Annotated in this window: 57 protein-coding genes, 3 tRNA genes and 1 other RNA gene (2 of these 61 cut by a window edge); 21 read left to right on the top strand and 40 right to left on the bottom strand. The window is 67.5% G+C overall.

What is annotated here, in order from left to right; translation table 11 throughout:
- From AKG07_RS02890 to AKG07_RS17990, 3 genes are all read left to right on the top strand, one after another.
- On the top strand, positions 1-38 hold the 3' portion of the coding sequence (locus AKG07_RS02890; protein ID WP_053095879.1) for an ArsR/SmtB family transcription factor. The gene continues 511 nt to the left of window position 1, outside the view; only the last 38 of its 549 coding nucleotides appear in the window; the start codon falls outside the window, past its left edge; the stop codon is at positions 36-38.
- On the top strand, positions 35-832 hold the full coding sequence (locus AKG07_RS17995) for an MFS transporter (RefSeq protein WP_233277311.1): 798 nt from the start codon (positions 35-37) through the stop codon (positions 830-832). The genes AKG07_RS02890 and AKG07_RS17995 overlap by 4 nt, the downstream gene beginning before the upstream one ends.
- A 101-nt stretch (positions 833-933) precedes the next feature.
- The gene (locus AKG07_RS17990) at positions 934-1284 is read left to right on the top strand and encodes a hypothetical protein (RefSeq protein ID WP_233277310.1); all 351 of its coding nucleotides are present in this window, start codon (positions 934-936) and stop codon (positions 1282-1284) included.
- 52 nt (positions 1285-1336) lie between these two features.
- Here AKG07_RS17990 and AKG07_RS02880 read toward each other — a convergent pair.
- Positions 1337-1409, bottom strand: a tRNA-Glu gene (locus tag AKG07_RS02880).
- 153 nt (positions 1410-1562) lie between these two features.
- Between AKG07_RS02880 and AKG07_RS02875 the strand changes: the two genes are divergently transcribed.
- Positions 1563-2201: an MBL fold metallo-hydrolase gene (locus tag AKG07_RS02875; RefSeq protein ID WP_053095878.1), complete on the top strand. Its 639-nt coding sequence runs from the start codon at positions 1563-1565 to the stop codon at positions 2199-2201.
- Position 2202: 1 nt separating this feature from the next.
- Positions 2203-3081: an aminoglycoside phosphotransferase family protein gene (locus tag AKG07_RS02870; protein ID WP_053095877.1), complete on the top strand. Its 879-nt coding sequence runs from the start codon at positions 2203-2205 to the stop codon at positions 3079-3081.
- On the opposite strand, the gene pepN is transcribed toward AKG07_RS02870, so the two are convergent.
- Entirely contained in the window at positions 3078-5561 is a 2484-nt protein-coding gene (pepN, locus tag AKG07_RS02865) for an aminopeptidase N (RefSeq protein ID WP_053095876.1), read from the bottom strand. The two genes, AKG07_RS02870 and pepN, sit on opposite strands and share 4 nt — an antisense overlap.
- Positions 5562-5643: 82 nt before the next feature.
- Between pepN and AKG07_RS02860 the strand changes: the two genes are divergently transcribed.
- Positions 5644-6090, top strand: coding sequence for a MarR family winged helix-turn-helix transcriptional regulator (locus tag AKG07_RS02860; protein WP_053095875.1), 447 nt, complete (start codon positions 5644-5646; stop codon positions 6088-6090).
- Between the two features lie 35 nt (positions 6091-6125).
- Positions 6126-6983, top strand: coding sequence for a 3-hydroxyacyl-CoA dehydrogenase (locus AKG07_RS02855; protein WP_053095874.1), 858 nt, complete (start codon positions 6126-6128; stop codon positions 6981-6983).
- Positions 6984-6989: 6 nt separating this feature from the next.
- On the opposite strand, the gene AKG07_RS02850 is transcribed toward AKG07_RS02855, so the two are convergent.
- Positions 6990-7949, bottom strand: coding sequence for a DNA topoisomerase IB (locus AKG07_RS02850; protein WP_445928296.1), 960 nt, complete (start codon positions 7947-7949; stop codon positions 6990-6992).
- 194 nt (positions 7950-8143) lie between these two features.
- Between AKG07_RS02850 and AKG07_RS02845 the strand changes: the two genes are divergently transcribed.
- Positions 8144-8980, top strand: a complete 837-nt coding sequence (locus tag AKG07_RS02845) for a hypothetical protein (protein ID WP_053095873.1) — start codon at positions 8144-8146, stop codon at positions 8978-8980.
- A 37-nt stretch (positions 8981-9017) separates the two neighbouring features.
- On the opposite strand, the gene AKG07_RS02840 is transcribed toward AKG07_RS02845, so the two are convergent.
- Positions 9018-9089: transfer RNA gene (locus AKG07_RS02840), tRNA-Gln, on the bottom strand.
- Between the two features lie 149 nt (positions 9090-9238).
- Entirely contained in the window at positions 9239-10744 is a 1506-nt protein-coding gene (gene gltX / locus AKG07_RS02835) for a glutamate--tRNA ligase (protein WP_053095872.1), read from the bottom strand.
- 173 nt (positions 10745-10917) lie between these two features.
- On the opposite strand from gltX, the gene AKG07_RS02830 reads away from it, so the two are divergent.
- Complete coding sequence (locus tag AKG07_RS02830) at positions 10918-12162, top strand: acyl-CoA dehydrogenase family protein (protein ID WP_053095871.1); 1245 nt, start codon at positions 10918-10920, stop codon at positions 12160-12162.
- Positions 12163-12249: 87 nt separating this feature from the next.
- Here the strand turns inward: AKG07_RS02830 and AKG07_RS02825 are convergent, their stop codons facing one another.
- The 6 genes from AKG07_RS02825 to AKG07_RS02800 form a co-directional block, all read right to left on the bottom strand.
- Positions 12250-13014: a class I SAM-dependent methyltransferase gene (locus AKG07_RS02825; protein WP_053095870.1), complete on the bottom strand. Its 765-nt coding sequence runs from the start codon at positions 13012-13014 to the stop codon at positions 12250-12252.
- A complete protein-coding gene (locus AKG07_RS02820; protein WP_053095869.1) occupies positions 13011-14267 on the bottom strand; it encodes an MFS transporter in 1257 nt (418 codons plus the stop codon). Before AKG07_RS02820 ends, AKG07_RS02825 begins: the two co-directional genes overlap by 4 nt.
- Complete coding sequence (locus AKG07_RS02815) at positions 14264-15040, bottom strand: fumarylacetoacetate hydrolase family protein (protein ID WP_053095868.1); 777 nt, start codon at positions 15038-15040, stop codon at positions 14264-14266. The genes AKG07_RS02820 and AKG07_RS02815 overlap by 4 nt, the downstream gene beginning before the upstream one ends.
- Positions 15041-15118: 78 nt before the next feature.
- Positions 15119-16219, bottom strand: a complete 1101-nt coding sequence (locus AKG07_RS02810; RefSeq protein ID WP_053099091.1) for a branched-chain amino acid aminotransferase — start codon at positions 16217-16219, stop codon at positions 15119-15121.
- A 60-nt stretch (positions 16220-16279) separates the two neighbouring features.
- A complete protein-coding gene (locus tag AKG07_RS02805) occupies positions 16280-17323 on the bottom strand; it encodes a 3-isopropylmalate dehydrogenase (protein WP_053095867.1) in 1044 nt (347 codons plus the stop codon).
- A 75-nt stretch (positions 17324-17398) separates the two neighbouring features.
- Positions 17399-18934 (bottom strand): MFS transporter, encoded by a 1536-nt coding sequence (locus AKG07_RS02800; RefSeq protein ID WP_053095866.1) that lies wholly within the window; start codon positions 18932-18934, stop codon positions 17399-17401.
- A gap of 112 nt (positions 18935-19046) precedes the next feature.
- Here AKG07_RS02800 and AKG07_RS02795 point away from each other — a divergent pair, with 112 nt between their 5' ends.
- A complete protein-coding gene (locus AKG07_RS02795; protein ID WP_053095865.1) occupies positions 19047-19592 on the top strand; it encodes a TetR/AcrR family transcriptional regulator in 546 nt (181 codons plus the stop codon).
- A gap of 72 nt (positions 19593-19664) precedes the next feature.
- Here the strand turns inward: AKG07_RS02795 and serA are convergent, their stop codons facing one another.
- From serA to AKG07_RS02780, 3 genes are all read right to left on the bottom strand, one after another.
- On the bottom strand, positions 19665-21269 hold the full coding sequence (gene serA / locus AKG07_RS02790; RefSeq protein WP_053095864.1) for a phosphoglycerate dehydrogenase: 1605 nt from the start codon (positions 21267-21269) through the stop codon (positions 19665-19667).
- A gap of 114 nt (positions 21270-21383) precedes the next feature.
- Positions 21384-21734 carry a hypothetical protein gene (locus tag AKG07_RS02785; RefSeq protein ID WP_053095863.1) on the bottom strand — a complete coding sequence of 117 codons (351 nt, stop codon included), beginning with the start codon at positions 21732-21734 and terminating at the stop codon, positions 21384-21386.
- A complete protein-coding gene (locus AKG07_RS02780; protein WP_053099090.1) occupies positions 21731-22252 on the bottom strand; it encodes a hypothetical protein in 522 nt (173 codons plus the stop codon). Before AKG07_RS02780 ends, AKG07_RS02785 begins: the two co-directional genes overlap by 4 nt.
- Positions 22253-22329: 77 nt before the next feature.
- On the opposite strand from AKG07_RS02780, the gene AKG07_RS02775 reads away from it, so the two are divergent.
- Positions 22330-23259, top strand: coding sequence for a hypothetical protein (locus AKG07_RS02775; RefSeq protein ID WP_053095862.1), 930 nt, complete (start codon positions 22330-22332; stop codon positions 23257-23259).
- 67 nt (positions 23260-23326) lie between these two features.
- Here AKG07_RS02775 and ilvC read toward each other — a convergent pair whose 3' ends face one another.
- From ilvC to AKG07_RS02740, 7 genes are all read right to left on the bottom strand, one after another.
- The gene (ilvC, locus tag AKG07_RS02770; protein WP_268778156.1) at positions 23327-24514 is read right to left on the bottom strand and encodes a ketol-acid reductoisomerase; all 1188 of its coding nucleotides are present in this window, start codon (positions 24512-24514) and stop codon (positions 23327-23329) included.
- On the bottom strand, positions 24402-24911 hold the full coding sequence (gene ilvN, locus AKG07_RS02765) for an acetolactate synthase small subunit (protein WP_053095860.1): 510 nt from the start codon (positions 24909-24911) through the stop codon (positions 24402-24404). Before ilvN ends, ilvC begins: the two co-directional genes overlap by 113 nt.
- A gap of 2 nt (positions 24912-24913) precedes the next feature.
- The gene (locus tag AKG07_RS02760; protein ID WP_053095859.1) at positions 24914-26716 is read right to left on the bottom strand and encodes an acetolactate synthase large subunit; all 1803 of its coding nucleotides are present in this window, start codon (positions 26714-26716) and stop codon (positions 24914-24916) included.
- 61 nt (positions 26717-26777) lie between these two features.
- Positions 26778-28496, bottom strand: a complete 1719-nt coding sequence (ilvD, locus tag AKG07_RS02755; RefSeq protein ID WP_053095858.1) for a dihydroxy-acid dehydratase — start codon at positions 28494-28496, stop codon at positions 26778-26780.
- A 9-nt stretch (positions 28497-28505) separates the two neighbouring features.
- Complete coding sequence (gene otsB, locus AKG07_RS02750) at positions 28506-29300, bottom strand: trehalose-phosphatase (RefSeq protein WP_082297793.1); 795 nt, start codon at positions 29298-29300, stop codon at positions 28506-28508.
- Positions 29301-29363: 63 nt separating this feature from the next.
- Entirely contained in the window at positions 29364-30773 is a 1410-nt protein-coding gene (locus AKG07_RS02745) for an alpha,alpha-trehalose-phosphate synthase (UDP-forming) (RefSeq protein ID WP_053095857.1), read from the bottom strand.
- A gap of 51 nt (positions 30774-30824) precedes the next feature.
- Positions 30825-32096, bottom strand: coding sequence for an MFS transporter (locus AKG07_RS02740; protein ID WP_053095856.1), 1272 nt, complete (start codon positions 32094-32096; stop codon positions 30825-30827).
- A 237-nt stretch (positions 32097-32333) separates the two neighbouring features.
- On the opposite strand from AKG07_RS02740, the gene AKG07_RS02735 reads away from it, so the two are divergent.
- Positions 32334-32615 carry a hypothetical protein gene (locus AKG07_RS02735; protein WP_053095855.1) on the top strand — a complete coding sequence of 94 codons (282 nt, stop codon included), beginning with the start codon at positions 32334-32336 and terminating at the stop codon, positions 32613-32615.
- A gap of 3 nt (positions 32616-32618) precedes the next feature.
- Here the strand turns inward: AKG07_RS02735 and AKG07_RS02730 are convergent, their stop codons facing one another.
- The 3 genes from AKG07_RS02730 to AKG07_RS02720 are packed head-to-tail and all read right to left on the bottom strand — an operon-like array spanning position 32619 to position 35270.
- Positions 32619-33821, bottom strand: a complete 1203-nt coding sequence (locus tag AKG07_RS02730) for an acetyl-CoA C-acetyltransferase (protein ID WP_053099088.1) — start codon at positions 33819-33821, stop codon at positions 32619-32621.
- A 23-nt stretch (positions 33822-33844) separates the two neighbouring features.
- Entirely contained in the window at positions 33845-34495 is a 651-nt protein-coding gene (locus AKG07_RS02725) for a CoA transferase subunit B (RefSeq protein ID WP_171821907.1), read from the bottom strand.
- Position 34496: 1 nt separating this feature from the next.
- The gene (locus AKG07_RS02720) at positions 34497-35270 is read right to left on the bottom strand and encodes a CoA transferase subunit A (RefSeq protein ID WP_053099086.1); all 774 of its coding nucleotides are present in this window, start codon (positions 35268-35270) and stop codon (positions 34497-34499) included.
- A gap of 106 nt (positions 35271-35376) precedes the next feature.
- Between AKG07_RS02720 and AKG07_RS02715 the strand changes: the two genes are divergently transcribed.
- From AKG07_RS02715 to AKG07_RS02705, 3 genes are read left to right on the top strand one after another with little or no spacing between them, the layout of a single operon-like run.
- Positions 35377-36162: an IclR family transcriptional regulator gene (locus AKG07_RS02715; protein ID WP_053095854.1), complete on the top strand. Its 786-nt coding sequence runs from the start codon at positions 35377-35379 to the stop codon at positions 36160-36162.
- 39 nt (positions 36163-36201) lie between these two features.
- Positions 36202-36639: a MarR family winged helix-turn-helix transcriptional regulator gene (locus AKG07_RS02710; RefSeq protein WP_053095853.1), complete on the top strand. Its 438-nt coding sequence runs from the start codon at positions 36202-36204 to the stop codon at positions 36637-36639.
- Positions 36636-37862, top strand: coding sequence for an MFS transporter (locus tag AKG07_RS02705; protein ID WP_053095852.1), 1227 nt, complete (start codon positions 36636-36638; stop codon positions 37860-37862). Before AKG07_RS02710 ends, AKG07_RS02705 begins: the two co-directional genes overlap by 4 nt.
- Before the next feature lie 99 nt (positions 37863-37961).
- Here the strand turns inward: AKG07_RS02705 and AKG07_RS02700 are convergent, their stop codons facing one another.
- Both AKG07_RS02700 and AKG07_RS02695 read right to left on the bottom strand, forming a co-directional pair.
- On the bottom strand, positions 37962-38372 hold the full coding sequence (locus AKG07_RS02700; RefSeq protein ID WP_072591162.1) for a protease inhibitor I42 family protein: 411 nt from the start codon (positions 38370-38372) through the stop codon (positions 37962-37964).
- A gap of 110 nt (positions 38373-38482) precedes the next feature.
- Positions 38483-38555, bottom strand: a tRNA-Lys gene (locus AKG07_RS02695).
- Between the two features lie 145 nt (positions 38556-38700).
- On the opposite strand from AKG07_RS02695, the gene hisN reads away from it, so the two are divergent.
- Positions 38701-39498, top strand: a complete 798-nt coding sequence (hisN, locus tag AKG07_RS02690; protein ID WP_053095850.1) for a histidinol-phosphatase — start codon at positions 38701-38703, stop codon at positions 39496-39498.
- A 21-nt stretch (positions 39499-39519) separates the two neighbouring features.
- Complete coding sequence (locus AKG07_RS02685) at positions 39520-40083, top strand: hypothetical protein (protein ID WP_053099085.1); 564 nt, start codon at positions 39520-39522, stop codon at positions 40081-40083.
- 3 nt (positions 40084-40086) lie between these two features.
- Here AKG07_RS02685 and AKG07_RS02680 read toward each other — a convergent pair whose 3' ends face one another.
- Positions 40087-40401: a DUF7882 family protein gene (locus AKG07_RS02680; protein WP_053095849.1), complete on the bottom strand. Its 315-nt coding sequence runs from the start codon at positions 40399-40401 to the stop codon at positions 40087-40089.
- Between the two features lie 88 nt (positions 40402-40489).
- Between AKG07_RS02680 and AKG07_RS02675 the strand changes: the two genes are divergently transcribed.
- Together AKG07_RS02675 and AKG07_RS02670 are read left to right on the top strand one after the other, a co-directional pair.
- A complete protein-coding gene (locus tag AKG07_RS02675; protein WP_053095848.1) occupies positions 40490-41344 on the top strand; it encodes a hypothetical protein in 855 nt (284 codons plus the stop codon).
- 125 nt (positions 41345-41469) lie between these two features.
- Positions 41470-42834, top strand: coding sequence for an excalibur calcium-binding domain-containing protein (locus AKG07_RS02670; RefSeq protein WP_053095847.1), 1365 nt, complete (start codon positions 41470-41472; stop codon positions 42832-42834).
- Between the two features lie 101 nt (positions 42835-42935).
- On the opposite strand, the gene ssrA is transcribed toward AKG07_RS02670, so the two are convergent.
- Positions 42936-43305: a transfer-messenger RNA gene (gene ssrA / locus AKG07_RS17385) on the bottom strand.
- 131 nt (positions 43306-43436) lie between these two features.
- On the opposite strand from ssrA, the gene AKG07_RS02665 reads away from it, so the two are divergent.
- Positions 43437-44108, top strand: a complete 672-nt coding sequence (locus tag AKG07_RS02665; RefSeq protein WP_053095846.1) for an SIMPL domain-containing protein — start codon at positions 43437-43439, stop codon at positions 44106-44108.
- Between the two features lie 24 nt (positions 44109-44132).
- Here AKG07_RS02665 and hflX read toward each other — a convergent pair whose 3' ends face one another.
- On the bottom strand, positions 44133-45644 hold the full coding sequence (gene hflX / locus AKG07_RS02660; RefSeq protein WP_053095845.1) for a GTPase HflX: 1512 nt from the start codon (positions 45642-45644) through the stop codon (positions 44133-44135).
- Between the two features lie 68 nt (positions 45645-45712).
- Here hflX and AKG07_RS02655 point away from each other — a divergent pair, with 68 nt between their 5' ends.
- Positions 45713-46354 carry a class I SAM-dependent methyltransferase gene (locus tag AKG07_RS02655; RefSeq protein ID WP_053095844.1) on the top strand — a complete coding sequence of 214 codons (642 nt, stop codon included), beginning with the start codon at positions 45713-45715 and terminating at the stop codon, positions 46352-46354.
- Positions 46355-46372: 18 nt separating this feature from the next.
- Here AKG07_RS02655 and AKG07_RS02650 read toward each other — a convergent pair whose 3' ends face one another.
- From AKG07_RS02650 to AKG07_RS02600, 11 genes are all read right to left on the bottom strand, one after another.
- On the bottom strand, positions 46373-47023 hold the full coding sequence (locus tag AKG07_RS02650; protein ID WP_053095843.1) for an HAD family hydrolase: 651 nt from the start codon (positions 47021-47023) through the stop codon (positions 46373-46375).
- Positions 47023-47895, bottom strand: coding sequence for a diaminopimelate epimerase (gene dapF / locus AKG07_RS02645; RefSeq protein ID WP_053095842.1), 873 nt, complete (start codon positions 47893-47895; stop codon positions 47023-47025). The genes AKG07_RS02650 and dapF overlap by 1 nt, the downstream gene beginning before the upstream one ends.
- Before the next feature lie 22 nt (positions 47896-47917).
- Positions 47918-48394, bottom strand: coding sequence for a GNAT family acetyltransferase (locus AKG07_RS02640; RefSeq protein WP_053095841.1), 477 nt, complete (start codon positions 48392-48394; stop codon positions 47918-47920).
- Complete coding sequence (locus AKG07_RS02635; RefSeq protein ID WP_053095840.1) at positions 48387-48914, bottom strand: dihydrofolate reductase family protein; 528 nt, start codon at positions 48912-48914, stop codon at positions 48387-48389. The genes AKG07_RS02640 and AKG07_RS02635 overlap by 8 nt, the downstream gene beginning before the upstream one ends.
- A gap of 58 nt (positions 48915-48972) precedes the next feature.
- Positions 48973-49911 carry a tRNA (adenosine(37)-N6)-dimethylallyltransferase MiaA gene (gene miaA, locus AKG07_RS02630; RefSeq protein WP_053095839.1) on the bottom strand — a complete coding sequence of 313 codons (939 nt, stop codon included), beginning with the start codon at positions 49909-49911 and terminating at the stop codon, positions 48973-48975.
- Positions 49912-49943: 32 nt separating this feature from the next.
- The gene (miaB, locus tag AKG07_RS02625) at positions 49944-51491 is read right to left on the bottom strand and encodes a tRNA (N6-isopentenyl adenosine(37)-C2)-methylthiotransferase MiaB (protein WP_053095838.1); all 1548 of its coding nucleotides are present in this window, start codon (positions 51489-51491) and stop codon (positions 49944-49946) included.
- Between the two features lie 87 nt (positions 51492-51578).
- Positions 51579-52151 carry a regulatory protein RecX gene (locus AKG07_RS02620; RefSeq protein ID WP_053095837.1) on the bottom strand — a complete coding sequence of 191 codons (573 nt, stop codon included), beginning with the start codon at positions 52149-52151 and terminating at the stop codon, positions 51579-51581.
- Between the two features lie 306 nt (positions 52152-52457).
- Positions 52458-53501, bottom strand: a complete 1044-nt coding sequence (recA, locus tag AKG07_RS02615; RefSeq protein ID WP_053095836.1) for a recombinase RecA — start codon at positions 53499-53501, stop codon at positions 52458-52460.
- A 285-nt stretch (positions 53502-53786) separates the two neighbouring features.
- Positions 53787-54011 carry a DUF3046 domain-containing protein gene (locus AKG07_RS02610; RefSeq protein ID WP_053095835.1) on the bottom strand — a complete coding sequence of 75 codons (225 nt, stop codon included), beginning with the start codon at positions 54009-54011 and terminating at the stop codon, positions 53787-53789.
- 23 nt (positions 54012-54034) lie between these two features.
- A complete protein-coding gene (locus AKG07_RS02605) occupies positions 54035-54343 on the bottom strand; it encodes a helix-turn-helix domain-containing protein (protein WP_042541772.1) in 309 nt (102 codons plus the stop codon).
- Between the two features lie 141 nt (positions 54344-54484).
- On the bottom strand, positions 54485-54627 hold the end of the coding sequence (locus tag AKG07_RS02600) for a CinA family protein (RefSeq protein WP_053095834.1). It continues 340 nt past the right edge of the window; only the last 143 of its 483 coding nucleotides appear in the window; its start codon lies beyond the right edge, outside the window; its stop codon occupies positions 54485-54487.

Here is a 54627-nt window from a genome sequence, read left to right as displayed (position 1 = left end):
TCTTCTTCTTCGCGCACGCCTTCCCGACGACACCATGACCGCCGCAGACCCTGTGCAGCTCGTCGAGCCGCCGGCGTACCGACGAGACCATCGAGTGCATGCGTGGATCCTCGTCAAGGCGCTCTCGGACGCGGGCGACGCCCTGTGGACGATCGCGCTGGCGTGGACCGCCGTGCAGACGGCCGCGCCTGCGGTCGCAGGACTCATCGTCGCCGCCGGCACTCTGCCTCGTGCGGTCGTCCTGCTGTTCGGCGGCATGATCGCCGACCGCGCGGACGCGCGCCGAGTGATGATGCTGTTCAACGCCGTCCGGGTGGGCGTTCTCGTGACCGTGGCGCTCTGGGTGCTCTCCGCGCCGCCCACCGTGGGTGTGCTCCTCCTCGCCGCCATCGCATTCGGCGTCTGCGACGCCTTCTACGAGCCCTCGGCGGGCACCGTCGCCCGCCAGCTCGTGCGAGCCGCTGACCTGCCGTCCTACGGCGCTCTCTCGCAGACCGCATCGCGACTCGGAACGATGGCCGGCGCGGCCGTCGGCGGTGTGATCGTCGCGTCCGCGGGCCTCGTCGGAAGCGCGGCGGTGAACGCGGTGACTTTCACCGTCGTCATCGCGTTCATCGCCATCTGGCTCAGACCGCGGTTCCTGCTCGCACGGGCAGACCGACAGTCCGCTCTCTTCGCGACATCGCGGGTGGATTCGCCCACCTCGGCGCACATCCGACCACCCGCACGCTCGTCATCGCCCTCTCGGGGCTCAACCTCGCGGTCGGTCCGGCCGTCGGGATCGGCCTCGCGCTCCGAGCACACGACGAAGGCTGGGGCGCGCCGGCTGTAGGGCTGTTCGAAGCTCTGTTGGGACTCGGCGCGGCGATCGGCGCCGTGTCCGTCGCCAGGTGGCGGCCTCGGCGCGAGGCACGCGCGGGATTCCGTGCTCTGATGCTGCAGGGATTGGCCATCGTCGCACTCGGCTGGGGTCCCGCGTGGAGTGTCGGAGTCGCTGCCTTCGTCATCGGTGCGACCGCCGGCTACGCATCGGTGCTGCTCAGCGCCACGTTCTCGGCAACCGTCGACACCGCGTACCTCGGCCGCATGAGCTCCATCACCCGGTTGGGCGACGACTGCCTGATGCCGCTCGCGATGGCCGCGTTCGGTCTGCTCGCGTCGACCACCGCGCTCTGGGTTCCCTTCGCCCTCTTCGGTGGAGCGATGACGGCATCGATGGTGGCGCCGTTGGCCAACCCCGCGTTCCGGAGCATGTCGCTGCGTACAGCCGTCGGATCCACATGATGGATGCGGAGACGACGAAAGCCCTCGGAGAACCGAGGGCTTTCGCTTGTTGTGACCCCAGCGGGATTCGAACCCGCGTTACCGCCGTGAGAGGGCAGCGTACTAGGCCGCTATACGATGGGGCCGTCTGGCGGAACGTTTCCGTGCCGCGACAACTGTTCAAGTATGCCACGACGATTCTCACGTCGCCAAATCGAGCGGGGCGGTCTTCAGATCCCGGGCGTGGCGCACCTGCCGAGGGGTTTGCCACGGCGCCCCTGAAGGAGTTGACTCATCTCATGCGCGTCACCAAATTCGAACATGCCGCTCTTCGCATCCAGCAGGGCGATGACGTCCTTCTCCTCGACCCGGGCTCGTTCACCTCTCCCCTGAACGATCTCTCGGGTCTCGTCGCTGTCGTGATCACTCACGAGCACCCCGACCATTGGACCCCCGAGCACCTGGATCGGATCCTGCGCGCAGCCCCCGGCACCCCGATCTACGCCCCGGCGGGCGTCGCGCGCGCCGCCGACGGCTATGACATCTCCGTGGTCGCTCCGGGCGAGACGGTGGAGGTCGGTGCGTTCACGCTCCGCTTCTTCGGCGGCACGCATGAGGTGATCCACTCGTCACTGCCGGTGGTCGAGAACGTCGGCGTGCTGATCAACGATGTCTTCTACTACCCGGGCGACTCGTACGCGATCCCCGAGGGCGTCGAGGTCGGCACTCTCGCGGCACCGCTCGGCGCGCCGTGGCTGAAGATCGGCGAGGCCATGGACTACGTCCTGGCCGTGAAACCACGGCGGGCGTTCGGCACTCACGACATGACGCTGTCCGTCGCGGGCAAGACGATGCACCGGCAGCGGCTGCAGTGGGCGACCGAGCAGGGCGGCGGCGAGTTCTCGATACTCGAACCGGGCGACTCGCTCGACATCTGACGTGGCGGACTCCCCCTCTGCCGAGTACTCGCTCGACGAGGGCGGCGTACGAGATCTCCTCCGAAGCACGGACCCCGCCCTCGCCGAGCTTCCGCTGAGGCTGTTCGCCGACGGCTGGGACAACTCGATGTGGCGCCTCGGCTCCGAACTCGCCGTGCGACTGCCTCGACGCGATCTCTCGGTGCCGCTCATCACCCACGAGCAGCGTGCCCTGCGCACGATCGGCCCGGCTCTCGCCGCCGTCGGCATCCGTGCGCCCGTCCCCGTGATCGTGGGCGAGCCGAGCGCGCACTTTCCGCGACCCTGGTCCGTTCTGCCCTGGATCCCCGGAACGACGGCGCTCGCGTCCTCCCGCCCGGACAACGCGACCTGGGCGCCCCGACTCGCGGACGCCCTGCGCGCGCTGCACGTCGCCGCGCCGGTCGATGCTCCCCGCAACCCGGTGCGCGGACGCGCCCTGTCCACTCGAGACGCCGCCATTCGGCCACGTCTGGACGCGTTCGACCGCCGGACGGCACTGCGCGACGCCTGGGCCGCGGCACTCGCAGCGCCGCCCGCATCGGAGCAGGTCTGGATCCATGGCGATCTGCACCCGGGCAACGTGCTCGTCGCCGACGGCACGCTCGCCGCGCTCATCGACTTCGGCGATGTCACGGTCGGCGACCCCGCCTACGACCTCGCCTCGGCCTGGATGCTCTTCGACGCCTGCGGCCGAGAGGCATTCCGGCGAGCGACGAGGGAGCGTTACGACGACGCCACCTGGACCCGCGCGAGAGGCTGGGCGGCGTACATCGCCCTCGTCCTGATGACTCAGAGCGATGACAGGCCCGAGTACTTCGCCGTCGGAGTGAGCACGGCCGACGCGCTCGAAGAGGACTAGCTCTGCGCGGCTCGAACGCGCAGAGCTCGCGCCAGGTGGTCGCGCTGTTCGATGACGATCCGGCGCAGAGCGGCGGGCGCCGTGTCGTTGTCCGCGAGCCAGGCATCCACGGCATCGAGTGTGGGCGAGGCGGGGAAGAGTCCGACCACGAGGCGTTGCGCCAGCTCGATGCTCCGTGTCGCCCACGCATCGCCGATCCGCCCGAAGTACTCGGCATCGAACCTCTCGATGAGATCGCGGCGTCCTCCGGCTCGGAACCCGCCGATCACCGCGTCGAGATGATCGTTGCTGAGCGATCCGTCGTTCCACGCCGCGTCCCAGGCGGCAGCCCGGACGTCCGGTTCGGGACGCGAGGCCAGGGCCCTGCGGGCAGCGGTGCGTCCGCTGCCCGTGTCGTCGGACTCCAGCTCCGCGGCCACCGCATCGGCATCCGCGTGTCCCGTGGTGACGAGGGCGGTGAGGAGCTGCCACCGCAGATCCGGGTCGATCGTGAGCCCGTCGGGGGCATCGCCATGCAGGATCGCGCGGATGTCGTCTGCACGCACATCGTCGAAAGCTGATGCCGATGCGAGCGCACGCGCCCAGGAGAGCTGTGCATCGCTGCCGGCATCGGATGCCTGGAGCGCAGTCCACGCGGTCTCGACCCATGCTGTCAACTCACGCTGTCGCGCGTCGACGCTCGCGTAGTTGCGGATCGCGAAGAGCGTATTCGCGAGGATGCCGGCGAGAAGGCCGATGTTCGACTCCCGCGGAGCGTGAGCACGAACGATCTCGGCGTACCGAGCGACCGCGAGCTCGCCGTCGCGGGTGGCGTTCCAGAGCGATGACCAGATGACAGCCCTGGCAAGAGGATCGTCGAGCGAAGACAGTGTTTCCCGCACCGTCGCCAGAGAGGCGTCATCGAGACGCACCTTGGCATAGGTGAGGTCGTCATCATTGAGGAGCACGAGATCCGCAGCCGGGATGACGACCGGTGTCCGCTCGTCGTCGATGTCGAGCGCGATCTGATCGCGACGGACGACCCTCCCGTCGACACGATCGTAGAGACCGATGCGCAGGCGGTGCGGCCGAGGGTCGCTCTGCATGACGGCGGCGCCGCCGTCGGCATCCCGCTCCACCCACAGCGTCGAGACCCCGGTGGTCTGCAACCAGGCACGCGACCAATCGGTCATGTCCCGCCCGGAGACCGCACTCAACTGCACGAGGAAGTCGTCGAGGGTCGTGTTGCCGAAGGCGTTCGCCGCGAAGTACCGCCGCGCGCCCTCGAAGAACGCCTCGTCGCCGACGAACGCGACGAGCTGCTTGAGCACGGCGGCACCCTTGGCGTAGGTGATGCCGTCGAAGTTCAGCTTCGCCGCCTCGAGATCGGGGATGTCCGCGACGATCGGGTGCGTCGTGGGCAACTGGTCCTGCTGGTACGCCCACGCTTTGCGGTTCGCAGCGAATTTCACCCAGGCGTCGTGGAAGCGCGTCGCCACCGCCGAGGCGTGCGAACCCATGTAGTCGGCGAACGACTCCTTGAGCCACAGGTCGTCCCACCACTTCATCGTGACCAGGTCGCCGAACCACATGTGCGCCATCTCATGCAGGATCGTGTTCGCGCGAGCGGCACGCTGGGCATCCGTGGCGGCCCCTCGCGACAGGTAGGACTCTGTGAATGTCACGAGGCCGGGGTTCTCCATCGCGCCGAGGTTGTATTCGGGCACGAAGATCTGGTCGTACTTGCCCCAGGGATAGGGGTAGGCGAACGCGTCGGTGAAGAAATCGAGACCCTGGCGGGTGATCTCGAGGATCTCGTCCGACTCCAGGTACTGCGCGAGGGACTGTCGCGCGAACAGGCCCAGCGCGATGCGCTGATCGTCGCGCTGCCACTCGCCGTCGACTCGAGCGTAGGGTCCCGCCGCGATGGACGTGATGTAACTGGAGATCGGAAGCGTAGGAGCGAACTCGACACGTTGCACGCCGACGCCGGCGTCGACGCTCACCGCCGCCTGGTTCGACAGCACCTGCCAACCCGCCGGAGCATCGATCACGAACGTGTAGGGCGCCTTGATGTCGGGCTGCTCGAAGCAGGCCATCACCCGTCGCGCGTCGGCGGGCTCGTACTGCGTGTAGAGGTAGGTGCGGTCATCGACCGGGTCGTGGAACCGGTGCAGGCCTTCGCCGGATCGGCTGTAGCTCGCGACAGCTTCGACACGGACGACGTTCTCGGTCCCGAGGCCGCTCAGCTCGATGCGTGACCCGTCGTAGACGACATCGCGGTCCACGCCGTTGACGACGACCCTCTCGACGCGCTCTCCGATGAAGTCCACCCAGGTCGAGTCCGCCGTCGCGGTGAAATCCAGGGTCGTGGTCGTGGAGAACCCGCTGCGTGCCCGCTCCGGTGCACCCGTGAGGTCGAGTTCTACGCGGATGCTGCGCACGGAGACGGCGGCGGATCGCGCCGCGGTCTCCTCTCGGGAGAGATTGGCTGTGTCCATGCCTCCATCCTTTCATCCGCGTTCCCGCCCTGCGGAACCTACGTACGTTGCATCACGCAACAGAAGAGCGTAGAGTTGCGCTATGCAACATGAGACCGGGTCAGACGAACGCCGAACCGACAGCGCCGCCGTCCTGAAGTCGCTCGTCGCCATCACGCGGCGCGGCCTGGTCGACGCCCGCGCGGGAGAGCCGACGCTCTCGATGACCGACCAGTCCATCGTCATGGCGATCGCCGACCAGCCCGGGATCCGGTCGACGGACATCGCCCGGATGTTCCGGCTGAACCGCTCGACCGTTTCGCGTCAGCTGTCCGCGCTCATGTCTCTCGGCCTCGTGCAGGAGACCCCTTCGAACTCCGGACGCGGCCGACCGCTCGAGCTGACCGCCGAGGGCGAAGAGGCATTCCGCGGCACACTGCGATCGCTGCAGGACGTCATCGACGCCCATCTCGCGCAGTGGACGGATGACGAGGTGCAGCGCTTCGCGCATGATCTCCGGCGTTTCGACAGCGGCGACGAACAAGCCTGACCACGGCCCACAAGGCCACCAGAGGAAGAAGAGAAATGAAGAACATCACTGTTCTCGGCACCGGCGTACTCGGATCGCAGATCGCGTTCCAGACCGCCTTCCACGGTTTCGACGTCGTCGCATACGACATCGATCAGTCCGCGCTCGATCGCGCGGCCGAACGACTCGAGGGTCTCGCCTCGCGCTACATCGCAGACGTCGTGGAGAATGCCGCTGACGGCGGCGCGAAAGCCGCGATCGACCGCATCCGGCTCACGTCCGACCTCGCGGATGCAGCCGCTGCAGCTGACCTCATCATCGAGGCGGTGCCCGAGAACCTCGAACTCAAGCAGAGCATCTACCGGACCCTCGCCGACGCCGCACCGGCGACCACGATCTTCGCGACCAACTCCTCGACCCTCCTGCCGAGCGCGCTCGCGGAATCGACGGGTCGCCCCGACCGGTTCCTCGCCCTCCACTTCGCGAACGAGATCTGGTCGCACAACACCGCCGAGGTCATGGGAACCCCCGCAACCGACCCCACCGTCTACGAGACGGTCGTCGAGTTCGCGACGCAGATCGGGATGGTCCCCATCCAGATCAAGAAGGAGAAGGCGGGCTACCTGCTGAACTCGCTGCTCGTGCCCTTCCTCCAGGCCGGGGCCGAGCTGCTCGTCGACGGCATCGCCGAGCCCGCGGACATCGACGCGACCTGGCGGATCGGCACGGGCGCGCCGGCAGGCCCCTTCGAGATCTACGACATCGTCGGTCTGACGACCGCCTACAACATCTCGCGCATGGGCGGCGAGAAGCAGCAGCGCTTCGCAGACCTGCTCAAGGAGCAGTACATCGACCACGGCAAGCTGGGGGTCGCGACGGGCGAGGGTTTCTACACCTACCCTCGCGAGAGCTGACGCCCCTCACCGCCCGAGGAGCTTGCGGATAGCAGTCTCCGGCGACACCGACAGGTCGAGAGTGCGACCGCGCGCGTAGAGCCGGAAGACCCGCGGGTCGATGTAGCTCCCTCGGGCGACCGCGAGAGTGTTGCCGAGCGCCGACGCCGTGGCCTGCACAGCGAGGCGCTCGGCGCGCCGTCGATCGGTCTTCGTCTCGAGTCGGCCGATCCGCGCCAGCGCGTCCGCCGCGAGGATCGTACCGTGCAGCGTGCGGAAGTCCTTCGCGGTGAACGACGATCCCGCCACCTGCCGTAGATAGTCGTTGACCTCGCTCGAGGTGACTCGCACCCGGCGACGGCCCTTGCGATAGGCGAGCAGCGGAGCCTTCGGCGAACCGACGGCGAACTCCGACAGCGCCTCGGCGAGCGGCGCATCGGTGATCTCGATCGAGGCGAGCTGCTTGCTCTTCGCAGGGAAGCTGAGCGCGACCGTACTCCCGTCGATCCGCACGTCCCGTCGCCGAAGCGTGCTCAGGCCGCGACTGCCGTGTTTCACCAGGTAACGCTCCGAGCCGATGCGCAGTGCAGCGTCGTCCAGCAGCCGGAAGGAGACGGCGAGGGCGCGGTCACGTGTCAGTCCCGGTTCACCGATGGCACGGGTGACCTTCGCCCTGGCGGCGGGCAGCGCCTCGGCCAGTTTGAGCGCCCGGGCGAACTTGCGCTGATCTCTGCCGGTGCGCCAGAGGGGATGGTAGAGATACTGACGTCTGCCCGCATCGTCTGTGCCGACCGCCTGAATGTGAGCGAGGGGGTCGGCGGCGATCCACACGTCTTTCCACGCGGGAGGTATCGCGAGGTCCCGGATGCGCTCTCGATCGGCCTCGGCCACGGGCGTGTTACCGGCATCGACGTATCGGAAGCCGGAGCCCGATCGCACGCGTCGAATTCCCGGCGTCTCGCCGGGGACGACTCTCGTGAGTGCCATTGGCATCCTCCCTGTCATGCCGCGTCGGGCATCTGCGATCACGATGCCCGGCCCGGCGACGGCAGTGAAGGGCATGGCGCGACACGGGCGCGCTCTGCTAGGCGATATCTCCCTCCGGACGGCATGCTCCGTCGGCAGCGGCATCGCGCCGATCGGATTGTCCGGGCACCCGATGGTCTGCCATCCTCGTGACTATGGCGATGTCATTCGAGGAGTTCCGTGCGTCCCTGACCCGTGCAGATCTGCGCGCCCCACTCGGGTTGCAGCTCACCGACCTCGAAGCCCGACAGGTGGCCGACGATACCGCGTCCGCTCAGAGCTGGTACGCCTACTGGGTGTCGACTCAGCCGACCGCTCCCCCGCCGCCCACGGGCCCCGCATACGACGCACCTCCTCCGGCGTACGACGCACCTCCTCCCGCATACGACACGGCGCCCGTGTACGCCACGCAGGTCCCGGCGCCAGCAGGCCCGCCGGTGTACCCGGGATACACGGCCGCGCCCGACGGCCCTCCGGGTCAGAAGAGGCGTGTCGGTCTCTGGGTGGCGATCTCGATCGTGGGCGCGCTCCTTCTCATCGCCGCGATCGTCGTGATCTTCGCCTTCGCCACGGCGCGACACTGGACCAAGACCGATGTACCCGAGCAGCCGGAGACCTTCCGCAGCGAGGAGTACGAGACCGGGCGCTACGACGTCACGATGGACGACGTGAACCCCTGCAGCGTGAACCAGGACTGGACGGACTGCACGAACCTCATGGTCGCGACCTACACGGCAGCCTGCGTCGATGTCGAGCTCACCGAGAGCGCGACCCGCCTGTGCGCCGAGTACAGCGTGGCGATAGACGAGATGAAGGCGCAGGACGGCGACGGCTACTTCGTGGCCACGCTCGGCAGCTATGGCAGCCTTCACCGGACGCCTGAGATCGATACACGTCAGGTGTCGAACGACGACTACGAGCCGGCCGTCACGCACGAAGCGGTGTGCTACCTCGGGTTCATCGGAGAGTGCGAGGAGGCACGCATCCAGTAACGACAAAACCCCCGCCTGAGCGGGGGTTTTTGTCTTGCTGGGGTACCTGGACTCGAACCAAGAACAACGGAACCAGAAACCGCCGTGTTGCCAATTACACCATACCCCAAGGGCGAAACCGGAGTCTCGCACCGAGAGTCAAGCTTACCCGAGCCGCGGCCCTAATGCCAAAACGCCGCCGTTCGTCCGGGCGCGTCGCGGGCGGAGATGACGAGGGAGAGCACTCATCGGCGACTCTCCCTCGTCGACCAGGCCGTCTCAGCCGGCCAGGAACTCCGACAGCAACCGGAGCCGTCGCAGCGACTCGTCCTTGCCCAGGAGCTCCATGGATTCGAACAGCGGCGGCGAGATGCGGCGTCCCGTGATCGCGACACGCGGAGGACCGTAGGCGACACGCGGCTTGAGCTCGAGGCCCTCGACGAGCGCCGCTGCGAGAGCCTCCTGAATCTTCTCGGGCGTGAAGTCGGTCACCGGCTCGAGAGCCACCACGCACGCGTCGAGCACCTCGCCGGCGTTCGCAGGGAGCCCCTTGAGCGCGTCGGCGTCATACGAGACGTCGTCGGAGAAGAGGAAGCCGACCATGCCGGGCACGTCGCCGAGCAACTGCACGCGCTCCTGCACGAGCGGGGCGACCCGGAAGGCGAGCACGAGCTCTTCGTGAGTCGGCTCGTCGAAGAGGCCGGCGGCCGCGAGGTACGGGATCGTCCTCTCGGCGAAGTCCTTCTCGTCGAGCTTGCGGATGTGGTCGCCGTTGATCGACTCGGCCTTCTTCTGGTCGAACCGAGCCGGGTTCGGGTTGACGTCCACGATGTCGAACGCCTCGGTGAACTCCTCGAGCGTGAAGACATCGCGGTCGTGACCGATGGACCAGCCGAGCAGCGCCAGATAGTTCAGGAGACCCTCGTGGATGAATCCGCGATCCCGGTGCAGGAAAAGATCCGCCTGAGGGTCGCGCTTGGAGAGCTTCTTGTTGCCCGTCTCGCCGAGCACGAGCGGCATGTGAGCGAACCGCGGGACGAACGCGGTGACGCCGGCGTCGATCAGGGCCGCGTACAGCGCGAGCTGACGAGCCGTGGAGGGCATCAGGTCTTCGCCGCGCAGAACGTGCGTGATGCCCATGAGCGCGTCGTCGACGGGATTCACGAACGTGTAGAGCGGGATCCCGTTCGGACGCACCACCACGAAATCCGGGAAGGAACCGGCGGGGAAGGTCACCTCACCGCGGATCAGATCGACGTAGGTGAGGTCCTCGTCAGGCACGCGCAGTCGGAGTGCCGGCTGACGACCCTCCGCGCGGAAGGCGTCCTTCTGCTCGGTCGTGAGATCCCGGTCGTGATTGTCGTAGCCGAGCTGCTTCGCGCGTCCGGCCGCCTCGTTGCGGGCGTCGATCTCCTCCGCCGTGGAGAAGCTCTCGTACAGGGCGCCGGAGGCGAGGAGCTTGTCGATCACGCCGCGATAGATGTCGTGACGCTCGGACTGGCGGTACGGGGCATGCGGCCCACCGACCTCGACGCCCTCATCCCAGTCGATCTTGAGCCAGGTCAGAGCGTCGACGAGCTGGCGGAAGCTCTCCTCACTGTCGCGCGCGGCGTCGGTGTCCTCGATTCGGAACACCATCTTCCCGCCGTTGTGGCGGGCGTACGCCCAGTTGAAGAGGGCCGTGCGGACCATGCCGACGTGCGGCAGTCCGGTGGGTGAGGGGCAGAAGCGGACGCGTACGTCGGAGCCGCTGGCGGTCGTGGTGAGGGGGTGCGGGGTAGCCATATCCCCTCGATTCTAGTTGCCGGGTGGCGTCTCGACCTCCCCGATCGCCAGCGGTCGCGGGCCGCTCAGGAGGGGTCACCGTGGGTAACAGTCCCTCACCCTGGGTAACAACCCGCATTCGACGCCGACGCGCTCCTATCGTTGCCGCATCGACCAACCGGAAGGGTGACAACATGACAATCACGGATGCAGTGACGACAGGCCTCAGCGATCGCTGGCGCGGCACGCCAAGACCTCAGACCAGCCTCGAGTGGATCGACCGCGCCGAGGAGGTGGCCGACATCCTCGCGGTGGATGCCGTCGAGCGGGACCGCGCGAATGCGACCCCTCGGGCCGAGGTCCAGCTGCTCAAGGACTCGGGGCTGGTCACCCTGCTCGGCCCTCGCGCCCACGGCGGCGCCGGTGAGAGCTGGGACACCGCCTACAAGGTGATCAGGGCGGTGGCCCGCGGCGACGGGTCGATCGGACAGGTCCTCGGGTATCACTACCTCTGGGCGTGGGCGGCCCGTCTCGTCGGAACCGAAGAGCAGATCGCCGCGGTCGAGGAGCTGTACACCGCGAACGACTTCGTCTTCGGCGGCGCGGTCAACCCGCGCGACTCCGACTTGGTGATCCGCGAAGACGGCGATGATCTCGTGTTCTCCGGGCGCAAGTCCTTCTCGACGGGCGGCCAGATCTCGGACCTGACCGTCCTCGAAGGCGTCCTCGAAGGTACCGAGACGCACATCTTCGCGATCGTCCCCACGGCTCAGGAGGGGATCGTCTTCGGAGACGACTGGGACAACCTGGGGCAGCGACTCACCGAATCGGGCTCGGTCGAGATCCGCGACGTCCGAGTCCCCTGGTCGGCGGCAGCCGGCTTCGTCGACCGGGTGTTCCGCCCCTTGACCTACAACACTCTGAACGTGCCGACCATCCAGCTCGTCTTCGCGAACTTCTACCTCGGCATCGCACAGGGTGCCCTCCAGACGGCATCCGCCTACACGCGATCTGTGACCCGCCCGTGGCCGTACGGCGGCGATGACAAGCAGCACGCGACAGACGAGTGGTATCTGCTCGAAGGCTATGGCGAGCTGGCATCGAAGCTGTGGGCCGACGAAGCGCTGCTCGATGCCGTGGGCGCGGAGATCAGTGCGGTGCTGCACGCCCCGCGCGAAGAACTCACTGCACGTCGACGTGGCGAGATCGCCGTGCGCATCGCGGCGGGGAAGCTGCGCATCGTCGACGACGGCCTGGAGGTCGCCACGAAGATCTACGAGCTCACCGGCGCCAGGGCCTCGGCCAACTCGGTCGGCCTCGACATCTTCTGGCGCAACCTGCGCACGCACAGCCTGCACGACCCGATCGCGTACAAGAAGCGGGAGGTCGGCGACTACGTGCTGCGCAACGAGGTGCCTGAGCCGACCTGGTACACCTGATCGCCGCGATTCAGGTGCTCCTCGGTGCCGCGCTCACGGAGGCGGTCGCGGCACCGGGGAGCCCTGGGCATTCTGCCCTGGGCGGTCTCAGCCTCGCGGCGCGACGGCGACCGCCGCAGAATGCGCCAGCGGCAGGCGTCCGGCGATCGACCGCTCGGCGCACACGAACTCGAAGGCCGCGCGGAACGAGCGCCGACCGGCGTCGTCGAGCGCACGGTAGAACTGACCGGCTCCCCCGACGCCTCCCTCGGCGGACGCCCACAGCGCAGTCGCATCGGCCGACCACGTCCAGGTGATCTCAGACACCTGCGGGCGCGGCCAGCCCGCGTCGTCGAGCATCCCCGCGAAGCCGTCGACGGTGCGCTCGAAGTCCCTCTCCGGCGGCAGTCGCTCCCCCGTCGCAGGAATGAGTGCCGCACGCTCGCACACCTCCCGCCAGAGCCAGGTGGGCGAGTTCGTCCAGATCGTCGCCGACACCAGATCTACGGAGACGCGGAGGAGCTCCGCCGCGGATGCTCGGGGGTCGGCGACGTGGTTCAGCACGAAGTTCGCCACGACGACGTCGAACTGGCCGTCCTCGAAAGGCAGGTCAGGCAGCGTTCCGTCGCGCACCGGAATCTCGGGATGCTCGCGCAGCGCGACGTCTCGCATCGTCGGCTCGGGCTCGCATCCGGTCGCATCCCAGCCGGCATCGGCGAATGCGGCCGTGAGCATTCCTGTGCCCGACCCCACGTCGAGCAGCGTCCGCTTCCCAGGGGTTCCGAACGCTCCGAGCAGGGCCTCCGCGGTCCCGACGCAGAGCGACGCGTAGGAGTCGGCGTATGCGCGCCCGGTGCCCGCCCAGTCCTTCATCCGCGCGAGCGGCCGAGCGGCGACAGCGCGACGATGGCGATGACGATCACCGATGCCGCGATCCCGAGCCCTGCGTACTGGAAGTTCGCGAGCACCACACCCGCGAGCACAGCGCCTGCTGCGGCCGAGAGGCTCATCAGCGAATCGCTGCGGCCCTGCCTGCGCGTGCGGATCTCGGGGGCACTCGACTCGGTCAGCAGCGCGGCCCCTGCCACCGTCGCCGCGCTCCATCCGAGTCCCAGCAGGATGAGAGCGACGATCACGCCCCACTCCCGATCGTTCGCGAAGACGGCGAACGCGAGCGCCCCGCCGAGAAGGATCTGCCCCAGCAGAACCACGCGCAGCCGGCCCCATCTGTCGGCGAGGATGCCGAAGACGGGCGACAGCGCGTACATGCCTCCGACGTGCAGGGCGATCGTGATGCCCACGAGAGCCGAGACATCGGCCGGGGTGGGCGCCATGCCGTGTGCACCGTGCGCCATATGGGCGAGGTGGACCGGGGTCATCGCCATGACGGAGGCCATCACCACGTGCGAACCGGCCACCGCGAACATCGCGTAGCGCGCGACCACAGGTCGGTCGGCGACGACGGCGCCCGTCGCCTTCGCGGCCGCCGAGGCGAGCCGCTGCGCTGCCAGAAGCGGGTCGGGGCGGAGCGCCACGAGGTACAGGACGAGCGCGACGCACTGAGCGACGAACGAGAAGGCGTAGGAACCGGTCTGTGGCGGCATGCCGATCGCCGCCCCGACGATCTCCCCCGGCCCCAGCAGCAACGGCCCAGCGACACCGCCGATGGTGGTCGCCCAGACCACGATCGAGAGATCCCTTCCGCGATGCCGTGGTGCGGCGAGGTCGGTCGCGGCGAACCGCGACTGCAGATTGCCCGCATTGCCGGCGCCGATCATCAGGATGCCGACGAGCAGCAGCGGGAACACCCGCACCGACGCCGCGAGGATCACCACCGCGATGCCGACGAGTGCGAAGAGGTTTCCCAAGGTGAGGGCTCGGCGTCGGCCCACCTTGGCAGCCAGGCGCGCGAGCGGGATGGCGCACAGCGCGGCGCCGAGGGTGACCGACGCCGTCGCGAGCCCCGAGAGGGCGTCGCTGCCCGAGATGTCAGCCGCAAGCAGAGCGCCGAGAGACACCGTCGCCCCGAAGGCGATCCCGCCCAGTACCTGCCCTGTGGAGAGAACCAGCACGGTTCGCCGCTGCACCGCCGCCTGCTGAGCAGCCGTGAGGGCGACGCCGGTCATGATGCGCGCACGGCGTCGCGCACGGTGTTGCGCAGGATACCCAGTCCGGTGATCTCGACCTCGACGGTGTCCCCGGCGACGAACTCCCCCACACCTGCCGGCGTACCCGTGAGGATGACGTCACCGGGCAGCAGCGTGAAGGCCGCCGAGGCATGCTCGATGATCGCCTCGACCGAGTGGATCATGTCGGTGAGCGGCGCCTTCTGCCGCACCTCGCCGTTGACGCGGGTCTCGATCGTCGCGATCGAGGGGTCGAAGTCGGTGCTGATGGTCGGGCCGAGAGGGCAGAAGGTGTCGAAGCCCTTCGCCCGAGCCCACTGACCGTCCTTGCGCTGGAGGTCACGCGCGGTGACGTCGTTGGCGATCGTGTAGCCGAGCACGTGATCGAGGGCATCCGCGGCCTTCACGTTCTTCGCGACCCTACCGATCACGACAGCGAGCTCACCCTCGTACTCGGTCTGCTCCGAGATCGAGGGGCGCACGATGGCGTCTCCCGGGCCGATGACGGCGGTGTTGGGCTTGAGGAACAGCAGCGGCTCCTCGGGGGCGACTCCGCCCATCTCGGCGGCGTGATCGTGGTAGTTCTTGCCGACGCAGACGATCTTGGAGCGCGGGATCACCGGAGCGAGGATCACCGCGTCCGCGATCGGCACCCGGTCACCCGTGGGCTCGTAGCCCGCGAAGAGCGGATCGCCGGAGAGGACGACGAGGTCGGTGTCATCGACGATCCCGAAGAGGATGGCGTCGTCATGGCTGAATCGGGCGATCTTCATGCCACCAGCCTATCCAGCGTGATGCACGACGAGACCCCGCTGCACGGAAGCGCAGCGGGGTCTCGAGAGTACGAAGGCTCAGGCGTCGAGCCGCAGAAGCCAGCCGTGCTTGTCCTCACGGCGGCCGTACTGGATGTCGGTGAGCTCTTCGCGCAGCGACAGGGCCAGTTCGCCGAGCGGCTGCGGCTCATCGAAGCCCTCGCCGACGAGAGCACCGATGGGAGTCACGACGGCGGCGGTGCCGCAGGCGAAGACCTCGACGATGTCGCCTGAGGCCACACCCTCGCGCCACTCGTCGATGGAGATCGGACGCTTCTCGACCGCGTAGCCGCGGTCTTCGGCGAGCTGCAGCAGCGAATCGCGTGTGATCCCCTCGAGGATGCTGTCGGACTCGGGCGTCACGACGCGGCCGTCTTTGAAGACGAACACGACGTTCATGCCGCCGAGCTCCTCGACGTTGCGCTGCTCGTTGAGGAACACGACCTGGTCGCAGCCCTTCGCGCTCGCCTCACTCTGCGCGAGCAGGCTCGAGGCGTAGTTGCCGCCGGTCTTCGCCTTGCCGGTGCCGCCCTTGCCGGCACGGGCGTAGTCCTCGGAGAGCCAGATCCGCACGGGCTTCACTCCCCCGGTGAAGTACGCTCCGGCTGGGCTGGCGATCACGTAGTACGCGACCTTCTGAGCCGCGCGAACACCGAGGAAGGCCTCCTTGGCGAACATGAACGGACGCAGATACAGGCTCTGGTCGGCACCTGAGGGAACCCAGCGACCGTCGACCGCGATGATCTCGCGCAGCGACTGGATGAAGTACTCGGTGGGCAGCTCCGGGAGCGCGAGTCGACGCGCGCTGGCCTGCAGTCGTGCCGCGTTGCGGTCGGGGCGGAACGTGTGGATCGAGCCGTCGGCGTGACGATAGGCCTTGATGCCCTCGAAGATCTCCTGGGCGTAGTGCAGCACGGACGCGGCCGGGTCGAGCGGGATGGGTCCGTAGGGCTGCACGCGCGGTCGGTGCCACCCGCCCTTGACGGACCAGCAGATGTCGACCATGTGGTCGGTGAACACGACACCGAACCCCGGGTTCTCGTGAACCTCGGCGACCCGACCGGGCGTCGCGGCGGTCAGATTCTTGGTCACAGCGAACTCCAGCGGAGCCACGGTGGTCTCGGCGTCGATGGTCGTCATCTCGTCATCCATTCCTCATGCGGCGCGCATCCTCGCGCCGTCTCAGCCTACGCCTGTCGGTCAGAGCAGAGCAGCGATCGCGGAGCCGATCTCCGCGGTCGTGCGCGCACCCGTGCGGGTCGCGATGTCGGATTCGACGGCGGCACTCACTCGAGCGGCCTCCGCTCCGAGTCCGAGGTGGTCGAGCAGCAGCGCGACCGACAGGATCGCCGCGGTGGGGTCGGCCTTCTGCTGCCCCGCGATGTCGGGAGCCGAGCCGTGCACCGGCTCGAACATAGACGGGAAGGTGCCGTCGGGGTTGATGTTGCCCGATGCGGCGAGTCCGATGCCGCCGGTGACAGCGCCTGCGAGATCGGTGAGGATGTCGCCGAAGAGGTTGTCGGTGACGATCACGTCGAAGCGCGAGGGATCGGTGACGAGGAAGATCGTCGCGGCATCGACGTGCAGGTAGTCGACGGACACGTCGGGATGCTCGGACGCGACTTCGTCGACGACGCGCTGCCAGATGGCGCCGGCGTGCACGAGCACGTTCGTCTTGTGCACGAGTGTGATCTTCTTGCTGCGACGTTCGGCGAGATCGAACGCGTATCGCACGACCCGCTCGACACCGAATGCCGTGTTCACGGACGTCTCGTTGGCGACCTCGTGCGGTGTGCCCTTGCGGATCGCCCCGCCGTTGCCGACGTATGGCCCCTCAGTGCCCTCGCGGACGACGACGAAGTCGATCTCGCCGGGGTTCGCGAGCGGGCCCGAGGCGCCGGCGAAGAGCTTGGACGGACGCAGATTGACGTAATGATCCAGCGTGAAGCGGAGTTTCAGCAGCAGGCCGCGCTCGATGTTCGCGTCCTTCAGGCGCGGGTCTCCTGGCGTGCCGCCGACCGCGCCGAGCAGGATCGCGTCGTGTTCGGAGATCGACTGCAGATCATCGTCGGTGAGAGTGTCGCCCGTCTCGAGGAAACGGGCGGCGCCGAGCGAGAAGCGCGTCTTGTCGAACGTCACATCGCTCGATGCGGTGACCGCGTCGAGGACCTTCTCGGCCTCGGCGACGACCTCTGGGCCGATTCCGTCACCGGGGATGACGGCCAGCTTCACGACACGCGACATGACACTCCTTGCATCGGGATGGACCGGCCGACGCTCGGATGCATGCCGAGCGGGCCGGTCCTCCCAGCGTACTGGTCAGTGCGAGGGCGCCTTGCGCAGTGTGACGGCGGCGATCACCCCGGCCACGATCACCAGGCCCGCGCCGATCAGCGAGGTCACCAGGACACCCGATCCGAAGGCGGCGGCAGCCGCATCCCACAGCGCGTCTCCGAGCTGCGCGGGCAGATCCTTCGCGGCAGTGTAGGCGCCGGCCAGCGTCTCCGTCGCGGCGTGCGCCGCCTCCGCTGGGATGCCGGAGGGAATCACCAGCGCCCCGCGGTAGAACGCGGTGATCAGGCCGCCGAGGACGGCGGTGCCGAGCACCGCTCCCAGCTCGTAGGCGGTCTCGGAGACGGCGCTGGCCGCGCCCGCCTTCTCGGCCGGAGCACTGGACAGGATCAGCTCATTCGAGATCGTCTCCGCCGCCCCGATGCCGATGCCCAGCACCACGAAGGCGATGATCAGCGGAGCGACGCCGTGATCCGCCGTCGTGAACGCGACCAGGAGGTAACCGGCGACAGAGAACGCGAGACCGGCGGGCACGAGCACGTGCGGTGGCACTCGCCGTGAGATCGGCACGACCGAGAGGCCGGCGACGATCATCGCGGCCATTCCGGGCACGAGCGCTGCGCCGGCCGTCATCGGCGAGAGGCCGAGGACGAGCTGCAGGTGCTGCGACACGAAGTAGAGGAAGCCCACGAGCGCCACGACGCTCAGGAGGTTCACGAGGATCGCCCCCGAGAAGGAGCCCCGGCGGAACAGCTGCATGTCGAGCATCGGGACCTCGGCAGCGAGCTGACGCCGCACGAAGAGATACCCCATCACGATGCCGAGCAGCGCCCACACCCCCGCAGTGAGGCTGGGGCCGTCGACGGCGAGCGACTTGATCGCGTAGACGACCGGGATCATCGCTGCCATCGAGAGCATGATGCTGACGATGTCGATGCGTCCGGGGTGCGGGTCGCGGCTTTCGGGAACGAGCAGCGGCGCCGCGATGAGGAGCGGGATCAGCACGGGCACGGCGATCAGGAAGACCGAGCCCCAGTCGAAGTGCTCGAGCAGGAAGCCGCCGACGATCGGGCCGAGGGCCGAGCCCGCGGAGAACGCCGACGCCCAGACCGCGATGGCGAGGCGCCGCTGATCGCGGTTCGTGAAGATCGAGCGCAGCAGCGAGAGGGTCGACGGCATCAGCATCGCACCGAAGAAGCCGAGCAGCGCTCGCGCGGCGATGAGAAGACCTGCCGTGGGGGCGAACGCAGCGAGTGCCGACACGGCCGCGAAGCCGGTCGCGCCGATCAGCAGCATCCGACGACGCCCGAAGCGGTCTCCGAGTGTGCCCATGGTCACGAGCAGCCCGGCGAGCACGAGCGGATACACATCGATGATCCACAGCTGCTCCGCTCCGGTGGGCGCGAGCGCGATGGAGATCTCGGGCAGCGCGAAGCTCAGCACCGTGTTGTCCACCGACACCAGGAGCACCGGCAGCATGAGCACGACGAGTGCCGCCCAGCCACGGGCGCCGACGCGGGGAGCATCCGTCTCTGTCGTCGGGATCGACGCAGTACGGGTCATGGAACACCTCTCAGGATCACGACGGCATCGTTACTAAACCGTCCAGATGGTATAGTAACAGAATCGTCATACGGCCGCGCTACTGTGAATCGAGACGAACAGAGGATCCCCGATGCCCCGACCTCCCCTCGCCCGCGAACGCGTCCTGGACGCCTTCGAATCGATCGTCATCGAAGACGGTGAGCGGGCGGCCACGTTGGATGCGACAGCGAAGGCCGCCGGCGTGTCGAAGGGCGGCCTCCTCTATCACTTCGGCTCGAAGGACGAGCTGGCAGCGGGCCTCATCGAGCGCCTCGATGCGCTCACCACTCTGGATCTCGAGCGGATGACCTCGGCCGAAGAGGGCCCCGTCGCGTACTACGTGCGCACCTCCGTGATGGAGGACGACGCGCTGGACCGCGTCCTCATCGCCGCCACCCGCCTGGCCCAAGGCGGCTCGGCACCCGCTGCCGACGCGCTGCGACGCAACCGCGACCGCTGGGAGGACACGATCCGTCCTCATGTGCGGGATGCCGCGAGCCTCGATCTCGTGATGCTGCTCAGCGACGGTCTGTATTTCAACAACTCGCTCGATGTGCACGGTCCCGAACGCCTGGTGCCGAGAAGTGACGAGCTGTCCGACCTGATCGCGCTCGTGCTGCGCGCCACCGCTCCCTGAGGCTGGGAACGACAGAGCGGGAGGAGCGACCTCCCGGCCGCTCCTCCCGCTCTGTCGGAGTCTCCCCTGCGATCAGACCTCGGTGATCTCGATCTGACGGAACAGGTCCGCGTCGATCTCGTTGCGCAGGTCGTCGAGCAGATCGTCCGAGACCGGCGAGTCGAGGGTGAGAACGCTGAGCGCCTGATCGCCCGCCCCCAGGCGCGAGATCTGCATGCCTGCGATGTTGATACCGGCCTCGCCGAACTTCTGACCGTAGACCGCGACGATGCCGGGACGGTCGGTGTAGAGCATCACGACGTGGTGCTTCTCGATCGGCAGCTCGAGGGCGTGGTCATTGATGGCGACCAGCTTCTCTGCCTGCTTGGGACCGGTGAGGGTGCCCGACACCGACAGCTGCGTACCGTCGGAGAGCGCTCCGGCCAGAGTGATGACGTTGCGGTACTCGTCGCTCACGTCGTCCTTGAGCAGACGGACCGCGATACCGCGCTGGTCGGCGAGCAGCGGTGCGTTGACGTACGACACGGTCTCGCTGACGATGTTCGTGAAGACGCCCTTGAGCGCGGCGAGCTTCAGCACGCTCACGTCGTAGTCGTTCAGCTCGCCGTGCACCTCGACATCGAGGCTCGTGAGAGGCGACGTCGCGAGCGCCGCGAAGATCTGGCCGAGCTTCTCGACGAGCGAGATGCCGGGGCGCACATACGGGTCGATGACTCCCCCGGCCACGTTGACCGCATCGGGAACGAGGTCGCCGCCGAGCGCGAGGCGCACGGAACGCGCGACCGAGACCCCGGCCTTCTCCTGCGCCTCCTCCGTGCTGGCACCCAGGTGCGGAGTGACGACGACGTTCGGGAGGTCGAGCAGCGGACGAGCAGTTCCGCCCTCGGCCGGGGGCTCGGAGGTGAAGACGTCGAGACCCGCACCCGCGATCTCACCGGCGACGAGGGCCGCGTGCAGCGCTTCCTCGTCGATGAGGCCACCGCGGGCGACGTTGACGACGAAGGCCGTGGGCTTCATGGCCGTGAACTGCTCGGCACCGATCATGCCGGTCGTCTCCGGCGTCTTCGGCATGTGGATCGTGAGGAAGTCCGCCTCTGCGACGAGCTCGTCGAGCGAGAGGAGCTGCACACCGAGCTGCTGCGCGCGGGCCGAGGTGACGTAGGGGTCGTAAGCGACGACGCGCATGTCGAACGCGGCGAGGCGCGCGGCGACGAGAGCTCCGATGCGGCCGAGGCCGACGATGCCGACCGTCTTCTCGAAGAGCTCGGCTCCCGTGAACGAACTGCGCTTCCACTGACCGGCCGCGAGCGATGCGTGTGCGGCGGGGATGCGACGGGCGAGGCTGAGGATGTGGCCGACCGTCAGCTCGGCGGCCGAGACGATGTTCGAGGTCGGCGCGTTGACCACCATGACACCCGCGGCGGTGGCCGCCTTGATGTCGACGTTGTCGAGCCCGACGCCCGCGCGGGCGACGACCTTGAGCTTCGGAGCGTGGGTGAGCGCCTCTTCGTCGATGTGCGTCGCCGAACGGATGAGCACCGCATCGGCATCCGCGAGCGAGGCGAACAGCGCTTCGCGGTCGGTGCCGTCGACGTTGCGAACGTCGAAGTCGGGGCCGAGGGCCTCGATCGTGGCGGGAGAGAGAACTTCAGCGATGAGCACGACGGGCTTCGGCACAGGGATCCTTCGGGGCAGCGCGACAGGGGGCCGATGCGCCGCACACCGTGGGGGCGCGATCACTTCAACTGTACCCGAGCGCCTCCGCTGCTCCGTGCCGTGTGACGCCGTCCGTCAGAGAGCGACGGTCACGAGATCGGACATGTTGAGGATGCTGTAGCCGATCAGGCTCAGCCAGAACACCGCCACGACGCCGAGACCCGCCAGCAGCACCAGAGCGAGCTCGCCCGCGCGTCGCCGTCGCCCGATCAGGTACGCGAACACGAAGACGAGCGCCGGGAACACCACTCCGAAGAGAAGGGTCACCCAGCCGATGCCGGTGAGTCCGCTCTGGGCCATGGAGACGAGATGAGCGACGGCATTCCAGATCGCATAGGCGTAGAAGAGTCCTGCGACTCCGAGCACGAGTGCATTGAGCCACCGCGGGGAGGCGGAGGTCGCCGGAGAGGTCGACTGCTCGGTCATGATCCGATCACCCCCACCGTCACGAAAGGCCAGGGCACGAGCAGCACGACTCCGAGCAGCAGCAGTCCGACCCGGATCCACGTCGCCTTCGCACGGGTCAAGACCCACACCGCGAGGAACCAGAGCGCGGGCGCCGCGACCGCGAGCACGAACCACGGCACGTACATGGCATCGGCCACGATCAGATTGGCCAGCGGCTTCAGCCGCAGCCCTCCGACGACCCAGCCGATGCTGTACAGGAGGTACACGCCGCCGACGACCCCGAGTGTCAGCAGCATCGCGGTGCTCAGGTGTGCTGATTCCTGCTCGTCCGGCATCGTGACGGTGCCGTCGGTCTCGACGCGACCGACGGCCTCGCTGCCGCGGCCGACGGCGTTCCAGCCGTCCGGCAGCGCCGCATCATCGGCGTGATCCCGCTGGGTGGACGCCTCGCTCTCAGAGCGCTTCGGAGTGCGCGCCTTCGGCGCGACGCCGTCGTCGCCGTCCCAGCTCAGGGCATCGTCGGAGTCGGAAGTCATGTCCCCAGCGTAGGACACGTCGTCCACTATGCTCGGGGGCATCTGGGCCACCGCGGCCCTCTCCGGAAGGGAAGCCAGTGGCCGAGCAGAACGACAGGGTCGACCAGAGCACACCGGGCGGAGCCGACGAGCCCGCCGCGGGATGGAAGCCGACAGCCGCGGCGAAGTCGCGGGCGACGACCTTCCGCTGGATCGCCGCGGTCCTGTGGGGTCTCGCCATCGCGGCCGAGGCGGTGTCGATCTTCTGGCTGCTCCGCCAGCGCGAGTACGTCGGCGAGGACGGCACGCTCGTGCGCGACCCCGACACGGGCCTCCTGGAGGAGCAGGGCGTCACGGCGCAGTTCCCGCAGTGGGCGTTCGTCACGCTTCTCGTCCTGCTCGTGGTCATCGCCGCGCTCGCGATCACCGGCTCGGTGCTCTGGAAGAAGGCCAACAGGCTCGACCCCGCGCGCCGATCCGAGACCGTGCGCTTCTTCGTGCAGAACCAGCTCGGCGCGATCATCGCGATCGTGGCCTTCCTCCCCCTCGTGATCCTGATCTTCCTCAACAAGGACATGAGCAAGGGGCAGAAGACGACGGCCGGCATCGTCGGCGTGGTCCTCGCCCTGCTCGCCACAGTGATCGGTGTCGACTTCAACCCGCCGTCCGTCGAGAAGTACACGGCCGACCAGTCGGCGGTCATCCTGATGCTCGGAAAGGACGAGGTCGTGTGGGTCGACGGCGGTGCGGTCTACCACGTGTGCGATGAGGTCTCCGACATCCAGACCGGCAGCGAGAAGCGCACCGGCACCACGGCTGAGGCCGTGGAGGCCGGCAAGAGCCGCCTCACGCTGAAGTTCGCCTCCGAGCTGCGCACCTGCGGTCTCGCCGTGCCCGAGAACGCCGACGAGATCGAGGACGCGTTGCGCGAGATCCAGGGCGGAGCGGTCGACACTCTTCTGCCCGCGCCGGTATGGGCCGACCCCGCCGACGCCCCGATCGAGGTCGAGGAGGCTGCGGCGGAGTGACCCGCAGAACCGCGAGAAGGGGCCCGGTGCGATCCGCACCGGGCCCCTTCTCTTCGACCGTCTCAGATCAGCGCGCAGCGCTGCCGTCGACGTAGTCTTCGTCCTGCTGCTTCCATGCGAAGAGCGAACGCAGCTCCTTGCCGGTGGCCTCGATCGGGTGCGTCTCCTCCTTGGCACGCAGTGCCAGGAACTCCTCGGCGCCGTTGTCCTGGTCGTCGATGAAGCGCTTCGCGAAGTTGCCGTTCTGGATGTCCGCGAGGATCGCCTTCATCGACTCCTTGACCTCGGGGGTCACGACGCGGGGACCCGAGACGTAGTCGCCGTACTCAGCAGTGTCGGAGACCGACCAACGCTGCTTCGCGATGCCGCCCTCCCACATGAGATCGACGATGAGCTTCAGCTCGTGCAGCACCTCGAAGTACGCGATCTGCGGCTGGTATCCCGCTTCGGTGAGCGTCTCGAAGCCGGCCTGCACGAGGTGGCTGACGCCACCGCACAGCACGGCCTGCTCGCCGAACAGGTCGGTCTCGGTCTCTTCGGTGAAGGTCGTCTTGATGACGCCGGCACGGGTGCCGCCGATGGCCTTCGCGTACGAGAGCGCCGTGGCCCACGCGTTGCCCGATGCGTCTCGCTCGACGGCGATGATGTCGGGGATTCCACGGCCGGCGACGAACTCGCGACGGACCGTGTGACCCGGAGCCTTCGGGGCGACGAGGATCACGTCGACGCCCTCAGGAGCATCGATGTAGCCGAAGCGGATGTTGAAGCCGTGCGCGAAGGCGAGCGTCTTGCCCTCGGTGAGGTTCGGTGCGATCGACTCGCTGTAGATCGTGCGCTGGTGCTGGTCCGGCGCGAGGATCATGATGAGGTCGGCCCACTGCGTCGCGTCGGCGACGGTCTTGACCGCGAATCCGGCCTCTTCCGCCTTCGGCGCCGACTTCGACCCCTCCTTGAGGGCGATGGCGACCTCGACACCCGAGTCGCGAAGGTTCTGCGCGTGCGCGTGACCCTGCGAGCCGTAGCCGACGATCGCGACCTTCTTGCCCTGGATGATCGACAGATCGGCGTCTGCGTCGTAGAAGATCTCGGTGCTCACTGGTTTCTCTCCTTGATTGATGTTCGTGTACGTGTGTGAAATCTGGTCAGCCGCGCAGGACGCGCTCGGTGATGCTCTTGCCGCCGCGGCCGATGGCGAGGAGGCCCGACTGCGCGATCTCCTTGATTCCGAAAGGCTCGAGGGCGCGGAGCATGGCATCGACCTTGCCCCGGTCACCGGTGACCTCGATCACCAGCGCGTCGGAGGCGTAGTCCACCACAGAGGCGCGGAACAGGTTCGCCACCTCGATGACGTTCGACCTGGTCGCGTTGTCGGTGCGCACCTTGACGAGCATGTGCTCGCGCTGCACCGAGGTCGGAAAGTCGAGCTCGACGATCTTGATGACGTTGATCAGCTTGTTGAGCTGCTTGGTCACCTGCTCGAGAGGAAGATCCTCGAGGTCGACGACGACCGTGATGCGCGAGATGCCAAGCACTTCGGTCACGCCCACCGCGAGAGAGTCGATGTTGAAGCCGCGGCGTGCGAACAGTCCCGCGACTCGGGTCAGCAGACCGGGGGTGTTCTCCACGAGGAGGCTCAGCACGTGAGTCGACATGGTCAGTCCTCCTCGTCGAATGCGGGCGCGTGCTCGCGGGCGTACTGGACGTAGCTGTTGCTCACGCCCTGGGGAACCATCGGCCACACCATCGAATCGGCGCTGACGACGAAGTCGATGACGACGGGACGGTCGTTCGTCTCGAGGGCGAGCTTGATCGCCGCGTCCACCTCCTCCTCCTTCTCCACGCGGATCGCGAGGCAGCCATATGCCTCCGCGAGCTTCACGAAGTCGGGGATGCGGACGGTGCCGTGACCGGTGTTGAGGTCGGTGTTCGAGTGGCGACCGTCGTAGAACAGCGTCTGCCACTGGCGCACCATGCCCAGCGACGAGTTGTTGATGATCGCGACCTTGATCGGGATGTTGTTGATCGTGCAGGTGGCGAGCTCCTGATTGGTCATCTGGAAGCAGCCGTCACCGTCGATCGCCCACACCACACGGTCGGGCTCGGCGACCTTCGCGCCCATCGCAGCGGGAACCGAGTAGCCCATGGTTCCTGCGCCCCCGGAGTTCAGCCAGGCGTTGGGGCGCTCGTACTTGATGAACTGCGCAGCCCACATCTGGTGCTGTCCCACGCCCGCGGCGTAGATGCCCTCCGGCCCGGTCAGCTCACCGATCCGCTGGATCACGTACTGCGGCGCGAGGAGGCCGTCGGTCGTCGGCGCGTACCCGAGCGGGAACTCGTTGCGCAGCCCGTCGAGGTACGACCACCACTCCTCGGTGTCAGGGGTCGTGGTGGTGATCGCGGTGCGGAACGCCGACTCGAGATCGACCAGCACGTCGCGGACGTCGCCCACGATCGGCACGTCTGCGGTGCGGATCTTCGAGATCTCAGCCGGATCGATGTCGACGTGCACGACCTTGGCGTTCGGCGCGAAGAGCGCGGCCTTGCCGGTCACGCGGTCGTCGAACCGCGCCCCGAGGGACACGATCAGGTCGGCCTCCTGCAGCGCCAGCACCGCCGGAACGGTGCCGTGCATGCCCGGCATGCCGAGGTGCTGCTGGTGGGAGTCGGGGAAGGCGCCGCGAGCCATGAGTGTGGTCACGACGGGCGCATTCGTGGTCTCGGCGAGGGCGAGCAGCTCGGCAGACGCGCGACCGCGGATCACACCGCCGCCGACGTACAGCACCGGCTTCTTGGCCTCGGCCAGAAGGGCCGCCGCCGCCTGGATCTGCTTGCCGTGCGCTTTGGTCACGGGGCGGTATCCGGGCAGGTCGTACTTGGGAGGCCAGACGAACGGCGCCATCGCCTGCTGGGCGTCCTTCGTGATGTCGACGAGCACCGGACCCGGTCGGCCGGTCGAGGCGATCTCATAGGCCGCCGCGATGGCGCCCGGGATCTCCGACGCATCCTTCACGAGGAACGAGTGCTTCGTGACCGGCATCGTGATGCCGACGATGTCGGCCTCCTGGAACGCGTCAGTGCCCATCAGCGTCGAGAACACCTGCCCGGTGATCGCGAGCAGCGGCACCGAGTCCATGTAGGCGTCGGCGATCGCGGTCACGAGGTTGGTCGCACCGGGACCCGACGTCGCGATGCAGACGCCGACCTTGCCCGAGGACGACGCGTAGCCTTCGGCGGCGTGTCCCGCTCCCTGTTCGTGCCGCACGAGGATGTGCCGCAGCTCGGCGGCGTCCATCAGCGGGTCATAGACCGGGAGGATCGCTCCTCCGGGAAGACCGAAGACGTCCTTGACGCCGAGGAGCTCGAGCGTGCGGACCACGGCCTCGGCTCCGGAGATCTCCGGTGCGGCGGACTTGGGTGCGGGCGGCCTCGGCACAGCCGAGACGGTGTCAGCAGTCATGACACTCCTTCTGATGGTCTGTTGGCGACGTCGGAGGCTGGGATGCCGGAGCCGACGCGGATCAGCCGGTCGTCGCGCCCTCGGCGGCGGACCGCACGAGACGCGAGTACTTGGCAAGAACGCCACGGGTATAGCGCGGGGGTAGCGGCTCCCAGCCAGAGCGGCGGGAGGCGAGCTCCGCCTCGTCGACGAGTAGGTCGAGAGAGCGAGCTGCGATATCGACCCGTATCAGATCACCATCGCGCACGAAGGCGATAGGACCTGCGTCCACCGCTTCGGGTGCTATGTGGCCGATGCACAGGCCGGTTGTGCCGCCTGAGAATCGTCCGTCAGTCAAGAGTAGTACATCTTTTCCGAGCCCCGCGCCCTTGATGGCCGCAGTGATGGCGAGCATCTCGCGCATACCGGGTCCGCCCTTCGGGCCCTCGTAGCGGATGACGATGACGGTGCCCGCCTCGATCTCGCCGTTGGCCACGGCGTCCATGGCCGCGCGCTCGCGCTCGAACACCCGGGCGGAGCCCTCGAAGACGGCCGCGTCGAAGCCCGCGGTCTTCACGACGGCGCCCTCGGGCGCGAGCGACCCGTGCAGGATCGTCAGGCCGCCGGTCGCGTGGATCGGGTTGTCGAAGGTGTGGATGACCTCGCCGTCGATCGGCTGCGGGTCGAGGTCCGCCAGGTTCTCGGCGAGCGTCTTGCCCGTCACGGTGAGCGCGTCACCGTGCAGCAGGCCCTCGTCGAGCATCGCCTTCATGATCACGGGGATGCCGCCGTGGCGGTCGACGTCGTTCATGACGTACTTGCCGAACGGCTTCATGTCCGCGACGTGCGGCACCTTGTCGCCGATGCGGTTGAAGTCGTGCAGGCTCAGCTCGACCTCGGCCTCGCGCGCGATCGCGAGCAGGTGCAGCACGACATTGGTCGAACCGCCCAGGGCCATCGCGAGGGCGATCGCGTTCTCGAACGCCTCCTTGGTGAGGATGTCGCGGGTCGTGATGCCCTGGCGGAGCAGGTTGACGACGGCCTCGCCGGAACGGTGCGCGAAGTAGTCACGACGACGATCTGCGGCGGGCGGAGCGGCAGACCCGGGAAGGCTCAGGCCCAGGGCCTCGGCGACCGACGCCATCGTGTTCGCCGTGTACATGCCACCGCAGGCGCCCTCACCCGGTGCGATCGCGCATTCGATGCGCTTGAGGTCCTCTTCGCTCATGAGTCCCGCGCGGCAGGCGCCGACGGCCTCGAACGAGTCGATGATCGTGACGTCCTTCTCGGTGCCGTCCGAGAGCTTGACCCAGCCCGGTGCGATGGAGCCGGCGTAGAGGAACACGCTCGACAGGTCGAGCCGGGCGCTGGCCATCAGCATTCCGGGGATCGACTTGTCGCAACCGGCGAGCAGCACCGATCCGTCGAGTCGCTCGGCCATCATCACGGTCTCGACCGAGTCGGCGATGACCTCGCGCGACACGAGCGAGAAGTGCATGCCCTCGTGGCCCATCGAGATGCCGTCCGAGACCGAGATCGTCCCGAACTGCAGCGGGTACCCGCCGCCGGAGTGCACGCCCTCCTTGGCACCCTGTGCGAGCCGGTCGAGGCTCAGGTTGCAGGGTGTGATCTCGTTCCAGCTGGAGGCGATTCCGATCTGGGGCTTGTCCCAGTCGGCGTCGCCCATGCCGACGGCACGGAGCATGCCTCGGGAGGTCGTCGCCTCGATGCCGTCGGTGACGACGCGGCTGCGGGGCTTGATGTCGATGGGCGCGCTGGTGGAGGGATCATGCGAGGACATGACGGAAGTCTATTCCCGCCGGGAGGTGCGCTCGTCCGCGAGCGCCTTCAGAAGCAGGGCGATCTGTTGTGGGTTCTCCACACGAAGCTCGGCGGCGCTCTCCCCCGGTCCCACGCGGACGCCGAGATCGTCGCCGCTGAGCACGCGCATCGCGTCCTCGTCCGTGACGTCATCGCCGGCGAAAAGGATGGCGGTGGCGTCGAAATGCTCGCGCAACGCGGTCATCGCGGCGTCCTTGCCCTCGTTCCGCGACGAGAACTCGAGCACGCGGTGCCCCGAGCGGCGTCGCCAGTGCGGGAAGCGCTCCGCGACGAGTGCATCGATCTCGGCGAACACCGCCTTCTCGACCTCGGGTGTGGCCGTGCGGGTGTGCACACCCATTCCGAAGGTCTTGGGCTCGAGCTCCGCCCCCTCGTATCGATCGATGATCGGCCGCGCGGCCTCCCACAGCTCCTCTCGCGACCCCTCCGCGGTGTCGCCGTCGGCCTCGTTGGCGCCGACCCCGGGATACCAGTACTGCGCACCGTGCGATCCGGCCAGCGCGATCAGCGAGTCATCCGTGTGCTCGGTGATCACCCGCAGATCGTGCATGCTGCGCCCGGAGACGTAGGCGACGACCGTGTCGGGGAGCGCCGCGAGCCGAGCTACCTGCACCGCGACCTCGGGCAGAGCCCTGGCGGCCATCGGATCGGGGACGAGCGGAGATGCCGTGCCGTCGAAGTCCAGCGCGACGATCAGTCTGGGTGTGGCGGCGATGGCGCTCAGCGCCGGGTCTGCGGCTCCGGGGGTCCAGCTACGGGTCACAGTGTCTCCAATCGAGGCGGTGTCCTCCCAGTATGACCCGGCGGAACGGTGCGACCCGGCCGATCAGCGTCCGCGGACGTCCGCGAGTGCGCGCAGGAACGACGACGACCACGCGTTCACGTCGTTCTCCAGCACGCGACGTCGCAGCGACCGCATCCGCTTGCCCTGCTCAGCGGGCGTCATGGTGACCGCGGTCATGATCGCGTCCTTCAACCCGGCGATGTCGTGCGGGTTGACGCGCACCGCCTGCCGCAGCTCGTCGGCGGCGCCCGTGAACTCGCTCAGCACGAGCACCCCGCGATTGTCGGCCCGCGTCGCGACGTACTCCTTCGCGACGAGGTTCATGCCGTCGCGCAGCGCGGTCACGAGCATGACGTCGGCGGCGAGGTACAGTGCGACCATCTCCTCGCGCGGGTAGCCCTGGTGCAGATAGCGGATGGCGGTGTGCCCCATGGTGTCGTGATCGCCGTTGATGCGCCCGACCGCGAGTTCGATCTCGTCGCGAAGATGCACGTACGCGTCGACACGCTCTCGGCTCGGACTCGCGACCTGCACGAAGGTGACGTCGTCGACGCTCAGCTTGCCGTCTTCGAGGAGCTCGCCGTACGCCTTGATGCGATGCCGGATGCCCTTGGTGTAGTCGAGGCGGTCCACGCCCAGGAGGATCTTCTTCGGGTTGCCGAGGCTCGCTCTGATCTCGGCCGCGCGCGCTCGGACATCGGGGCGTGCCGCGAGCTCGAGGTACGGAGCGGTGTCGATCGAGATCGGGAAGGCCCGAGCGACGGCGGTGCGCGTGCCGCCCCCCGCGGTCGGGATGGTGACCGCCGACCCCTTCACCTCGTGACGCAGACGACGGCGCACAGCGGTCAGGAAGTAGGTGGCGTCCTGTGCGCGCTGGAAGCCGATGACATCAGCGCCGAGCAGGCCTTTGAGCACCTGATCACGCCACGGGAGCTGGGCATAGAGCCCGTGCGCAGGGAACGGGATGTGGTGGAAGTAGCCGATCGTGACATCGGGCCTCAGTTCGCGGATCATCTGCGGCACCAGCTGCAGCTGGTAGTCGTGCACCCAGACGGTGCCGTCCTGTGCGACGACGTCGGCGGCTGCCTCCGCGAAACGGCGGTTGACCTTGACGTACGCCTCCCACCATTCGCGGTGGTACTGCGGCGGCGCGATGACGTCGTGGTACAGCGGCCAGATCGTGTCGTTCGCGAAGCCCTCGTAGTAGTCGGCGACCTCCTCGGCGCTGAGCGGCACCGGGATCAGGTCGATGCCGTTGATCTCGAATCGATCCAGCTCGACATCCGGCTGGCCGGCCCACCCGACCCAGGCTCCGCGCGCACTGCGCATCATCGGCTCGAGTGCGGCGACCAGACCGCCCGGGGAGGTCCGCCACTCCTCGTCTCCGTCAGGACCCACGACCCGGTCGACGGGAAGTCGGTTGGCGACGACGACGAAATCTGCGACTGACATGGGTGAGTGCTCCTGACGATGCAGTGGGGGTGCTCCTCAGGCTACAGAAGCTCAGACCGAGGCTACGCGAGGTCTGGTGCCGCTCAGCCACCAGTTGACAAGCCCGGCGACGAAGGCTATCGCCGCAGAGATGATCGGCAGCACGAGAGCGCTGGTCGTTCCCGCGCTCTCGGCGAGCTCTCCCGCCACGGCCGCGCCGAGGGACTGGCCGACGACGATCCCCGAGCCGAGCATCGTCATCACGGTCGCCGAGCGCCCCAGAGGGCTGCGCGCAGCCCCGAAGCTGTACTGCGTGACGAGGGTCGGGCCGATGCCGATCCCCATGATCCCGAGAGCGATCATCATGGTCGCCGGCGAGTCGACGAGGAGGAGCAGCAGGCTTCCGCCGAGCAGGATGCCGGCGAAGAGCAGCCAGCGCGCGCGGAGCGAGAACCGCACCGGGAGCCACGCGACGCCGAGCGCGAGAATCGCCGATCCGACGCCCATCACGCCGTAGAGGAGCCCTGCTTGTTCTGCGGCGCCGCGGTCCGCCATGAAGGAGGTGAGCGATGTGAGCATCGTGCCGAAGAACATGCCGACGCCGAGGATGCCGACGACGACGATCAGCAGACGCGGGCTGAAGAGCTCGGTCACGGCCGACGGCGCCCGCCCGTCCTCGCCTCGGTGCACCGAGACGACACGCGCGCTCGGATGCAGGGCGAACGCGCCCACGAACACGACCGTGAGCACCGCCGCACCGATGAGCGGGGCCCACGGCGCGATGGCGGAGGCGAGGATGCCGACGATGAACGGGCCGAACACGAACACGGTCTCATCGGCGGCGGACTCATACGCCATGGTCCCTGAGACGGTGCGCATGCGCGCCGCCTCAGGCATCCGATCGGCGATCATCGTCACGAGTCTGGATCGAGACATCGGAGCGACCTGCGGAGCGGTGGCGCCGATGCCGAACGCGGATATCAGCACCAGCGCGTCCGCTCCCCCCGTGTAGACGACGACGGTGAAGAGCACCAGCATCGCCCCGTTGGCGATCGCCAGGATCAGCAGCACCATGCGCTGTCCGAACCGATCGGCGGCGGCGCCGAGCAGAGGTCCGAAGCATGCTGTGCCGAGTCCGACGGCCGCGGAGGTGAGTCCGCCGAGCGAGAGCGAACCGCGCGCCGAGACGACGACCGTGAGCACTCCGACGACCATCATCGCGAACGGAAGCCGGGCGATGAACGCGATGATGAAATACGGGAGCCCCGCGATGCGGAGCAGTCCTCGCTCCTCAGCCGCGGGGATCGGGGCAGGGTGCTCGGGAATGGGAGTTGCGTGTGTCATGGGCTCTCGCGCGTCCACGGACGCGGGGTCGGGTGCCGCCGCTGTCCGCCGGGAAGCCGGCGGCCGGTAGATACACGGATTGCGGCCGCGGACCAGCCGCGACCCTTCCATGGTAGCGCGGTCGGCGGGACGACGCCTGGGTTCCCGGGCCGCCTCATCGACGGACGGCTCTGACAGATTCCCCGCCGAGTTGTCAAGGCGGGGCGCGACGCAGCCGTCGACAGGTAGCGTGAAGTCATGAACTACCTCTCGGGCACCGGAATCGTCGGCGCGATCATGACGGGCGTCACTCTGCTCCGCGGATCCCGCGACACCAAGATCACCTGGCGCTCCGCCCTCGCGTGGGTGAGCTGGGGAATCACGCTCGCGCTGTCGATCGGCGCTGTCATCGACACCCGCCGCGCGAAGCAGGGTCGCCCCGTGTCGCCCGATTCGCCGGTCTATGCCAAGCAGCAGAAGGAGCGCGAGAAGGAAGCCAAGAAGCAGCGCTCCGAGGGCGTCAAGCCGATCAAGCGCTGAGTCTCAGCGGGTGAGGATCAGCGCCTCGCCCTGACCGCCTCCTCCGCACAGCCCCACAGCCGCGACACCGCTTCCTCTGCGAGCGAGTTCGTGTGCCATGTGGACGACCAGACGTGTGCCTGACGCGCCGATCGGATGACCGATCGCGATGCCGCCGCCATGGACGTTCACGATGTCGCTGGAGAGCCCGAGCTCGAGCTGCGATCGGGCGACGACCGCTCCGAAGGCCTCGTTGATCTCGACGACATCGAGGTCTGCGGCTGTGATGCCCTGCTTCTCGCACGCGCGTTCGATGGCCCGCGCGGGCTGCGCCTGCAGCGAGTTGTCCGGCCCTGCGGTCTGCCCGCTGGCGCCGACGGTGACGAGCACCGGCCAGCCTCTGGTCGCCGCCGTGGCGCGGGTCGTCACGACGACCGCCGACGCTCCGTCGGAGATCTGAGACGAATTGCCGGCCGTGATCGAGCCGCCCTCGGCGAACGCCGCCCGAAGGCCCGCGAGAGACTCGACGGTCGTGTCGGGCCTGATGCCCTCATCGGCGGTGACGAGCGTCGGCTCCCCCCGCCGCTGGGGAACGGCGACGGACACGATCTCATCGTCGAAGACGCCGGCGGCCTGAGCCGCCGAAGCGCGCTGATGCGACAGCGCCGCCACCTGATCCTGAGCCCCGCGCGTCAGCTCGTAGCGGGCGTTGTGGCGCTCGGTGGAGGCGCCCATGCTCTCTTTGTCGTACGCGTCGGTGAGGCCGTCGTGGGCCATGTGATCGAGCACCTCCACGCTGCCGTACGTCCATCCGTCCCGCGACCCCATGAGCAGGTGCGGAGCCCTGGTCATGGATTCCATGCCCGCCGCGACGACGACCGCCGCGTCTCCCGTCCGGATCATCCGAGCCGCGTCGATGATCGCCGTGAGACCTGAGAGGCACACCTTGTTCACGGAATGGGCGGGAACGTCCCAGCCGATACCGGCTCCGATCGCCGCCTGTCTCGCTGCGTTCTGTCCCGAGCCGGCCGCGAGGACCTGGCCGACGATCACGGCGTCCACGTCCGAGGGATCGATGGACCCCTGTTCCAGGGCACCTCGGATCGCGAATGCGCCGAGCTCCGGCGCGCTGAAGCTCGCCAGCTGTCCCTTGAGGCGGCCCTGGGGAGTGCGTGCCGCGGCGACGATCACGACGTCCGCGTCGCTCGAGTGGTCTGGGGCGTTCATCTCCGCCTCTCCGTTCTGTGCGTTCATCGGTCGTGCAGTTCTTCGGGGACCGTGAGTGTCGGCTCCGTCGCCGCCACGACCTGCTCCACCGTCACGCCCGGTGCGAGCTCGACGAGCGAGAGACCGTCCGGTGTCACGTCGATCACCGCCAGGTCGGTGATGATGCGATCGACGACCCGGCGGCCTGTGAGTGGAAGCGAGCAGTCGTGCACGATCTTCGCCGATCCGTCCTTCGCGGTGTGCTCCATCAGCACGATGACGCGCGCGGCACCATGCACGAGATCCATCGCGCCGCCGGGTCCCTTCACCATCTTGCCCGGGATCATCCAGTTCGCGAGGTCTCCGGTGGCGGACACCTGCATGGCGCCGAGGATCGCCGCGTCGATCTTGCCGCCTCTGATCATGCCGAAACTCGTCGCGGAGTCGAAGTACGCGGCACCGGCCAGCACCGTGACGGTCTCTTTGCCGGCGTTGATCAGGTCCGGATCCACCGCGCCCTCGTGCGGGTACGGTCCGACGCCGAGGATGCCGTTCTCGGATTGCAGCACGACGGTCACGCCGTCGGGCACGTGGTTCGGCACGAGCGTGGGCAGCCCGATGCCGAGGTTGACATAGGAGCCGTCCCGCAGTTCTGCGGCAGCGCGAGCGGCCATCTCATCGCGTGTGAGCGCCATGTCAGACTCCTTCCGGCGTGACGGTTCGACGTTCGATGCGCTTCGGGATGTCGGTGCCGACCTCGACGACGCGGTGCACGAAGACACTCGGCAGATGGACGCGGTCCGGATCCAGCTCCCCCGGTTCGACGAGCTGCTCCACCTGCGCGATGCAGATTCGTCCGGCCATCCCCGCGAGCGGGTTGAAGTTGCGCGCCGCCTTGTTGAAGATCAGATTCCCGTGCCTGTCCCCCGCCAGCGCATGCACCAGCGCGAAATCGGTGGTGATGGCCTCTTCGAGCACATACTCACGCGGCCCTGCCGCGGTGTCGAAGGTACGAACATCCTTCGCCGGAGACGCCACCGCGATGCTGCCGTCGGGGTTGTAGCGTCGCGGGAGCCCACCCTCGGCGACCTGCGTGCCGACGCCGGTCTGGGTGAAGAATGCGGCGATCCCAGACCCTCCCGCCCTGAGCTTCTCGGCGAGGGTTCCCTGCGGTGTCAGCTCGAGCTCGAGTTCGCCGGAGAGGAACTGCCGTTCGAACTCCTTGTTCTCCCCGACGTAGGACGAGGTCATCTTGCGGATCCGGCGAGCGGCGAGCAGGATGCCGAGCCCCCAGTCGTCCACTCCGCAGTTGTTGCTGACGATGCTGAGCCCGCTCGTGCCCCGGGCGAGCAGTGCGTCGATGAGCGCAGTCGGATTCCCGGAGAGCCCGAATCCTCCGACGGCGAGAGACGCACCGTCCTCGATGTCTGCGACCGCTTCTTCGGCGCTCGCCCACTGTTTGTCGATCACGCATGCTCCTTCGAATGACGCCCGTTTCTTCAGCATCCGCTCTCCGGCATCCCCGAGGGAAGAACACTCTTGCGATGTGGACACATCAACGAATAGCGTCCACATTATGGAACCCTCCGCCTCGATTCCCGGAACGCAGGCGATCGCGCGCGCCGCGAAGCTCTTGAGGCTCGTGACCTCCAGCGGCCACGACGGTGCGTCGCTCCAGGAGCTGTCCGCGTCCGCCGGGTTGTCCCGCTCGACCGCGCATCGCCTGCTCTCCGCACTTCGCGCCGAGGGTCTGGTCGACCGCGACGAGTCCTCCACTCGCTGGATGCCCGGGCCGGAGCTCTATCTCATGGGATCCGTCGCCGCAGCCCGTTACGACGTGACTGCCCTGGGGCGTGATATCGTCCGCTCGCTCGCGGTCAAGACCGAGGAGAGCGCCTTCCTCTCGGTGCGCCGTGCCGATGAGACGGTGTGCCTCGTCCGCGAGGAGGGCTCCTTCCCGATCCGGTCATTCGTGCTGAGCGAGGGCGTGCGGTTTCCGCTCGGCGTAGCAAGCGCCGGGCTCGCCATCCTGGCATTCCTCCCTGACCACGATGTGGACGCCTATCTGGAACGTCATCCGGAGCTCGAGGCCAATTGGGGCAGATCTCACGGCGCCGCACCTCTGCGAACACGGCTGGCCGAGACGAAGGAGAGAGGCTATGCGGTGAATCCGGGGCTGATCGTGGAGGGCAGCTGGGGTCTCGGCGCGGCGGTCTTCGATCGCTCGGGTCGACCGGAATGGGCCTTGAGCCTGACCGGCGTGGGATTCCGCTTCGGCCCTGATCGGATCGGCGAGCTGGGCAGGACGCTCCTCGCCCATGCGCACCAGCTCTCGGCTCGGATCGCGGGGGCTCGGCGCTGACCCGGACTTATACATACCAGTGGGTATATACTTTCTGGTATGAATCGTCAGGATGTCATCCCCTCGCTCGTGCTCTCCGGGTATGCGCTCGGCCGGATCGCCGCACAGGACGCCGGCAGTGATGCGCCTGCCGCGCAGTGGCGGGTGCTGAGTCTGCTCGAGCAGTCCGGGCCCAAGCGGGTCGGAGAGCTCGCGGCAGCCGCACGCACGACCCAGCCCGGGATGACCCGGCTCATCGGGAATCTCGAGCGCGAGGGATTGGTCCTTCGCTCCCCCGTCGCCGAGGACTCTCGCGCGACAGCCGTCGCCATCACCGCGGCCGGGTCCCACGCGCTGCAGTCATGGCGCGAAGAGTTCCGTGACACCCTCGCCCCTCGCTTCGCCGACCTCGACGGCGACGAATGGAGCATCCTGACGCGCGCCGCCGAGATCCTCGCGGCGCACACCACCACCGACTCGACAGGAGCAGCAGCGTGAACACCCCCGCCACCTCAGTGTGGAAGCAACCAGCCCAGGTCTGGGCCGTCGCCTTCGCGTGCGTCGTCGCATTCATGGGCATCGGCCTCGTGGATCCCATCCTCCCCGCGATCGCGGAATCCCTGCAGGCGACCCCGTTCGAGACGGAGCTCCTGTTCACGAGCTATCTCGCGGTCACCGGTCTCGCGATGCTCGTGACCAGCTGGATCTCGAGCCGCATCGGCGCCAAGAAGACGCTTCTGATCGGGCTGGCGCTCATCGTGGTATTCGCCCTGCTCTGCGCCCTCAGCGGCAGCGTCGACGCGGTCATCGGCTTCCGCGCGGGATGGGGTCTGGGCAACGCGCTGTTCATCTCCACCGCTCTCGCGACGATCGTGGGCGCGGCATCGGGGGGCAGCTCAGCTGCGATCATCCTCTACGAGGCAGCCCTCGGGCTCGGTATCGCCATCGGCCCGCTTCTGGGCGGCCTGCTGGGCGAGCAGAGCTGGCGTGCACCGTTCTTCGGAGTGGTGGTACTCATGGCGATCGCCTTCCTCGCCGTGCTCGTGCTTCTGCGCGGCCCCGAAGACAAGCGCGCGCCCATCCCGTTCTCGGCGCCCTTCAGGGCCCTGGGTCGTCCTGCACTCGCGATTCTCGCGATCGCGGCCTTCTTCTACAACATCGGCTTCTTCATCCTGCTCGCGTTCTCGCCGTTCCCTCTGGGCTTCGGGGCCATGGGGATCGGCTTCACGTTCTTCGGCTGGGGCCTCGCCCTCGCCATCACGAGCGTCTGGGTGGCTCCCCTGCTCATGCGCCGGATGTCCCGCACGAGCGTGATCCTCACCGTCCTGCCGCTTCTCGCCGTGGATCTGATCATCGCCGGCCTGCTGGTCGAATCCGCCACTGCGCTGGTCGTGTGCATCGTCATCGGCGGACTGCTGCTGGGTGTGATGAACACCGTGCTCACCGAAGCGGTGATGGAGGCCACGGACCTGCCCCGCTCGGTCGCATCGTCGGCGTACTCGTCGGTGAGGTTCCTCGGCGGAGCCATCGCGCCGCCCCTCGCAGCGGCTCTCTGGCACGCGTTCAACGCGACGATCCCGTATCTGGTCGCCGCTCTCGCCGTGCTCATCGCAGCGGCGACGATCTTCTGCGGCAGGAAGATCCTCGCGCACATCGACGACGAGCCCGACGACGCCGCGATCGAGGACGCGCAGGCCATCCTGCTCGGCGACGCCGGGTGACACGCCAGCCTGCTGCGTTCGATGCCGTGGGGCGATGAGCGAGCTCTCAGAGCGCAGCAGACCCACCGGCGGCGCTGTCATCGCAGTCGCCTGATCGACCTACTTGACGGTGACCGTGATCTCCGCGGTCTTCTGGTCGTCGAGGTCCTCGGGAACGGCGCCGCGGAATCGGTACTCGAACTGGATCACGGTGGTTCCCTCACCCACGGGCGCGAAGCGGTAGGTGAGCGCGCTCGGCGCTCCGGTCTCACCCTCCTCGCCCAGGTACCGCGACCGCTCGTCGCCCGGTCCCAGAACCGCCGGATCGGGCTCCCGCGTCAGCACCCACTCCTCACCGACGGTGGGATTGATGTCACCGAAGTCGACCACGAGCGCCTCATCCGGGGCCAGCGTCACCGAAGAGGCCGTGTAGGCGATGCTCGTCTCGAGCCCAGCCGAGCATGCGGTGAGCGGAAGACTGCAGACGGCCACGATCGCTCCGACTGCGAATCTCTTCACCCGTGCGCGCATCGCCACCCCTTAGCGTTTGCATCAAACTAGCGCACGGAAAGCGCTGTCGGCGGCATCACCGCGACGCAGAAAAGCCCCGATGACTGGCGAGAGTCATCGAGGCTGATCCGTGCACCCCCTCGGACTTGAACCGAGAACCCACTGATTAAGAGTCAGTTGCTCTGCCGATTGAGCTAGAGGTGCGTGGCGCGGTATTCCCCGGCCGAGGAATTACATTACCAGCCGATCGCCGCGGTGCGAAATCGAGTCGGGTCCCACGTGTCCGCCGCGCGTGTCGCCCCGTGTCACGAGCCCTCGGGTCCCCGGGCGGGGCGGTTATCCTGGAGATGTGACCGCCTCCCCCCGCGTCGACGACTTCTCTCGCGACCTCGCACTCGCCCTTCGACTCGCCGACGCCGCAGATGCGCAGTCGCTCCCCCGGTTCGACAGCTCCGACCTGGAGATCTCGACCAAAGCGGACAATTCGCATGTCACCGATGCGGACCTCGCCACCGAACGGGCGATCCGCGCCATCCTGTCGATCGAACGGCCCGACGACGGCATCTTCGGCGAGGAGTTCGGCGCTGAGGGCAGCACCCATCGGCAGTGGATCATCGATCCCATCGACGGCACCGCGAACTTCCTCCGCGGAGTGCCGCTGTGGGGCACGATGATCGCCCTCGCGGTCGACGGCGTACCGCAGGTCGGAGTGGTCAGCATGCCCGCGATCGGACGCCGCTGGTGGGCGGCGTCAGGGTCAGGGGCATGGACGGCGACGGATGCCGAACCGCGCCGCGTCTCGGCATCCTCCGTGTCGTCTCTCGATGACGCGAGCGTGAGCTTCCAGAGCATCACCCAGTGGGCTGAGTCCGGTCACCTCGACCAACTGCTGAAGCTGGCCGACCGGGTATGGCGCGACCGCGCCTACGGAGATATCTACGCCTACATGCTCCTGGCCGAGGGGCGGATCGACATGGTCGCGGAATTCGGCGTCAAGGAGTACGACGTCGCGGCCGCAGTCCCGATCGTGCGCGAGGCGGGCGGTCGGATGACCGGTTTCGACGGCGCAGAGACGATCTCCGACCTTTCGGCGCTGGCCACCAACGGCATCCTCCACGACGCGTTCCTCGCACTTCTGCACGACTGACCCCTGATGAAGGCACGCGCGATGAACCGCTTCACCTCCGCCGCACTCGGTGCGCTCCTGCTCACCGTCGCGCTCGTCTCCTGCGCAGCGACGCCCGAGGGAGCGCCGTCGCCCACCCCCGACTCGCCGAAGCCCTCCCCCACGGCGACTGCGGAGCCGGCAGCCACTCCCACACCCTCCCCGGCGGTGGAGCCAGCCTGCGACACGATCGTCTCGGCCGGAACCGTGCAGGCACTCACCGATCAGGGCTGGACCTTCGAGGAGAAGGAGTTCGTGGTGGGTGGCGTGACGCTCGCGGACGGGCTCCTCTGCTTCTGGGCCGACTACAGCGTCGCCTCAGATCACGGTCAGCTCTACGGGTGGTCGACGATCAGCGCTGAAGACGCCGCTGCTGCACAGACCTCGCTCCTCGGAGAGGGCTGGACCCGCGAGGACGGCCCCGACGGCATCTACATCACCGAGAACCCGCAGTTCGCGATGGGCACCGACGAAGACGGCTACGGCATGACGTATCTGTTCGGCGACGGCTGGGTGAAGTTCGCGGACACGCGCCAGGGCCTCATCCTGATCGAGTGGGCCGGCTGACGCTCACTCGACCGGAGAATCGATCACCTCGTCGACGAGGAGGATGCCGCCTGTCGAGTTCACCGACTGCATCAGATCGTCGATCCACCGCGGGTTCAGCTGAGGCTGGTCCGGCTCGTCGAAGGTGAAGCGCAGCGGGATGGACGGATGGATCCAGATGGTGGATCGCCCGCCGGGCTCTCCCTCGGGATGACGCCATGACAGGGTGAAGCTCTCCTGACGGCGGAGCTTGGTCGCGATGACGATCTTCAGATGCGCGAGTGCTCGATCCTCGATGTGGATCGGAACGTCCGACGCGCCATAGAACAGCGTTGCCATGCGAACCAGAATACTGGCACAGGTGGCTCGGAACGCGCATCTGACGTGGCAGGGAGGAGCTCATCCTGCGCGGTGTATCGTCGCACGCATGGACTCCCCGCTCGCTGACATCGCAGTGGAGCTGTACACGGGGTCACCTGCAGAGTTCGTGAGCGCACGCAACGCGCGCGCCGCCGAAGCCGACGACGCGGGCCTCGCCGCGCAGATTCGCGATCTGAAGAAGCCGTCGGTCGCCGCCTGGGTGGTCAACGTCTTCGCACACGAACGCGCCGCGCAACTCGGAGAAGCGCTTCAACTCGCCGAAGAGCTCCGCGAAGCTCAGGCGGACCTGGATGCTCGCGCGCTCGCGCAGCTCGGTCGCGACCGCCGCGCCCTCACGAGCCGACTCGCGGCAGATGCCGCTGCGCTCGCTGAAGCGCGCGGACAGCGCGTCACGGCTTCGACGAGAGAGGCGGTTCAGCAGACCATCAGCGCGGCCTTCTTCGATCCGACTGCGGCCGCCGCCGTCGCCTCGGCGAGGCTCGTGCGCGAGCTGGAACCGGCCGGCACGTTCGCCGACATCGCCGACACCCTCGTGGGTGGAGGCGCGCCCGCACCGCCCGCGATCTCTCCCACACCCGTCGACGAGGTGCGGTCGCGGAGAGAGCGACGGGACGCGGAACGGGCCGTCAGAGAAGCCCAGAAGGCTCACGACACTGCGGCACGCGAAGCGGCGACGGCCGACCGAGCACTCCGCGATGCTGCGGTGAAGATCGAAGCCCTCACACGCCGTGAGCGTGAACTCGAAGCTGACCTGGCGAAGGTCCGACATGAAGCGAAGCGCGCGCGAGAAGACGCCGAGGAGGCGGAGGCCGAACAGGAATCGCTCGCGCAGCGAGTGCGGGAGTCGGAAGAGCATCTCCGCACCGCAGAGGACGCTCTCGACCGGCTCACCACCGGCTGACCACCGAAGCGGGAGGACGTGTCAGCGGACGCACGCGCCGTCGAACGACCTCGACAGCGTACCGGTATTCTGTGTGTATCCTGAGCGCGAGGCTCCACGGCGGAGCCGATTTCACAGGGAGTGGCATGCGCAATCGGTTCCTGAGTGCCATCCTCGTCGCGACCGCGGTCGTCGCAGGCTCGCTCACTCCGTCAGCGGAGGTGGCAGCGCCTCCGCCATCGACGGAAAGGGTACCCGTCGGCACGCTCCTCGATCAGCTGCGTGTCGAGGCTCCGTCCACCGTGAAGTACAACCGCGACCTCTTCTTCGAAGGCGCGGATCTCGACGGGGACGGATGCCGCACCCGTCAGGAGGTGCTGCTCGAGGAGTCCGACATTCCGACGACCGTCACCGGCGCGTGCACCGTCACTGGAGGTCAGTGGTTCTCCTACTACGACAACGTCACGCACATCGACCCCGCCGCGATCGAGATGGATCACCTTGTCGCGCTCAAGGAAGCGTGGGCGTCCGGCGCGTGGGCCTGGACCGACGCGCAACGACAGAGCTACTCCAGCGACCTCGACGACCAGCGCACCCTGACCATGGTCACCGCCGCCGTGAACACCGCGAAGGCCGACAAGGATCCTGCATCCTGGTTGCCTCCATACCGGCCGATGCGGTGCACCTATGTGTCCGAGTGGGTCGCGGTGAAGTGGCGGTGGAACCTGTCCGTCGACCCCGTCGAGAAGAGCGCCATCCAGACGCTCCTCCAAGAATGCGGCCCCCAGTGGGACGCCTGGATGCCGGCGACGCCCACCGTCGGACGGCCCTCCGCGCCGCCGATGCCAGACCCCGTCGGCGTGTACCGGTTCTGGAGCCCCGTCTACCAGGGGCACTTCTTCACCACTGACCCGACGGAGCGCGATCAGATCATCGCCCGTTGGCCGAATGTCTGGACCTACGAGGGGCAGCGGTACACCGCGTTCACGACCCAGGTCGCCGGAACCATCCCGCTCTACAGGTTCTGGAGCAGCACGTACTCGGGGCATTTCTACACCGCAGACCCCGCCGAGCGCGCGGCTGTCATCGCCAAGTGGCCGAACATCTGGAAAGACGAAGGGATCGCGTACTACGTCTACCCGGCCGACTCCACGCAGGCCGGCACCGTTCCCGTCGCGCGGTTCTGGTCGAACTCCGCGGCTCATCACTTCTACACCGCGGACGCGGCCGAACGAGATGCAGTCCTCGCCAAGTGGTGGCGGGTGTGGATCTACGAAGGCGACAACTTCCGAGTACCGTCCTCAGGCATCCCCGTCCCTCAGCCGCCTCAGCAACCTCAACCGCCTCAGCAACCGGGGAACCCCGGGGACACGCGGAATTGCACGGACTTCGCGAACTACGCTGCAGCGAAGGAATGGTTCGACCGGTTCTACCCCTACTACGGCGACGTCGCAAAGCTCGACTTCGACAACGACGGCATCCCCTGCGAGACCCTGCCTGGCGCGCCCTAGGCCGAGTCTGAGCCGCGGCGATTCCCGATCACGCATACAAAGGCCCGCCTCCCTAGTGATCATCACTAGGCAGGCGGGCCTTCTTGCTTGTGACAGCGACGTGGTGGAGCTGGGGGGAATCGAACCCCCGTCCAACGCTGAGTCTCCACGCCTTCTCCGGGCGCAGTCTGTGAAGACGTTCTGCTCGGCTCCGACCTTTGTCACAGACACCTAAGTCGACGAGCCCAGCCTGGGAAGAGTCCCACGTGACGTCCAGACGCCATCACGCAGCAAGATTCCTAAATGACGCCAGGATCCGTATCGGAATCACATACGGCCTGACGGACTATCGGGCTCGCTTATGCAGCGAGGGCGAAGTCGTTGCGCTTGGTTTCGGCAACTATTTTTTTGCAGAGAGCGTTTACGAGATAACTCTGCATCCTCGGCCCGCTTCTCGTGGATTCACAGGCGCTGTCGAAACCGATCAGCCCCGTGGTCCTTCTCTCGAAGGAGCCGCTGTCACTCTGTGTACTTATCATCCCGGGAACCGGAGTCCCCGAGCCTCACAGACTACAACGTTCGCGAGGCCTTCGCCATTCCATGCCCTGGCGTAGAGTCACGACATGAGCGAAGTCACCGTCACCGTCCGCGGCGAGCACGAGGCGCGAGTTGCGCCCGAGCGCGCCACCATCCACGTCAGTGTCCGCGCAGACGGCGCCGACCGCGCAGGAGTGGTCGATAGCGTGATGCATCTCACCGAGCCGGTGCGCGAGAGCATCACCGCGCGGCTGGACACGGGCATCGTCGTCGACTGGTCCAGCAAGCGGTTGTCCGTGCGCGCCGAGCGCCCGTGGAACTCGGAGGGCACGCAGCTCGCGCCCGTTCACTACGCCGGCGTGGATCTGACTGCGACGTTCGCCGAGGCCTCGGCGCTCTCGCTCTGGGTGTCCGAGGTCTCGGCATGGGACGGTGTCGAGGTCGGCTGGGTCGACTGGCACCTCACCGCCGAGACGAGGTCCCGGGTCGAACGGGAGGTCGCGGCGCAGGCCGTCGGAGCGGCCGTGACTCGCGCGCAGGCATACGCCACAGCGCTCGGACTCGGTTCCGTCGTTCCCGTCGAGATCGCCGATGTCGGGCTGATCGCCCCCGCACCCGTTCAGCCGCTCGCGGGCATGCCCAAGATGCGCGGGGCGATGATGCAGGAGTCCCAGGACGTGGGCGGGCCGTCAATGGACTACGAACCCGACGAGATCGTCATCTCCGCAACGGTCGAGGCGCGATTCGTCGCGCGCTGAACCGCGCCCCGCACCGCAAAGCGGTCAGGCGTCGATCGCGAACGGCGCCAGATCGGCGGCGAGTCGCTCCGACACACGCGCGTGCACGACTGTGCCCTGCTCGCTGTGGTCCACCGCCAGCAGCATCCCGGTCTCGTGGATCGCCGCGACCAGATCACCCCTGTCATAGGGAACGACCGCGTGCACCTCCACGGCCGGCTTCGGAAGCGCCTCTTCGATCGCCGCTCGAAGCTCTTCGATGCCCTCGCCCGACCGGGATGAGACGAAATGCGCCGTGGGCTCGAGGCCTCGCAGCACGAGACGCTCGTCGTCGTCGATCAGATCGGCCTTGTTGAACACCACGAGCTCGGGCATATCACGCACACCGACGTCGCCCATGACGTCCCGCACGGTCTGCAGTTGACCGGCGGGGTCGGGGTGAGATCCGTCAACGACGTGCAGCACGACGTCGGCGTCGCCGACCTCTTCCAACGTGGATCGGAAAGCCTCGACGAGCTGGTGCGGAAGGTTGCGCACGAAGCCGACGGTGTCCGTCAGCGTGTACACACGCCCGTCCGACGTCTCCGAGCGGCGGACCGTCGCATCCAGCGTCGCGAACAGTGCGTTCTCCACGAGCACCCCTGCGCTCGTGAGAGCGTTGAGAAGGCTCGACTTGCCGGCGTTGGTGTATCCGGCGATGGCCACGGAAGGAATCGTGTTGCGCTTGCGCTCGGCACGCTTGGCCTCTCGCGCCGGGCCGAAGTCACGGATCTGCCGACGAAGGAGCGCCATCTTGGTGCGGATGCGGCGACGGTCGAGCTCGATCTTCGTCTCACCGGGGCCACGGGAGCCCATTCCGGCACCACCGGCACCGACCTGGCCACCCGCCTGACGGCTCATCGAGTCACCCCAGCCGCGCAGGCGCGGCAGGAGGTACTCGAGCTGCGCGAGTTCGACCTGGGCTTTGCCCTCACGGCTCTTGGCGTGCTGGCTGAAGATGTCGAGGATGACGGTGGTGCGGTCGATGACCTTGACCTTGACCACGTCCTCGAGAGCTCGTCGCTGGCTGGGGGCGAGTTCCGTGTCGGCGATCACGGTGTCCGCGCCCGTGGCCGCCACGATGTCCTTCAGCTCCTGCGCCTTGCCGCGCCCGATGTAGGTCGCGGCGTCCGGGTGCGGTCGCCTCTGCAGAACGCCATCGAGGACGACGGCTCCTGCGGTCTCCGCGAGGGCTGCGAGTTCGCGGAGCGAGTTCTCCGCGTCTTCCTGAGCGCCCTGCGGATACACGCCGACCAGCACCACGTTCTCGAGCCGGAGCTGGCGGTACTCGACCTCCGTGACGTCTTCGAGTTCTGTGGAGAGACCGCCGACGCGCCGCAGCGCATGACGATCCTCGAGGTCCCACTGGTCGCCGTCCGAGAACGCGTGTGACGCGGTGGACTGGTCCTGCAGCGCCTGAGCGGCGCCGAAGACTCGTGCCTCCGTCCGCTTCTCCGCATTCGCGAGAACGCGATCGACTGCTTCGTCACCTGTGGAGTGTGTGCTGGTCTCCGTCATCCGTCCCTTATCTCTGGGTTTTGTTGCGAGCCTTAACCTTAGCCCGCGCTGTCCGCTACGCTCACGGTATGGGGTCCGACCATTACTTCACCGCGGCCCCGGCAAGCCCCGAGAACCTGCGATCGATCCGTGTGACGCTCGCAGGCCGAGAGCTGGACGTCACCACTGCTGGCGGCGTCTTCAGCCCGGATCGGCTGGATGCCGGTACTGCCGTCCTTCTCGCAAACACGCCTCCGGTTCCGCCGGGAGGCCATCTTCTCGACCTCGGAAGCGGGTGGGGACCGGTCACGCTGTCGATGGCATTGGCCGCGCCCCATGCGACCGTATGGGCGGTCGATGTGAACGAGCGGGCTCTGGATCTCGTGCGTCGCAACGCCGCGGCTCATGGTCTCAAGAATGTCAACGCCTCACTGCCCGAGGATGTTCCCGCTGACGTGACTTTCCGCTCGATCCGCTCGAATCCTCCGATCCGCGTCGGCAAGAACGAGCTTCACGGCCTGCTCGAGAAGTGGATCCCCCGCCTCGACGAGCGCAGCGACGCGTGGCTCGTCGTGCAGCGCAACCTCGGCGCGGATTCGCTGCAACGGTGGATCGGCTCGACGTTCCATCCTGGTTTCAGCGTGCACCGCACCGCGACCTCCAAGGGCTATCGCATCCTCAAGGTGCGCAAGCACGGCACCCCACCCACCGAGCCGATCGCTCTCGTCTGACGTTTCGCCGCAGCGACATCAGCGACCGAGAAGGTCGGGAAGGTCGCGCATGTCGGCGAACACGACGGCTCCTTCCTGTTCGAGCCACTCGGCTGGGGTGAGCCCGCCGGCGTAGCCGTATACCCGCATCCCGGCGGCTCGAGCGGCGCGGACGCCGAACCGGCTGTCCTCGACCACCGCGCAGTGTTCGGGGTGCAGCCCGAGCCGATCTGCGGCGTGCAGAAAGAGATCCGGGGCGGGCTTACCGACGACCACGTCATCCACGCTGAAGATCCTTCCCTCGAATCGCGGAAGGAGACCGGTCATCCCGAGCGTTCTCCGGATCTTCGCATGGGTACCGCTCGAAGCCACGCACGTGGCCGTCACGATCTCGTCGAGTGCGCGCTCGACGCCGTCCACCGCGATCAGCTCAGCGAAGGCAGCGACGTACCACGGCTGATAGGTCGCCTCCCAGTCGTCGGGAAGCGGGCTCCCGAGGAACGACTCGATCGCGGAGCGGAAGTAGGCGGCAGAACGTCCGACGAACCGGTGCACGATCTCGTCCGAGGACAGTTCCCACCCGAGATCGGCGAGTACCCGCCGGTCCACCTCGATCGAGAGCCGCTCGCTGTCGACGAGGACTCCGTCGCAGTCGAAGATGACCAGATCGATCGGACCGGTCGCGCCCATCAGATCAGGTCGACCTCGCCGCTGAACACGAGCTGCGCGGGGCCGGACAGCGCGACGTGCTCGCCGTCCTCCGCGGGGAACATGCGCACGCCGAGCGTGCCACCCGGCACCTCGACCCGCCAGTTGTCGGGCGCCTTCGCACCTGCCCAGTAGCGCACCGCCAGAGCTGTGGCCGCCACACCCGTGCCACAGCTGAGGGTCTCCCCCACACCGCGCTCGGAGACGCGCATCGAGACGTGCCCGATCCCGTCCCGCACAAGCGGCTCACCCGGGACGACGAACTCGACGTTCGCACCCGCGGGCGGGGTGGGTTCGAGCACCGGAGCACGGTGGAGTTCGAGTGAGGCGAGTTCCGCCTCGGATGCGAGGGCGACCACCACATGAGGATTCCCGACGTCGATGCCCAGCCCCGGGCGCGTGACGGGGAGCCCGTCCGCCGTGACAAGAGGGTCGTCGCCGGAGAGCTTCCACAGGCCGAGATCCACCTGATATCCCGTCTCACTGCGGGTCACGTCGCGCACGCCCGCTCGGGTTCCGATCGGGAGCGTCGAGCCGGGCTGGATCGTGGCGAGCCCGGAGCGCACGAGATAGTGCGCGAAGACGCGGATGCCGTTGCCGCACATCTCGGCGATCGATCCGTCGGCGTTGCGGTAGTCCATGAACCATTCAGCTGCCGGCTCCTCAGCGAGTGACGCCCGCCCGTCCACGATCGCTGCAGAGCGCACGACACGAAGGATGCCGTCGGCTCCGATGCCGCGGTGCCGGTCACAGAGCACTGCGACCTGTTCCGAGCTGAGTTCCAGTGAGCCGTCGGGGTCGGCGATGATCACGAAATCGTTGCCCGTACCGTGCCCTTTGGTGAATGCGACCATTCGTCCAGTCTAGAGATCTCGGCTAGGCGTCGACGATCAGGCGTCTGCCCGTGTTCGACACGGAGAATCGTTCGTAGCCCAGGTCGTCGTAGAAACCGAGGACGCCTTCGTTCCCCTCCCTGACCATGAGCTGCACCTTCGGGCAGCCCATGGCGACGAGAAGCCGTTCGGCCTCGCGCACGAGTGCTCTCGCGATCCCTCGTTGACGGTGCGACTTGGCGGTCGCCAGGTAGTAGAGCCAGCCGCGGTGTCCGTCGTAGCCGGCCATGACCGTCCCGAGGATCGGTGCCGAGCTCGATTCGGGCTCGGTGCTCTCGACCACCAGAAACAGCTCCGGCTGCACCGTGAGTTTGCGCTCGATGTCGAGCCGCGGATCGTTCCACGGGCGCGTGAGCCCGGCCTCGTCCCAGAGCGCGACAACCGCCTCGGTGTACGCCCGGTCGAACGCCCGGACCGGCCAGCTCTCGACTGCGCGCCGAGGGGCTGACGCCTCAGCCACGGCGCACGCGGTAACGCCCGCACATGAAGTTACGGTTGCGAGCCACCTCGAGGAGCTCGAGGTCCAGCATCCGCGGCAACATGGGTGCCCCGGATCCGAGAGTGACCGGCGCGTACTGCACCCACACCTCATCGAGAAGACCCGCATCCGCGAACTGCCCGGCCAGGTCTCCGCCACCGACGACCCACAGATCCTTGCCGCCGGCGGCAGTGACCATCTCGGAGTGAACGGCGGTCACATCGCCCTGCGCCTTGCGGACGTCGGCGCCGACGGGAATCTCGAGCTCCCTGTGCGTGAACACCCAGGTCGGCTGCTCGTAGCCCCAGCGCCCTTCTTCGTGCTGCATGACCCAGTTGTAGGTCGATGCCCCCATGGCCAGCGCCCCGATCGTCTTCTCGAACGCCCCATAGGACATCGGTCCTTCGGCGTCGATGTCCTGCTTGAGGAGCCAATCGAGGGAGTGCTGGTCAGTCGCGATGAAACCGTCGAGGCTGCTCGCCGTGTAGAAGTGGGTGGCCATGCATCCACCTTCTCATCGGTCACCGACATCGCGCGATGGCGGTGAGGGAGATGTCGACTCAGGACTCGACGAGTGCCGTCGCGTCGACCGGGGGTTCGTGCCAGGTGAGACCCGGATACCGCTTGAACCAGGACACCTGACGTCGGGCATACCGACGCGTGAGGGCCTGCGTCTCGGCGATCGCCTCGTCTTGACTGAGCCGCCCGTCGATCTGCCCCAGAGCCTGGGAGTAGCCGATGGCACGCTGCGCAGTGACGCCATCCTCGAGCCCTTGCCGCCGGAGCCCCGCCACCTCGTCGACGAGGCCTGCACGCCACATCTGTTCGACCCGTGCGTCGAGCCGTTCGACGAGGACGCTGCGCTCGACATGGAGACCGATCAGTCGGGTGTCCGCCTGCCAGAGCGACGGCTGTTCCGGCAGAGCGGCACCGTGCGTGGCGCTCCCCTGCTCGAGCACCTCGAGGGCGCGGATCACCCGTCTCCCGTTGTGGGGGTCGACGCGCGCCGCCGTGGCCGGGTCGAGCGCTCTCAGCCGGTCGAGCATCGCCCCCGCACCCTCGTCCTCGAGCTCGCGTTCGAGCCGAGCGCGGATGACCGGGTCGCGCGGCGGGAAGGCGAAGTCGAAGACGACGCTGGAGACGTAGAGCCCGGAGCCGCCGACGAGGATCGCGTCAGCACCACGGCGCTGGATATCGATGATCACGGAGCGCGCAAGAGGCTGATACCAGGCGACCGCCGCTTCCTCGTCAACCTCGCGCACGTCGAAGAGGTGGTGCGGAATACCGCGTCGGTCTGCGGCGGCGAGCTTCGCCGTGCCGATGTCCATTCCGCGGTAGAGCTGCATCGCATCGGCGTTCACGATCTCGGCTGCGTTGCCCCGCCGGCGCAGCGCCTCGGCGAGATCGAGCGCGAGATCGCTCTTGCCCGTCCCCGTCGCGCCGACGACTGCCCAGAGCCGCGGCGCATCGTGCGTGCCGCCCGGCTCCGTACCCGTCATCCCTTGGATACCGGCTTCGTCGCGAGCAGCGGTCACCTGCCGACGCGCAGCGTCGGCAGGCCGAGAGACACCGCCCGCGTGCCGTCGGGCGCCGCAGGCGCCGGCACGGCGCACGATTCCGCCTGGGCGCGATCCCACGCGTCCCCGCCGCGCGTGCGACGGATCTTGAGCGGGGAGCCCGTCGGGTCATCGGCGAGCAGGTGGAACGGAGCCGCATGGGTGATGGTCACCGAGACGACGTCACCGGGCCGGGGAACAGCCGACCCCGGGGTCACCTCGAAGTGCACGAGGCGGTTGTCCTCTCCCCGGCCGGTCAGCCTATGCGTCTCGGCGTCCTTCTTGCCCTCGCCCGTCGAGACGAGGACCTCGACCTCGCGGCCGATCTGCTTCTGGTTCTCTTCGAGCGAGATGCGCTCCTGCAGCGCGATGAGCCGGTTGTAGCGTTCCTGCACGACGGCCTTCGGAACCTGGTCTTCCATGGTCGCCGCCGGTGTGCCCTCGCGGATCGAGTACTGGAAGGTGAAGGCGCTCGAGAAGCGGGCCTGTTCGACCACCCGCATCGTGTCCTCGAAGTCCGCCTCGGTCTCACCGGGGAACCCGACGATGATGTCGGTGGTGATCGCGGCATGCGGAATGCGATCACGGACGCGGTCGAGGATTCCGAGGAACCTCTCACTGCGATAGGAACGACGCATGGACTTGAGGATGCGATCGCTGCCGGACTGCAGCGGCATGTGAAGCTGCGGCATCACAGTGGGAGTCTCAGCCATCGCGTCGATCACGTCGTCGGTGAATGCAGCCGGGTGAGGACTCGTGAAGCGAATGCGCTCGAGTCCGTCGATCTCGCCCGCCGCGCGCAGGAGCTTGCCGAAAGCCTGGCGATCGCCGAACTCCACGCCGTAGGAGTTGACGTTCTGTCCGAGCAGGGTGACCTCGATGGCACCGTCCTCCACGAGGAGGCGGATCTCGTTCAGGATGTCACCCGGACGCCGGTCCTTCTCCTTGCCGCGAAGGCTCGGAACGATGCAGAAGGTGCACGTGTTGTTGCATCCGACCGAGATGGACACCCACCCGCTGTGCGCAGAGTCGCGCTTGGTCGGGAGCGTCGAGGGAAACACCTCGAGCGACTCGAGGATCTCCAGCTCGGCGTCACCGTTGTGTCGCGCTCTCTCGAGAAGGCCGGGAAGCGACCCCATGTTGTGCGTGCCGAAGACCACATCGACCCATGGGGCCTTGTCGAGAACGGCTTGCTTGTCCATCTGGGCGAGACAGCCCCCGACGGCGATCTGCATGCCGTCCTTGCGGCGCTTCACCGAAGCGAGCTGACCGAGGGTCCCGTAGAGCTTGCCCGCGGCATTGTCGCGAACTGCGCATGTGTTGATGATGACGACATCGGCCTCGGCGCCGTCCGTGGCTCGGACGTATCCCGCACTTTCGAGCGAGCCCGAGAGACGCTCGGAATCGTGGACGTTCATCTGGCAGCCGAAGGTGCGGACCTCGTACGAACGCTGGCGCCCGTCACGGTCGATTGCGGCTGACGACGACGCGATGATCGTCGGTTCACTGCGCGGGATAGTCATGATCTCCCCATTGTACGAGCGGTTCCCCCCTCACTGCCGCTGCCGCTGACCGGCCGGCGCCGGGCGAGGTGCGCGCCCTCCCCGGTGTCAGTCCGAATCGACGAATCGGACCCGCGACGACGAGCCGGAAGATTCCTCGGCGAGGGCCGTCTTCGCAGCCGTCATCGCGATGGAACCGTTGTACCCGCGACGTGATAGCTGACCGACAAGGCGTCTCAGAGCAGTATCCGGGTCGAGGCGGGACATCGATCGTGCTTTCGAGCGAGCGTACTCGAGTGCACGCTCCGCGTCGTCGTCGGGAACGTCGCCCAATGCCGCGTCGATCACATCGCGGGGAATCCCCCGCTGCGAGAGCGCTCGCGACAGAGCGACCCGTCCCTGTCCTTTTCGCTCGATTCCCGACATCACGAGCTGATCGGCGAGAACCGCGTCATCGAGGTAGCCGCGGCGACAGAAGTCGTCGATCACGTCGTCGATCGATCCGGAGTCGAGCCGGACGCCGTTCTCTTCGTAGCCCTTGAGCACCATCCGCGCCTCGGACAAAGAGAGCGATCGAGCCCTCAGCTTGCGCACGAGAAGCTCCTCGGCGTCGACACGCAGCTTCGACGGATCGACTCCGCTCTCATCTGCTGAGTCTTCGTGCGGCTGCAGTGCACGCAATCGGGGAGCAGACCGAGCCGCAGCGCCACGAGCTGGATGCCGTTCACTGGGCCCACGAGAGTCGACGAGTGGAGCTGGAGCCGAGTCGCCGGTGGATGCGACTCCTGCCGCCGTCGATTCCTCGAGGCCTGCGTCTTCCGCAGCGCGGGGGGTGCCTGCATCGGACCCGGCAGAGCTTCGATCGACCGGCTTCATCCGCGCGGAATCACGGCCGAACAGGGGGATGATGGGGGCGAGCTCCTGAGGCTCGCCCCCGCCATCACTCATGGTTCGCTCCGGTTGCGCCACGACCGCGAACCATCACGATCATGCCGGGCGGCGCTCGGCGAGCTCGTCAGCAGGCGCCTCGGTGGCTCCTCCGATGCCGAGCTTCTGCTTGATCTGGGTCTCGATCGCCAGCGCGATGTCGGGGTTCTTGAGCAGGAACGTTCGCGCGTTCTCCTTGCCCTGTCCCAGCTGGTCACCGTCGTAGGTGTACCAGGACCCGGACTTCTTGACGATGCCGTGCTCCACACCGAAGTCGATCAGGCTGCCCTCACGGGAGATGCCGACGCCGTAGAGGATGTCGAACTCAGCCTGCTTGAACGGCGGAGCCATCTTGTTCTTCACGACCTTGACCCTCGTACGGTTTCCGACTGCGTCGGTGCCGTCCTTCAGAGTCTCGATTCGGCGGATGTCCATTCGGACGGACGCGTAGAACTTCAGCGCCTTTCCACCCGCGGTGGTCTCCGGCGAGCCGAAGAAGACACCGATCTTCTCTCGCAGCTGGTTGATGAAGATCATCGTGGTGTTCGTCTGGTTGAGCCCACCGGTGAGCTTTCGCAGCGCCTGAGACATCAGACGAGCCTGCAGACCCACGTGGGAGTCACCCATCTCGCCCTCGATCTCGGCTCGAGGCACGAGCGCGGCCACGGAGTCGATGACGATCAGGTCGATCGCCCCGGAGCGGACGAGCATGTCCGCGATCTCGAGCGCCTGCTCACCCGTGTCGGGCTGCGAGACGAGAAGGGCGTCGATGTCGACACCGAGCTTCGCGGCGTAGTCAGGGTCGAGCGCGTGCTCGGCGTCGATGAAGGCAGCGATTCCGCCGGCGCGCTGAGCGTTGGCGATCGCGTGGAGGGTGAGCGTCGTCTTACCCGACGACTCAGGACCGTAGATCTCGACGATTCGTCCACGCGGCAGTCCTCCGACGCCGAGGGCGACATCGAGAGCGATGGAACCGGTCGGAATGACGGCGACAGGCGCACGCTCGTCGCTGCCCAGTCTCATGACCGAGCCCTTTCCGAACTGACGATCGATCTGGGCGAGGGCGGTCTCGAGGGACTTCTCGCGGTCAGCGGGTGATGGCATGACGTGCTCCTTATGCTCGCGTGGTGCCGCCTGTAGGCTGTCGCGGTCCTCCCGGCTGGGCGGAACTCTCCGACAAGGCGTATGGCTCTTCGGCTTGTTCTTCACCGTAGGAGGAGCCTCCGACATTGCGTCGTCAGCACCGCGAAACAGGGAGAGAAACGTCTCTGAACCACTTGTGCAGAAGACTACGCCCGTTTCGAACACATATTCGACGACACGCCGTCGCGGCGTGTCGCAAATCGAAACCGCCTCGAACGGGGCCCTCGCCGCGAACGCCTCAGAGGGTCATCGCTTGCGCGGCTCCAGACGACCTGCACCGTGTCGCCGCTCCAGGGGGACATCCGTCTCGGCGCACAGCGCCAGCCAGATCTCGCGCGGTGCGACGCCAGCGTCCAGCGCTTCGTCGGCAGTGCGCCCGGCGAGCTGAGTCAGAACGAGGTCGCTGATCAGAGATGACCCGCGACCGCCGAATTCCGCGTCGACTGCGCGGAGGAACTCACTACGTCGCATCAGAGGCTATGAGAGTCCGACGTTCAGTGGAGCGACAGCTCGGGCTCGACAGAAGCCACGAGGTCGTCCGGAACGACATCAGGGAAGACCTGAATGCCTTCGAGGACCGAGATCCGGTCGCCGACCTCGCGCATGATGATCGAGATGGGAACATCCAGAGCGTCAGCCACCGAGGCGAGAATCTCACTCGATGCTTCCTTCTGGCCCCGCTCGACCTCGCTGAGATAGCCCAGCGCCACAGAAGCCTTGCTTGCAACCTGCCGGAGCGTCCGCCCCTTCTGCAGGCGGAAGTCCCTCAGCACATCGCCGATTTCCTGTCGTACAAGAATCATCGGAACCTCCTCCCAGATCGCCTTCTCGAGGTCTCCCTCGAAGAGACCGCCAGTCTAGTCCTACCGACCTTCACAAAATCTACCTTCGCACGCTGTGCTTTCGGTGTGAGCACATAGGACATAACGGAGCGCACCCATCCCCTATTCCCGCAGAACCCGAGCGAGCATATCGATCGCCGCGTCGACCGCCTGCGCCCGCACCTCGGTACGATCACCGTCGAATCGAAACAACTCGGTCACCGACGAATCCGGCGTCACCACGGCCACATGCACCGTGCCGACCG

The sequence above is a fragment of the Microbacterium sp. CGR1 genome (genome assembly GCF_001266755.1).
GTDB lineage: Bacteria > Actinomycetota > Actinomycetes > Actinomycetales > Microbacteriaceae > Microbacterium.
This window is presented reverse-complemented; position numbering and strand designations above follow the sequence as displayed.

What these genes read in the sequence shown, in the direction of transcription:
- AKG07_RS17995 (WP_233277311.1), top strand. Translation starts at nt 35, where the DNA reads ATGACCGCCGCAGACCCTGTGCAGCTCGTCGAGCCGCCGGCGTACCGA.
- AKG07_RS17990 (WP_233277310.1), top strand. Translation starts at nt 934, where the DNA reads ATGCTGCAGGGATTGGCCATCGTCGCACTCGGCTGGGGTCCCGCGTGG.
- AKG07_RS02875 (WP_053095878.1), top strand. Translation starts at nt 1,563, where the DNA reads ATGCGCGTCACCAAATTCGAACATGCCGCTCTTCGCATCCAGCAGGGC.
- pepN (WP_053095876.1), bottom strand. Translation starts at nt 5,561, where the DNA reads ATGGACACAGCCAATCTCTCCCGAGAGGAGACCGCGGCGCGATCCGCC.
- AKG07_RS02860 (WP_053095875.1), top strand. Translation starts at nt 5,644, where the DNA reads ATGCAACATGAGACCGGGTCAGACGAACGCCGAACCGACAGCGCCGCC.
- AKG07_RS02855 (WP_053095874.1), top strand. Translation starts at nt 6,126, where the DNA reads ATGAAGAACATCACTGTTCTCGGCACCGGCGTACTCGGATCGCAGATC.
- AKG07_RS02850 (WP_445928296.1), bottom strand. Translation starts at nt 7,949, where the DNA reads ATGGCACTCACGAGAGTCGTCCCCGGCGAGACGCCGGGAATTCGACGC.
- AKG07_RS02845 (WP_053095873.1), top strand. Translation starts at nt 8,144, where the DNA reads ATGGCGATGTCATTCGAGGAGTTCCGTGCGTCCCTGACCCGTGCAGAT.
- gltX (WP_053095872.1), bottom strand. Translation starts at nt 10,744, where the DNA reads ATGGCTACCCCGCACCCCCTCACCACGACCGCCAGCGGCTCCGACGTA.
- AKG07_RS02830 (WP_053095871.1), top strand. Translation starts at nt 10,918, where the DNA reads ATGACAATCACGGATGCAGTGACGACAGGCCTCAGCGATCGCTGGCGC.
- AKG07_RS02825 (WP_053095870.1), bottom strand. Translation starts at nt 13,014, where the DNA reads ATGAAGGACTGGGCGGGCACCGGGCGCGCATACGCCGACTCCTACGCG.
- AKG07_RS02820 (WP_053095869.1), bottom strand. Translation starts at nt 14,267, where the DNA reads ATGACCGGCGTCGCCCTCACGGCTGCTCAGCAGGCGGCGGTGCAGCGG.
- AKG07_RS02815 (WP_053095868.1), bottom strand. Translation starts at nt 15,040, where the DNA reads ATGAAGATCGCCCGATTCAGCCATGACGACGCCATCCTCTTCGGGATC.
- AKG07_RS02810 (WP_053099091.1), bottom strand. Translation starts at nt 16,219, where the DNA reads ATGACGACCATCGACGCCGAGACCACCGTGGCTCCGCTGGAGTTCGCT.
- AKG07_RS02805 (WP_053095867.1), bottom strand. Translation starts at nt 17,323, where the DNA reads ATGTCGCGTGTCGTGAAGCTGGCCGTCATCCCCGGTGACGGAATCGGC.
- AKG07_RS02800 (WP_053095866.1), bottom strand. Translation starts at nt 18,934, where the DNA reads ATGACCCGTACTGCGTCGATCCCGACGACAGAGACGGATGCTCCCCGC.
- AKG07_RS02795 (WP_053095865.1), top strand. Translation starts at nt 19,047, where the DNA reads ATGCCCCGACCTCCCCTCGCCCGCGAACGCGTCCTGGACGCCTTCGAA.
- AKG07_RS02785 (WP_053095863.1), bottom strand. Translation starts at nt 21,734, where the DNA reads ATGACCGAGCAGTCGACCTCTCCGGCGACCTCCGCCTCCCCGCGGTGG.
- AKG07_RS02780 (WP_053099090.1), bottom strand. Translation starts at nt 22,252, where the DNA reads ATGACTTCCGACTCCGACGATGCCCTGAGCTGGGACGGCGACGACGGC.
- ilvC (WP_268778156.1), bottom strand. Translation starts at nt 24,514, where the DNA reads ATGCCATGCTCCGCGCCCTCGAGCCTTTCGGAATCAAGGAGATCGCGC.
- ilvN (WP_053095860.1), bottom strand. Translation starts at nt 24,911, where the DNA reads ATGTCGACTCACGTGCTGAGCCTCCTCGTGGAGAACACCCCCGGTCTG.
- AKG07_RS02760 (WP_053095859.1), bottom strand. Translation starts at nt 26,716, where the DNA reads ATGACTGCTGACACCGTCTCGGCTGTGCCGAGGCCGCCCGCACCCAAG.
- ilvD (WP_053095858.1), bottom strand. Translation starts at nt 28,496, where the DNA reads ATGTCCTCGCATGATCCCTCCACCAGCGCGCCCATCGACATCAAGCCC.
- AKG07_RS02745 (WP_053095857.1), bottom strand. Translation starts at nt 30,773, where the DNA reads ATGTCAGTCGCAGATTTCGTCGTCGTCGCCAACCGACTTCCCGTCGAC.
- AKG07_RS02740 (WP_053095856.1), bottom strand. Translation starts at nt 32,096, where the DNA reads ATGACACACGCAACTCCCATTCCCGAGCACCCTGCCCCGATCCCCGCG.
- AKG07_RS02735 (WP_053095855.1), top strand. Translation starts at nt 32,334, where the DNA reads ATGAACTACCTCTCGGGCACCGGAATCGTCGGCGCGATCATGACGGGC.
- AKG07_RS02730 (WP_053099088.1), bottom strand. Translation starts at nt 33,821, where the DNA reads ATGAACGCCCCAGACCACTCGAGCGACGCGGACGTCGTGATCGTCGCC.
- AKG07_RS02725 (WP_171821907.1), bottom strand. Translation starts at nt 34,495, where the DNA reads ATGGCGCTCACACGCGATGAGATGGCCGCTCGCGCTGCCGCAGAACTG.
- AKG07_RS02715 (WP_053095854.1), top strand. Translation starts at nt 35,377, where the DNA reads ATGGAACCCTCCGCCTCGATTCCCGGAACGCAGGCGATCGCGCGCGCC.
- AKG07_RS02710 (WP_053095853.1), top strand. Translation starts at nt 36,202, where the DNA reads ATGAATCGTCAGGATGTCATCCCCTCGCTCGTGCTCTCCGGGTATGCG.
- AKG07_RS02700 (WP_072591162.1), bottom strand. Translation starts at nt 38,372, where the DNA reads ATGCGCGCACGGGTGAAGAGATTCGCAGTCGGAGCGATCGTGGCCGTC.
- AKG07_RS02685 (WP_053099085.1), top strand. Translation starts at nt 39,520, where the DNA reads ATGAACCGCTTCACCTCCGCCGCACTCGGTGCGCTCCTGCTCACCGTC.
- AKG07_RS02680 (WP_053095849.1), bottom strand. Translation starts at nt 40,401, where the DNA reads ATGGCAACGCTGTTCTATGGCGCGTCGGACGTTCCGATCCACATCGAG.
- AKG07_RS02675 (WP_053095848.1), top strand. Translation starts at nt 40,490, where the DNA reads ATGGACTCCCCGCTCGCTGACATCGCAGTGGAGCTGTACACGGGGTCA.
- AKG07_RS02670 (WP_053095847.1), top strand. Translation starts at nt 41,470, where the DNA reads ATGCGCAATCGGTTCCTGAGTGCCATCCTCGTCGCGACCGCGGTCGTC.
- AKG07_RS02665 (WP_053095846.1), top strand. Translation starts at nt 43,437, where the DNA reads ATGAGCGAAGTCACCGTCACCGTCCGCGGCGAGCACGAGGCGCGAGTT.
- hflX (WP_053095845.1), bottom strand. Translation starts at nt 45,644, where the DNA reads ATGACGGAGACCAGCACACACTCCACAGGTGACGAAGCAGTCGATCGC.
- AKG07_RS02655 (WP_053095844.1), top strand. Translation starts at nt 45,713, where the DNA reads ATGGGGTCCGACCATTACTTCACCGCGGCCCCGGCAAGCCCCGAGAAC.
- AKG07_RS02650 (WP_053095843.1), bottom strand. Translation starts at nt 47,023, where the DNA reads ATGGGCGCGACCGGTCCGATCGATCTGGTCATCTTCGACTGCGACGGA.
- dapF (WP_053095842.1), bottom strand. Translation starts at nt 47,895, where the DNA reads ATGGTCGCATTCACCAAAGGGCACGGTACGGGCAACGATTTCGTGATC.
- AKG07_RS02635 (WP_053095840.1), bottom strand. Translation starts at nt 48,914, where the DNA reads ATGGCCACCCACTTCTACACGGCGAGCAGCCTCGACGGTTTCATCGCG.
- miaA (WP_053095839.1), bottom strand. Translation starts at nt 49,911, where the DNA reads ATGACGGGTACGGAGCCGGGCGGCACGCACGATGCGCCGCGGCTCTGG.
- miaB (WP_053095838.1), bottom strand. Translation starts at nt 51,491, where the DNA reads ATGACTATCCCGCGCAGTGAACCGACGATCATCGCGTCGTCGTCAGCC.
- recA (WP_053095836.1), bottom strand. Translation starts at nt 53,501, where the DNA reads ATGCCATCACCCGCTGACCGCGAGAAGTCCCTCGAGACCGCCCTCGCC.
- AKG07_RS02610 (WP_053095835.1), bottom strand. Translation starts at nt 54,011, where the DNA reads ATGCGACGTAGTGAGTTCCTCCGCGCAGTCGACGCGGAATTCGGCGGT.
- AKG07_RS02605 (WP_042541772.1), bottom strand. Translation starts at nt 54,343, where the DNA reads ATGATTCTTGTACGACAGGAAATCGGCGATGTGCTGAGGGACTTCCGC.